The 56,601-nt window shown below is 71.9% G+C and carries 52 protein-coding genes, 1 tRNA gene and 2 pseudogenes (2 of these 55 running past the window's edge); 30 read left to right on the plus strand and 25 right to left on the minus strand.

Annotated features, from left to right (window positions below):
* Nucleotides 1-333: the 5' portion of an ATP-binding protein gene (locus JW613_RS14760; RefSeq protein ID WP_099886549.1), read on the minus strand. It extends 144 nt beyond the left edge of the window; 333 of the gene's 477 nt are visible here — the first part of the coding sequence; it begins with the start codon at nt 331-333; its stop codon lies beyond the left edge, outside the window.
* 418 nt (nt 334-751) lie between these two features.
* A complete protein-coding gene (locus JW613_RS14765) occupies nt 752-1,150 on the minus strand; it encodes an STAS domain-containing protein (RefSeq protein ID WP_185017062.1) in 399 nt (132 codons plus the stop codon).
* 262 nt (nt 1,151-1,412) lie between these two features.
* Here JW613_RS14765 and JW613_RS14770 point away from each other — a divergent pair, with 262 nt between their 5' ends.
* Nucleotides 1,413-2,423, plus strand: coding sequence for an RNA polymerase sigma factor SigF (locus tag JW613_RS14770; RefSeq protein ID WP_099881638.1), 1,011 nt, complete (start codon nt 1,413-1,415; stop codon nt 2,421-2,423).
* An 86-nt stretch (nt 2,424-2,509) separates the two neighbouring features.
* Here JW613_RS14770 and JW613_RS14775 read toward each other — a convergent pair whose 3' ends face one another.
* Nucleotides 2,510-3,001, minus strand: a complete 492-nt coding sequence (locus tag JW613_RS14775; RefSeq protein WP_307865903.1) for a MarR family transcriptional regulator — start codon at nt 2,999-3,001, stop codon at nt 2,510-2,512.
* A gap of 14 nt (nt 3,002-3,015) precedes the next feature.
* A complete protein-coding gene (locus JW613_RS14780; protein ID WP_372447949.1) occupies nt 3,016-4,470 on the minus strand; it encodes a DHA2 family efflux MFS transporter permease subunit in 1,455 nt (484 codons plus the stop codon).
* 381 nt (nt 4,471-4,851) lie between these two features.
* Here JW613_RS14780 and JW613_RS35805 point away from each other — a divergent pair.
* Nucleotides 4,852-5,211: pseudogene (locus tag JW613_RS35805) on the plus strand (helix-turn-helix domain-containing protein); the annotation flags it as partial.
* 148 nt (nt 5,212-5,359) lie between these two features.
* The gene (locus JW613_RS14790) at nt 5,360-6,541 is read left to right on the plus strand and encodes a serine hydrolase domain-containing protein (protein WP_372447946.1); all 1,182 of its coding nucleotides are present in this window, start codon (nt 5,360-5,362) and stop codon (nt 6,539-6,541) included.
* Nucleotides 6,542-6,566: 25 nt separating this feature from the next.
* On the opposite strand, the gene hutI is transcribed toward JW613_RS14790, so the two are convergent.
* The 4 genes from hutI to hutU form a co-directional block, all read right to left on the minus strand.
* A complete protein-coding gene (hutI, locus tag JW613_RS14795) occupies nt 6,567-7,754 on the minus strand; it encodes an imidazolonepropionase (RefSeq protein WP_209211282.1) in 1,188 nt (395 codons plus the stop codon).
* Between the two features lie 75 nt (nt 7,755-7,829).
* Nucleotides 7,830-9,245 carry a formimidoylglutamate deiminase gene (locus tag JW613_RS14800; RefSeq protein WP_209211283.1) on the minus strand — a complete coding sequence of 472 codons (1,416 nt, stop codon included), beginning with the start codon at nt 9,243-9,245 and terminating at the stop codon, nt 7,830-7,832.
* A gap of 6 nt (nt 9,246-9,251) precedes the next feature.
* Entirely contained in the window at nt 9,252-10,439 is a 1,188-nt protein-coding gene (locus tag JW613_RS14805; RefSeq protein ID WP_209211491.1) for an allantoate amidohydrolase, read from the minus strand.
* A gap of 28 nt (nt 10,440-10,467) precedes the next feature.
* Nucleotides 10,468-12,144, minus strand: coding sequence for a urocanate hydratase (hutU, locus tag JW613_RS14810; RefSeq protein ID WP_209211284.1), 1,677 nt, complete (start codon nt 12,142-12,144; stop codon nt 10,468-10,470).
* Nucleotides 12,145-12,381: 237 nt separating this feature from the next.
* Between hutU and JW613_RS14815 the strand changes: the two genes are divergently transcribed.
* Nucleotides 12,382-13,095, plus strand: coding sequence for a type 1 glutamine amidotransferase domain-containing protein (locus JW613_RS14815; protein ID WP_209211285.1), 714 nt, complete (start codon nt 12,382-12,384; stop codon nt 13,093-13,095).
* Nucleotides 13,096-13,140: 45 nt separating this feature from the next.
* Nucleotides 13,141-14,037 (plus strand): aldo/keto reductase, encoded by an 897-nt coding sequence (locus JW613_RS14820; protein ID WP_209211286.1) that lies wholly within the window; start codon nt 13,141-13,143, stop codon nt 14,035-14,037.
* Nucleotides 14,038-14,132: 95 nt separating this feature from the next.
* On the opposite strand, the gene JW613_RS14825 is transcribed toward JW613_RS14820, so the two are convergent.
* Nucleotides 14,133-15,308: a PP2C family protein-serine/threonine phosphatase gene (locus JW613_RS14825; RefSeq protein WP_209211287.1), complete on the minus strand. Its 1,176-nt coding sequence runs from the start codon at nt 15,306-15,308 to the stop codon at nt 14,133-14,135.
* A 284-nt stretch (nt 15,309-15,592) separates the two neighbouring features.
* Between JW613_RS14825 and JW613_RS14830 the strand changes: the two genes are divergently transcribed.
* Nucleotides 15,593-15,988, plus strand: coding sequence for a VOC family protein (locus JW613_RS14830; RefSeq protein ID WP_209211288.1), 396 nt, complete (start codon nt 15,593-15,595; stop codon nt 15,986-15,988).
* A gap of 4 nt (nt 15,989-15,992) precedes the next feature.
* Nucleotides 15,993-16,631 carry a TIGR03086 family metal-binding protein gene (locus JW613_RS14835; protein ID WP_307865906.1) on the plus strand — a complete coding sequence of 213 codons (639 nt, stop codon included), beginning with the start codon at nt 15,993-15,995 and terminating at the stop codon, nt 16,629-16,631.
* Here JW613_RS14835 and JW613_RS14840 read toward each other — a convergent pair.
* Nucleotides 16,619-17,290 carry a GNAT family N-acetyltransferase gene (locus tag JW613_RS14840; protein WP_245225696.1) on the minus strand — a complete coding sequence of 224 codons (672 nt, stop codon included), beginning with the start codon at nt 17,288-17,290 and terminating at the stop codon, nt 16,619-16,621. The two genes, JW613_RS14835 and JW613_RS14840, sit on opposite strands and share 13 nt — an antisense overlap.
* Before the next feature lie 163 nt (nt 17,291-17,453).
* Complete coding sequence (locus tag JW613_RS14845) at nt 17,454-18,305, minus strand: MurR/RpiR family transcriptional regulator (RefSeq protein WP_209211289.1); 852 nt, start codon at nt 18,303-18,305, stop codon at nt 17,454-17,456.
* Between the two features lie 140 nt (nt 18,306-18,445).
* Here JW613_RS14845 and JW613_RS14850 point away from each other — a divergent pair, with 140 nt between their 5' ends.
* Complete coding sequence (locus JW613_RS14850; protein WP_209211290.1) at nt 18,446-18,877, plus strand: hypothetical protein; 432 nt, start codon at nt 18,446-18,448, stop codon at nt 18,875-18,877.
* Nucleotides 18,878-18,938: 61 nt separating this feature from the next.
* On the opposite strand, the gene JW613_RS14855 is transcribed toward JW613_RS14850, so the two are convergent.
* The gene (locus JW613_RS14855; RefSeq protein ID WP_209211291.1) at nt 18,939-20,336 is read right to left on the minus strand and encodes a cystathionine beta-synthase; all 1,398 of its coding nucleotides are present in this window, start codon (nt 20,334-20,336) and stop codon (nt 18,939-18,941) included.
* A 349-nt stretch (nt 20,337-20,685) separates the two neighbouring features.
* On the opposite strand from JW613_RS14855, the gene JW613_RS14860 reads away from it, so the two are divergent.
* The 3 genes from JW613_RS14860 to JW613_RS14870 all read left to right on the plus strand — a co-directional run bounded on the left by JW613_RS14860 (nt 20,686) and on the right by JW613_RS14870 (nt 24,526).
* Nucleotides 20,686-21,723, plus strand: a complete 1,038-nt coding sequence (locus JW613_RS14860) for an SGNH/GDSL hydrolase family protein (RefSeq protein WP_209211292.1) — start codon at nt 20,686-20,688, stop codon at nt 21,721-21,723.
* 248 nt (nt 21,724-21,971) lie between these two features.
* Entirely contained in the window at nt 21,972-23,192 is a 1,221-nt protein-coding gene (locus JW613_RS14865; RefSeq protein WP_209211293.1) for an acetyl-CoA C-acetyltransferase, read from the plus strand.
* A gap of 293 nt (nt 23,193-23,485) precedes the next feature.
* Complete coding sequence (locus JW613_RS14870; RefSeq protein ID WP_209211294.1) at nt 23,486-24,526, plus strand: hypothetical protein; 1,041 nt, start codon at nt 23,486-23,488, stop codon at nt 24,524-24,526.
* Here JW613_RS14870 and JW613_RS14875 read toward each other — a convergent pair.
* On the minus strand, nt 24,513-24,878 hold the full coding sequence (locus tag JW613_RS14875) for a hypothetical protein (protein WP_185017069.1): 366 nt from the start codon (nt 24,876-24,878) through the stop codon (nt 24,513-24,515). The two genes, JW613_RS14870 and JW613_RS14875, sit on opposite strands and share 14 nt — an antisense overlap.
* A 114-nt stretch (nt 24,879-24,992) precedes the next feature.
* Between JW613_RS14875 and JW613_RS14880 the strand changes: the two genes are divergently transcribed.
* Nucleotides 24,993-25,220: a DUF4287 domain-containing protein gene (locus JW613_RS14880; protein ID WP_099881670.1), complete on the plus strand. Its 228-nt coding sequence runs from the start codon at nt 24,993-24,995 to the stop codon at nt 25,218-25,220.
* A gap of 170 nt (nt 25,221-25,390) precedes the next feature.
* Here JW613_RS14880 and JW613_RS14885 read toward each other — a convergent pair whose 3' ends face one another.
* Both JW613_RS14885 and JW613_RS14890 read right to left on the minus strand, forming a co-directional pair.
* A complete protein-coding gene (locus JW613_RS14885) occupies nt 25,391-26,269 on the minus strand; it encodes a Bax inhibitor-1/YccA family protein (protein WP_209211295.1) in 879 nt (292 codons plus the stop codon).
* 195 nt (nt 26,270-26,464) lie between these two features.
* Complete coding sequence (locus tag JW613_RS14890; protein WP_209211296.1) at nt 26,465-27,043, minus strand: DoxX family protein; 579 nt, start codon at nt 27,041-27,043, stop codon at nt 26,465-26,467.
* Nucleotides 27,044-27,165: 122 nt separating this feature from the next.
* Here JW613_RS14890 and JW613_RS14895 point away from each other — a divergent pair, with 122 nt between their 5' ends.
* The gene (locus tag JW613_RS14895; protein WP_209211297.1) at nt 27,166-27,675 is read left to right on the plus strand and encodes a MarR family winged helix-turn-helix transcriptional regulator; all 510 of its coding nucleotides are present in this window, start codon (nt 27,166-27,168) and stop codon (nt 27,673-27,675) included.
* Here JW613_RS14895 and JW613_RS14900 read toward each other — a convergent pair.
* Both JW613_RS14900 and JW613_RS14905 read right to left on the minus strand, forming a co-directional pair.
* Nucleotides 27,624-28,529, minus strand: a complete 906-nt coding sequence (locus JW613_RS14900) for a nitroreductase/quinone reductase family protein (protein ID WP_209211298.1) — start codon at nt 28,527-28,529, stop codon at nt 27,624-27,626. The genes JW613_RS14895 and JW613_RS14900 overlap by 52 nt on opposite strands.
* A gap of 357 nt (nt 28,530-28,886) precedes the next feature.
* Nucleotides 28,887-29,507 (minus strand): TetR/AcrR family transcriptional regulator, encoded by a 621-nt coding sequence (locus tag JW613_RS14905; RefSeq protein ID WP_209211299.1) that lies wholly within the window; start codon nt 29,505-29,507, stop codon nt 28,887-28,889.
* 147 nt (nt 29,508-29,654) lie between these two features.
* On the opposite strand from JW613_RS14905, the pseudogene JW613_RS14910 reads away from it, so the two are divergent.
* Nucleotides 29,655-31,028, plus strand: a pseudogene (locus JW613_RS14910) (MFS transporter); the annotation flags it as partial.
* 5 nt (nt 31,029-31,033) lie between these two features.
* Here JW613_RS14910 and JW613_RS14915 read toward each other — a convergent pair.
* From JW613_RS14915 to JW613_RS14925, 3 genes are all read right to left on the minus strand, one after another.
* Nucleotides 31,034-32,260, minus strand: a complete 1,227-nt coding sequence (locus tag JW613_RS14915) for an aminotransferase-like domain-containing protein (protein WP_209211300.1) — start codon at nt 32,258-32,260, stop codon at nt 31,034-31,036.
* A 78-nt stretch (nt 32,261-32,338) separates the two neighbouring features.
* The gene (locus JW613_RS14920; protein ID WP_209211301.1) at nt 32,339-33,121 is read right to left on the minus strand and encodes an SDR family NAD(P)-dependent oxidoreductase; all 783 of its coding nucleotides are present in this window, start codon (nt 33,119-33,121) and stop codon (nt 32,339-32,341) included.
* 101 nt (nt 33,122-33,222) lie between these two features.
* Entirely contained in the window at nt 33,223-33,651 is a 429-nt protein-coding gene (locus JW613_RS14925; RefSeq protein WP_209211302.1) for a VOC family protein, read from the minus strand.
* 193 nt (nt 33,652-33,844) lie between these two features.
* On the opposite strand from JW613_RS14925, the gene JW613_RS14930 reads away from it, so the two are divergent.
* Nucleotides 33,845-34,204: a hypothetical protein gene (locus tag JW613_RS14930; RefSeq protein ID WP_099881684.1), complete on the plus strand. Its 360-nt coding sequence runs from the start codon at nt 33,845-33,847 to the stop codon at nt 34,202-34,204.
* 177 nt (nt 34,205-34,381) lie between these two features.
* Here JW613_RS14930 and JW613_RS14935 read toward each other — a convergent pair whose 3' ends face one another.
* The gene (locus tag JW613_RS14935) at nt 34,382-35,557 is read right to left on the minus strand and encodes a UDP-N-acetylglucosamine--N-acetylmuramyl-(pentapeptide) pyrophosphoryl-undecaprenol N-acetylglucosamine transferase (protein ID WP_209211303.1); all 1,176 of its coding nucleotides are present in this window, start codon (nt 35,555-35,557) and stop codon (nt 34,382-34,384) included.
* 301 nt (nt 35,558-35,858) lie between these two features.
* Here JW613_RS14935 and uppS point away from each other — a divergent pair, with 301 nt between their 5' ends.
* Entirely contained in the window at nt 35,859-36,815 is a 957-nt protein-coding gene (gene uppS, locus JW613_RS14940) for a polyprenyl diphosphate synthase (RefSeq protein ID WP_209211304.1), read from the plus strand.
* The gene (locus JW613_RS14945; protein WP_209211305.1) at nt 36,812-37,774 is read left to right on the plus strand and encodes a squalene/phytoene synthase family protein; all 963 of its coding nucleotides are present in this window, start codon (nt 36,812-36,814) and stop codon (nt 37,772-37,774) included. Before uppS ends, JW613_RS14945 begins: the two co-directional genes overlap by 4 nt.
* 139 nt (nt 37,775-37,913) lie before the next feature.
* On the opposite strand, the gene JW613_RS14950 is transcribed toward JW613_RS14945, so the two are convergent.
* A tRNA-Leu gene (locus tag JW613_RS14950) sits at nt 37,914-37,997 on the minus strand.
* Nucleotides 37,998-38,474: 477 nt separating this feature from the next.
* Here JW613_RS14950 and JW613_RS14955 point away from each other — a divergent pair.
* Entirely contained in the window at nt 38,475-39,290 is an 816-nt protein-coding gene (locus JW613_RS14955; protein ID WP_209211306.1) for an ABC transporter ATP-binding protein, read from the plus strand.
* Nucleotides 39,291-39,368: 78 nt separating this feature from the next.
* Nucleotides 39,369-41,906, plus strand: a complete 2,538-nt coding sequence (locus JW613_RS14960; RefSeq protein ID WP_209211307.1) for an ABC transporter permease — start codon at nt 39,369-39,371, stop codon at nt 41,904-41,906.
* 194 nt (nt 41,907-42,100) lie between these two features.
* Here JW613_RS14960 and JW613_RS14965 read toward each other — a convergent pair whose 3' ends face one another.
* Both JW613_RS14965 and JW613_RS14970 read right to left on the minus strand, forming a co-directional pair.
* A complete protein-coding gene (locus tag JW613_RS14965) occupies nt 42,101-43,585 on the minus strand; it encodes an SAM-dependent methyltransferase (protein WP_209211308.1) in 1,485 nt (494 codons plus the stop codon).
* Between the two features lie 236 nt (nt 43,586-43,821).
* A complete protein-coding gene (locus JW613_RS14970; protein ID WP_209211309.1) occupies nt 43,822-45,270 on the minus strand; it encodes an NAD(P)/FAD-dependent oxidoreductase in 1,449 nt (482 codons plus the stop codon).
* A gap of 499 nt (nt 45,271-45,769) precedes the next feature.
* Here JW613_RS14970 and JW613_RS14975 point away from each other — a divergent pair, with 499 nt between their 5' ends.
* The 11 genes from JW613_RS14975 to JW613_RS15025 all read left to right on the plus strand — a co-directional run bounded on the left by JW613_RS14975 (nt 45,770) and on the right by JW613_RS15025 (nt 56,100).
* Complete coding sequence (locus tag JW613_RS14975) at nt 45,770-46,501, plus strand: lysoplasmalogenase family protein (protein WP_209211310.1); 732 nt, start codon at nt 45,770-45,772, stop codon at nt 46,499-46,501.
* Nucleotides 46,502-46,613: 112 nt separating this feature from the next.
* Complete coding sequence (locus JW613_RS14980) at nt 46,614-47,903, plus strand: cytochrome P450 family protein (RefSeq protein WP_209211494.1); 1,290 nt, start codon at nt 46,614-46,616, stop codon at nt 47,901-47,903.
* Nucleotides 47,904-48,079: 176 nt separating this feature from the next.
* Complete coding sequence (locus tag JW613_RS14985; RefSeq protein WP_209211311.1) at nt 48,080-49,156, plus strand: LysM peptidoglycan-binding domain-containing protein; 1,077 nt, start codon at nt 48,080-48,082, stop codon at nt 49,154-49,156.
* Nucleotides 49,157-49,312: 156 nt separating this feature from the next.
* Entirely contained in the window at nt 49,313-50,593 is a 1,281-nt protein-coding gene (eno, locus tag JW613_RS14990) for a phosphopyruvate hydratase (protein ID WP_209211312.1), read from the plus strand.
* Nucleotides 50,594-50,675: 82 nt separating this feature from the next.
* A complete protein-coding gene (locus JW613_RS14995) occupies nt 50,676-51,152 on the plus strand; it encodes an FtsB family cell division protein (protein WP_099881701.1) in 477 nt (158 codons plus the stop codon).
* Nucleotides 51,153-51,206: 54 nt separating this feature from the next.
* On the plus strand, nt 51,207-51,746 hold the full coding sequence (locus JW613_RS15000) for a DUF501 domain-containing protein (protein ID WP_209211313.1): 540 nt from the start codon (nt 51,207-51,209) through the stop codon (nt 51,744-51,746).
* Nucleotides 51,743-52,729, plus strand: coding sequence for a Ppx/GppA phosphatase family protein (locus tag JW613_RS15005; RefSeq protein WP_209211314.1), 987 nt, complete (start codon nt 51,743-51,745; stop codon nt 52,727-52,729). Before JW613_RS15000 ends, JW613_RS15005 begins: the two co-directional genes overlap by 4 nt.
* A gap of 158 nt (nt 52,730-52,887) precedes the next feature.
* On the plus strand, nt 52,888-54,090 hold the full coding sequence (locus JW613_RS15010; protein ID WP_209211315.1) for a helix-turn-helix domain-containing protein: 1,203 nt from the start codon (nt 52,888-52,890) through the stop codon (nt 54,088-54,090).
* A gap of 94 nt (nt 54,091-54,184) precedes the next feature.
* Nucleotides 54,185-54,685: a recombinase family protein gene (locus JW613_RS15015; protein WP_209211316.1), complete on the plus strand. Its 501-nt coding sequence runs from the start codon at nt 54,185-54,187 to the stop codon at nt 54,683-54,685.
* Nucleotides 54,686-54,774: 89 nt separating this feature from the next.
* Nucleotides 54,775-54,915, plus strand: a complete 141-nt coding sequence (locus tag JW613_RS15020; RefSeq protein WP_209211514.1) for a hypothetical protein — start codon at nt 54,775-54,777, stop codon at nt 54,913-54,915.
* Between the two features lie 54 nt (nt 54,916-54,969).
* Nucleotides 54,970-56,100 carry a methyltransferase domain-containing protein gene (locus JW613_RS15025; protein ID WP_209211495.1) on the plus strand — a complete coding sequence of 377 codons (1,131 nt, stop codon included), beginning with the start codon at nt 54,970-54,972 and terminating at the stop codon, nt 56,098-56,100.
* A 45-nt stretch (nt 56,101-56,145) separates the two neighbouring features.
* On the opposite strand, the gene JW613_RS15030 is transcribed toward JW613_RS15025, so the two are convergent.
* Nucleotides 56,146-56,601: the 3' portion of a nucleoside triphosphate pyrophosphohydrolase gene (locus JW613_RS15030; RefSeq protein WP_209211317.1), read on the minus strand. It continues 558 nt past the right edge of the window; only the last 456 of its 1,014 coding nucleotides appear in the window; its start codon lies beyond the right edge, outside the window; the stop codon is at nt 56,146-56,148.

Genomic DNA, 56,601 nt, shown 5'->3' on the forward strand with positions numbered 1-56,601 from the left:
CGGCGAGCCGCTGCCCAGGTCGACGATCTCCAGGCGCAGCACCTTCGCGTTGGCGCCGACCCGCAACTCCTCGGGGCCGTTGGCGTGCAGGCACGCGTTGGTGACCAGCTCCGAGACGACGAGCAGGACGTCCTCCGCCGCCGCGCGCTGATCGGCCGTGGCCGCCGGCAGCCAGCCCCAGTCCTGGAGGGCGCGGCGGGTGAAGTCCCGGGCGCGCGGCACGGCGCCGCTGGCACCGACCAGCCGCAGCCTGCGGACCTGCCGCATCGGCTGCCCTGCCTGGCGGGTGGCCCCCGCGGCGGCCGAGGCCGCACTCTCCGCAGCGGTCCCCATGGCGCCGCTCCCCCCTTCGGGTTCGGGTGTGGGCGTGGAAGCGCTCCCGGAGGGATCGGCACCTCCTTGAGCACCTTCGGAATCCGAGATCCCGAGGGTCGGCTCACGCCCCGTGTCCGCACCGGCACGCACATGTGCGTCAGCACCCTCGGCCGCGGCGAACCCCGGGGCCGCGGTCGCCGGAGTGCCCTCCGGCTCCGGACCGCGGTCGCCCGCCGGTTGCGGCCGGGTGGTGCTCATCAGTGGTTCACCTCACCGATCACCGGTTACATTTCGCCGTTCCGCGCCGTCCCGCGCCCCGCGGGACCTTGACGCGCCGCACACGAATGTCTGACAGATTCGTTGGACTCCTGCCCGGACGCACCGTGAGAACACTTACGGATTCAGCCGGACCTGTGTGATGCGTGCAACGCCCTGATTACGCTTCGGGGCGCTGTTCCGTGCCCGAGGGTTGCCCCAGCGCCGCCGCGAGATCGTCGTGCACGGTGAAGACCGCGCTCGCGCCGGTGATCTCGAAGACACGCGCCACCACCGGAAGCATCCCGGCCAGATGGACGCCGCCACCGGCCTCCTCCGCCTTCAGGCGGGCGCCGAGCAGCACGTTCAACCCCGTCGAGTCGCAGAACTCGAGCCGCGAGCAGTCCACGACGAGGCGGCTGTAGCCCTCCTCGACGCTCCGCTCCAGCGGCTCGCGCAACAGCTCGGCGGTGTGGTGATCGAGCTCACCCTCGGGGGTCACCACGGCACTGATCCCCTCGTGCCGTACCTCGACCGTCAGCCGGCCCTGGCTCGTGCTGCCGGGCATTCCGCGGTCCATGCACACCCCTTCTGTTTCGCGTGAGGGCCTTCACTGCTTCCCCCGTCGAGCGGTTCGCAACCCTACGCCTTCGGCAGCCCCACCGGTAGCCGAACATTGGACAGATTGGTCACAGATGGACATAAGGAGCTTGCCCTCGCTGTGCAGAAGCAGGTAGGTCTAGTAGGGATACCGAACCGACGTCGGCCCTGGAGGCGCCGCACCCCGTAGTGCACCGCACGGCTTCGGCAGCCATATGCCGAGAAAACCATGGAGGACAGCCATGTCACCCCGGCTCGACAACGGGATATCCGACCCCGCGCATACGCAGGTCGCGACCTTTCCCGCCGTTCCGGAGCAGCACAGCACGGACCGGCTGCCGGATTCCCAGTCCCTGGTCCCCGAAACTCTCACCGACCCGGCGAGCGCCGACACCGATCCGGCGAGCGCCGATCAGATCGCGGAGGCGGTGGAAGCCGACCTCTTCGACCAACTCCAGCTCCCTGAGATCCCACCCTATGACGAGGTCGGTCCGCTGGACGCGCGGGCCCTGTCCAAGACGCTGTTCGAGCGGTTGGAGAACCTCGAAGAGGGCACTCACGAGTACGCGTACGTACGCAACACCCTGGTCGAACTCAACCTCGCGCTGGTCAAGTTCGCGGCCTCCCGGTTCCGCTCGCGCAGCGAGCCCATGGAGGACATCGTCCAGGTCGGCACCATCGGCCTGATCAAGGCGATCGACCGCTTCGAGCTGGGCCGCGGCGTCGAGTTCCCCACTTTCGCGATGCCGACCATCGTCGGCGAGATCAAGCGTTTCTTCCGCGACACGTCCTGGTCGGTGCGGGTACCCCGACGCCTCCAGGAGCTGCGGCTCGACCTGGCCAAGGCGGGCGACGAACTCGCCCAGAAGCTGGACCGGGCGCCGACGGCCGAGGAGTTGGCCCGCCGGCTCAACATCTCCGCCGAGGAAGTCATCGAGGGCATGGCGGCGAGCAACGCCTACACCGCCAGTTCGCTGGACGCGCAGCCCGAGGAGGACGACACCGAGGGCGCGCTGGCCGACCGCATCGGCTACGAGGACCACGGACTCGAAGGCATCGAGTACGTCGAGTCGTTGAAGCCGCTGATCGCCGAACTCCCCGCCCGGGACCGCAGAATCCTCTCCCTGCGCTTCGTGGCGAACATGACCCAGTCGGAGATCGGTGAGGAGCTCGGCATCTCGCAGATGCACGTCTCCCGCCTCCTCTCCCGCACCCTGGGCAAGCTCCGCAAGGGGCTGATGATCGAGGAGTGACGCGGGGGCCGCCCGATGTGGTGCGGCTTCTCCGCGTGCTGAGGGCCCGGCCGGACCATGAGCGTCCGGCCGGGCCCTCGGCATGTTCAGTCCGCCGAGCGGTCGCGCAGCGCGCCTGCCAGTATCCGTTCGAGCGCCGTCAGATCCCCGGGCGCCAGCTCGCGGAGCGCCGGTGGCGGGGTGTCGGTGATCCGCGCCATCTCGGCCGCCGCCCGGGCCCCCGCCTCGGTGACCTCGACCAGCTTGGAGCGGCGGTCGGCCGGATTGGGCTCGCGCGTCACCAGACCGCGCCGGACCAGATGCTCGACGGCCAGCGTGGTGTAGGGGGCGTCGGCGAACAGCGCCGCCGCCAGCGCGCCGAGCGTCAGCGGCCCCTCCTCGGCCACGTGCCGGAGCGCCTTGGCGCGGAAGAAGCTCATACCGAGCGCTCGGGTGACCCGGCCGCGGATGTCGGCCGCCTCCAGGACGAGGGCCCGCATATCGCGCCAGACCCGGACCGCTGCCTCCTCGCCCGCGCCGGTCTCCCCCGCCCCGCCGGTCGTGCCGCTCCCGCCACTCGCACCGGACCCGCCGCTCACGCCGTCCTCCCCGGTCATCCCGCCGCCCCGCTGTTCGTACGCTCGGTGGCCTGCTGGGCCTGCTGCCGGGTCGTCCCGTCGCCCTCGTCGAGCAGATGGGCCGCACGCCGCGCCGTCGCCCGGGCCCAGCGGCCGGTGGTGAGGGCGCCGAGGGCCAGCACGGCCAGACCGCACCCGGAGACGATCCACCACGCTGTGCGCTCCGCGTCCTGGAACCCGGCGGCGTCGTGGAGGCCGACCACCCCGCCCGCACCGAGGCCGCCCGCCGCCATGACGGCTCCGATGACGGCCACGCCCAGCGAGGAGCCCACCTGCCGGCTGGTGGAGGCGACGGCGGCGGCGACGCCCGCCTGAGCGCGGGGCATACCCGAGACGGCGGTGTTGGTGATGGGCGCGTTGACCAGCCCGAAGCCGACACCGAAGAGCACATAGCCGCAGAAGAGCACCCCCAAGGACAGGTCGGCCGACGCGGTGAGCGCCAGCAGCGCACCCGCCGCCGTCATCCCCGCCCCCGCGGCCAGCAGCGGCAGCCGGGGGCCGCGCGAACCCACCAGGCGGCCGGACAGCGGCGCGCAGACCAGCGTCATCAAGGCCATCGGCAGCATGCACAGCCCAGCCCGCAGGGCACTCATCCCGCGTACCTCCTGGAGGTAGAGCGAGGTCACGAACAGGAAGCCACCCAGCGCGGCGAAGGCGCACACCGCCGTTGCCGTCGCACCCGCGAAGGGCACGCTGCGGAAGAAGCGCGGGTCGATGAGGGGCTCGGCCCGGCGCGACTCGTAGACCAGGAACCCGACCACGGAGACGAGCGCGACGGTCAGGCAGCCGAGCACCAGCGGCGAGGCGAACCCGCGGTGCGGGCTCTCGATGATGCCCCAGGTGAGGGCACCGAGCAGGACGATCATCAGCAGCTGGCCCACCGGGTCCGTCCGGCGGGCCCTGGGCGCGCGGGACTCGGGTACGAACAGCGTCGTCAGCACCAGCGCCGCCAGACCGACCGGCACATTCACCCAGAAGATCGCCCGCCAGCCGCTCACCTCGACCAGCAGCCCGCCGAGGATGGGGCCGGCCGCCATGCTGATACCGACGACACCGCCCCACACGCCTATCGCGCGGGCGCGCTCACGGGGCTCGGTGAACGTGTTGGTGATGATCGACATCGCGACGGGATTGAGCATCGAACCGCCCACCGCCTGCAGGGCACGTGCGGCCACCAGCCAACCCAGCCCCGGCGCCAGGCTGCACAGCAGCGACCCCGCGACGAACAGCGCCAGCCCCCACCGGAAGACGCGCCGCCGCCCCAGCCGGTCGGCGGTGGACCCCGAGAGCATCAGCAGCGCCGCCAGCACCAGCGTGTAGGCGTCGATGACCCACTGCAGACCCGACACCGAAGCGCCCAGGTCGGCGCGGATGTCGGGCAGCGCCACATTGAGGGCCGTCGTGTCGAGGCTGACGATCAGCAGCGACATGCAGCAGATCGCCAGCACCAGCAGCCGACGGCGCGGCGTCAGTTCGACATCGGGCAAGACCGCCCCCCATTTGTTTATGCGGCTACAACAGTTGCGACTCTACAACCACCCACCGACTACCGCCTCGGGCTGACACCGAGGCCGCCTCAACCCCTGGTTCGACCCAGGAGTTGGCACCTGCACGGGATTCGCCGCGGCCCGCGGCTTCCTATCGTCCAACTCGTCAGAACAGCTTGTGACCGATCGGGGGACGACACCGTGCTCACCTCGCACACCCTGCCCAACGCTCAGGCCCGGCCCGCCTCGCGGAGCGCGCCCGTCCGTCGCATCCGCCGGCAGCAGCCCCCGGCGACGGCACCCGGCCCCCGCGCGGCGGCCGACCACCACCGCGCCCTGTTCGCCCGGGTCCAAAGCTTCGTGTGGGCACATCTGGGCGACCCCGAGCTGCGCCCCGACACCATTGCCGCCGCCCACCACATCTCCACCCGCAGTCTGCACCGGCTCTTCCGCAGCCAGGGCTGCACCGTCAGCTCCTGGGTCCGCCGCCAGCGCCTCAACCGCGCCCGTCGCGATCTGGCCGACCCGAAACTGGCCCACCGCACCATTCAGACCATCGCCGCCACCTGGGGTTTCACCCGCGCCGCCGATTTCACCCGCGCCTTCCGCACGGCCTACGGCGTCCCCCCACAGGACTTCCGCACCGGCGCCCTGCGTGCCGACCACGATCTCGGCACCCCCTAGGGACGTTCCCCCAGCACCGCCCTGGCCCCGGGGGACCGCCCGTCGGGGCGGCGGCAGGGTCGGGGTCGTCCCCGACGGTGATCCACACCTCCCCGGGCGGCGGAAGGATGATCGCCATCGGTTCGGATCCCGACTCGCGGAGTGAGTGGTGCAGGTGCGCATACGGAACACCCTGGTGGCGGCCCTCGTGGCCGGTGGACTGGTCGGATCGGTGGGCGCGGTGCCCGCCCTCGCGCAGGCGCCCGGCGGGCAGGCGCTGGTGGCACGGCAGCACCCGGAAGGCCCCGATGAGGCGCTGCTGGACCAGGCGCTGCGGGGGCTGCCCGACAAGGACACCACCGCGGCACTCGCGCGGGTGGGCGGAAAGGGGAGTTGGCACGGCAGCGCCGGGGTACGGGATCTGCGCACCGGCCGGAAGGCGCTGGAGCACGCCCGGTTCCGGGCTGGTTCCACCACCAAGGTGGTGACCTCGGCCCTGGTGCTGAAGCTCGCGTCCAGGGGGGACATCGACCTCGACGGAACCGTGCAGCACTATCTGCCGGGACTGCTGACGGACGAGTTCGACCCCGTCACCGTACGGCAGTTGCTCACCTTCACCAGCGGTCTCAAGCCCGGCGAGGGTCTCGGCCCGGTGGACGGGGAGGGGTACGAGAACCGCTTCAAGACCCTCACGCCCGAACAGGTCGTGGCCTCGTCGGTGGCCAAGGGCCCGTACCAGGGAAGGGGGGAGGGCCCGGGGAAGAAGCAGCGGTACGCCAACATCGACTACACCGTCCTCGGCATGATCGTCGAGAAGGTCACCCACGACAGCTACGAGCACCAGGCATGGCTCCATGTGCTGCGCCCGGCCGGCATGCGGCACACGTCCTTCCCCGGCGGCCCCGATCCGCGCATCCACGGCCCGCACAACCGCGGCTACCAGAAACTCGCGGACGGCCGGGTGGTGGACGCGACCGAGTGGAACATGTCGGACCGCTGGGCGGCGGGCGACATGATCTCCACCACCGCCGACCTGGAGCGGCTGCTCTTCGCCCTGTTCAAGGGGGAGATCGTGCCCCAGCCGCTGCTGGAGCGCGAGATGTTCACGGTGCCCGACATCGAGGGCGCCACCATGAGCGCCGGGCTCCAGCGGTACGACACGGGACAGGGCGTGGTGTGGCTCAAGACCGGGGCCCGGCCCGGCTACAACACCGTGATCGCCGGTACCCGCGACCTGTCCCGCACCGTGGTCTACTCCCTCAACTCGACCGACGCCAAGGGGCCGGACATGAACCCGGTCGGGGAGCGGCTCCTGCGGGCCGCCTTCGACCTGCCCGCCGACCCCGGTTAGCCGGTCGGCGTCCGCCCGGCACCCTTCACCCGCGCACGCCCGCCTGCCAGACCTCCGCGACCAGCGGGACGCCCGGACGGTAGGAGAGGTGGACGTGGGAGGGGGCGTCCAGCAGCGCGATGTCGGCCCGGCAGCCGGGGGTCAGCCGGCCGACATCCGTACGGCGCAGCGCCTGGGCGCCGCCCGCCGTCGCGGACCACAGGGCCTGGTCGGGCGTCATGTTCATCTCCCGTACGGCGATGGCGATGCAGAACGGCATCGAGGAGGTGTACGAGGAACCGGGGTTGCAGTCGGTCGACAGGGCGACCGTGGCGCCTGCCTCCAGGAGGCGGCGGGCGTCCGGGTAGACGGCGCGGGTGGAGAACTCGCAGCCGGGCAGCAGCGTCGCCACTGTCGAGCTGCCCGCCAGTGCCTCGACATCCGCGTCGGTCAGATGTGTGCAGTGGTCGGCCGAAGCCGCTCCGACCTCCACCGCCAGCTGGACACCGGGACCGTGAGTGAGCTGGTTGGCGTGGACGCGGGGGATGAGGCCCTTGGCCTTGCCCGCCGTGAGGATGGTGCGGGACTGGTCCTCGTCGAAGGCGCCCTGCTCGCAGAAGACATCCACCCAGCGGGCGTACGGCGCGCACGCGTCGAGCATGTCGCCGGCCACCAGCGCGGTGTACGCGTCGGGGTCGGCCGCGTACTCGGGCGGCACGATGTGTGCACCGAGGTAGGTGACCTCTTCCATCCCCGGCGTCCGCGCGGCCATCCGCAGCGCACGGGCCTCGTGCTCGGGGCTGAGGCCGTAGCCCGACTTGGTCTCGACGGTGGTGGTGCCCTGCGCCCGCATCTCGCGCAGATGGGCGGCCAGCGTCGCCGCCAGGGCCTCGTCGGTGGCCTCGCGGGTCGCCCGCACCGTGGTGCGGATGCCGCCCGCCGTATAGGCGCGTCCGGACATCCGGGCGTTGAACTCCTGGGTGCGGTCGCCCGCGTACAGGAGGTGGGAGTGGCTGTCGACGAAACCCGGGACGGCTGCCTTGCCGCCCGCGTCGTGCGTCTGGTCGGCCGCCGGTGCCCGGTGGGTGGGGCCGACCCACGCCACCGTGTCGCCCTCGATGACGAGTGCGGCGTCCTCGATGATGCCGAGCGGGCTTCCGTCGCCCTGGGCGGGGTCGTTGGTGACGAGGGCGGCGATGTTGGTGATGGAGCAGGTGGTGGGGGCTTCGGGCATGGGTCGGTCGTCCTTCGGGTCGGGCGTCCTACGGATCGGGCGTCCTTCGTGGCGGGCGGGGCCTTTCGACCGCGGTCAGGGGCGGAGCGCTGCGATGGCCTCCGTGAGGGCCTTGGGGACGGAGTCGACGCGGGCGTGGGAGCCGTCCCGCACCACGTGCCGACCGCCCACCACCGTGTGGCGGACGTCGGCAGCCGTCGCGGCGAAAACGGCCGTCTCGGCACCGAGCCGTGCCATCGGGCCGGCCGTGCGCACCGAGTCCAGCGCGACGGTGACGAAGTCCGCCAGGGCCCCCGTCTCCAGTCGACTCGCCTCGGGCCAGCCGAGCGCGGCGTGGCCGCCCTCGGTGGCGGCCCGCAGCAGCTGTCCGGCGGTCCAGTGGCCCCGCGTCCGGCTGGCGAGGCGCTCGTTCAGTTCGAGGGCACGGGCTTCCTCGAACAGGTCGATGACGGCGTGGCTGTCGCTGCCCAGCGACAGCCCGGCCCCGGCGCGGTCGAGGGCCGGTGCCGGGCCGATGCCGTCGGCGAGGTCGCGTTCGGTGGTCGGGCACATGCACACACCCGTTCCGGTGCGGCCCACGGTACGGATGTCGTCCGTCGTCAGATGGGTGGCGTGCACAGCGGTGGTCCGGGGGCCGAGTACGCCGTGCTCGGCCAGCAGCGCGGTCGGCGTCAGGCCGTGGACGCTGTGGCACGCCTCGTTCTCGGCCGTCTGCTCGGACAGGTGGACGTGCAGCGGCGCGCCCCGCTGTTCGGCCCACTCGGCGACGGTGTGCAACTCCCGTGCGGGCACGGCCCGTACGGAGTGCACTGCGGCGCCGACCCGTGCGTGGTCGCCGTCCGGCTCGAAGTCACCCAGGCGTTCGGCCCACTCCTGGGCGCTGCCGTCGCTGAAGCGCAGCTGCTGCCGGGTGGGTGGCTCACCGCGGCCCTTGCGGCCGATGCCGGAGGCGAGGTAGGCGGTGTCCAGCAGGGTGATGCGGATGCCCGCGTCCGCGGCGGCGGCGACCAGCGCGTGGCTCATGGCGTTGGGGTCGTCGTAGCGTGCGCCGCCCGGCGCGTGGTGCAGATAGTGGAACTCGCCCACGCAGGTGATCCCGGCCAGTGCCATCTCGGCGTACACCGCGCGCGCCAGCGCGTAGTAGCTGTCCGGGGTGAGCAGCGACGCCGTCTGGTACATGGTCTCGCGCCACGTCCAGAAGGTGCCCGAGCCGACCTGGACGGTGCCACGCAGTGCGCGGTGGAAGGCGTGCGAGTGGGCGTTGGCCAGTCCGGGCAGCGTCAGCCCGTGCAGGGTGACCGCGCCGGGCGGCGGTGCCTGCACACCGGTGCGGATGGCGCCGAGCCGGCCCTGCGCGGTCACCTCCAGCACGACGTCCGGTTCGACGGTGCCGTTGAGCCAGGCGTGCTCGCACCAGTAGACTTTCTCGGCCGGCGCGCCACCGGGGTCGGGGCCCGTCGCGTTGGGGTTCGTCCTAGTCCTCGTCGTCACACCGGCTCACCTTCGCAGCAGACCTTCCAGTACGTCGGCGAGCGCGCCGACGCCCGCCGCACAGTCGTCTTCCTCGGCGAACTCGGCGGGCGAGTGCGAGACACCGGTCGGGTTGCGGACGTACAGCATGGCCGTGGGCACCGAAGCGGACAAAATACCCGCGTCGTGTCCCGCGCCGGTGGGCAGCACCGGCACCTCGCCACCCAGCAGCGCGACCAGCCGGTCGCGCAGGACGTGGTCGAACTCGACCAGGGGTGTCTCCGACTCCCGGGTGACCTCGACGGCCACACCGTCGCGCCCGCCGCGCTCCCCGGCCGCGCGTTCGATTTCGGCGACGACGCCCGCCAGCGTCTCCTGATCCGGAGCCCGCGAGTCGAGCCATCCGCTGACCAGGGACGGAACGGCATTCACCCCGTTCGGCTCCACGGCCACCTTGCCGAAGGTGGCCAGCGCTCCCGCCAGCCGCGCCTTCTTGCGGGCGGCCAGCACGGTGTTGGCGTAGGTGAGCATCGGGTCCCGGCGGTCCTCCAGCCGGGTGGTGCCCGCGTGGTTGGCCTCGCCCCGGAAGTCGAACCGCCAGCGACCGTGCGGCCAGATCGCCGAGGCGACGGCGACCGGGTGCCGCGTCTCGGCCAGTGCGCGGCCCTGCTCGATGTGCAGCTCCACGAACGCGCCGATCCGGGCGAGGCGCTCGGCGTCGGGGCCCAGCGTCTGCGGGTCCTGGCCGGCGGCCTCCATGGCCTGCGGGAGCGTCACCCCGTCGGCGTCCCGCAGCGCGTGGGCACCCTCCCGGGTGAGGGCGCCGGTCAGCAGGCGGGAGCCCACACAGGACAGTCCGAACCGTGCTCCCTCCTCGTCGGCGAAGTTGACGATGGCGAAGGGGCGGGCGAAGTCCGTGCCCCGGGCTCGCAGTTCGTCGTACGCGGCGAGCGCCGAGATGACCCCGAGCGGCCCGTCGAAGGCGCCGCCGTCCGGGACCGAGTCGAGGTGCGAGCCGGTCACCAGCGCGTCCTGGCCGCCGCTGTCGCCGGCCCACGCCCATTGGTTGCCGTTCCCGTCGACCTCGTACGCCAGCCCTCTGGCCTCCGCCTGCTGCCGGAACCACGCCCGGCACTCCAGGTCGGGCCCCGACCAGGCGAAGCGGCGGTAGCCGCCGCCGGGGGCCTTTCCCAGGGGGAGGAGCTCTTTCCACATGGCGTGGAAGGACGAGCCGGGGGCGCCCTCAGCCACGCTGCTCTCCCTCCCGCATGGGAATCCGGACTCCGCGGTTGTCCGCGACGGCCTCCGCCTCGGGGTACCCCGCATCGACGTGGCGGATCACTCCCGTGCCGGGGTCGTTGGTGAGGACCCGCCGCAGCTTCTCGCCCGCGAGCGCGGTGCCGTCGGCCACCGTCACCTGACCGGCGTGCAGGGAGCGGCCCATGCCGACCCCTCCGCCGTGGTGGAGGGAGACCCAGGAGGCGCCGGAGGCGACGTTGAGCATGGCGTTGAGCATGGGCCAGTCGGCGATGGCGTCGGAGCCGTCGCGCATGGCCTCGGTCTCGCGGTACGGCGAGGCGACGGAACCGCAGTCGAGGTGGTCGCGCCCGAGCACCAGCGGGGCGGAGAGCTCGCCTGCCGCCACCATCTCGTTGAACCGCTCACCGGCCGCGGCCCGCTCCCCGTAGCCGAGCCAGCAGATGCGTGCCGGCAGCCCCTGGTAGTGGACGCGTTCACCGGCGAGCTTCAGCCAGCGCGCGAGCGAGGCGTTCTCGGGGAACAGGTCCAGCAGGGCCCGGTCGGTGGCGGCGATGTCGGCGGGGTCCCCGGACAGCGCCGCCCAGCGGAAGGGGCCCTTGCCCTCGCAGAACAGCGGGCGGATGTAGGCCGGGACGAAGCCGGGGAAGTCGAAGGCGCGTGCAAAGCCGGCGAGCTGTGCCTCGCCGCGGATGGAGTTGCCGTAGTCGAAGACCTCGGCGCCGGCGTCCTGGAAGCCGACCATCGCCTCGACGTGCGCGGCCATCGACTCGCGTGCGCGCCGGGTGAAGTCGGCGGGCTTCTCGGCGGCGTACGCGGCCATGTCGGCGAAGTCGACGCCGACGGGCAGGTAGGAGAGCGGGTCGTGGGCCGAGGTCTGGTCGGTGACGATGTCGATGGGGGCGCCGTCGGCGAGCAGTTGCGGCAGTACCTCGGCGGCGTTGCCGAGCAGTCCGATCGAGAGGGGGCGGCGCGCGTCCCGGGCCTCGACGGCGAGCCGCAGCGCCTCGGCGGTGCTCTCGGCACGCACGTCGAGATAGCCGTGTTCGATACGGCGTGCGATGCGGGAGGGGTCGCATTCGACGACGATGGCGACGCCGTCGTTCATGGTGACGGCGAGCGGCTGGGCACCGCCCATCCCGCCGAGCCCGGCGGTCAGGGTGATGGTTCCGGCCAGGGAGCCGCCGAACTTCTTCGCCGCGACCGCCGCGAAGGTCTCGTAGGTGCCCTGGAGGATGCCCTGGGTGCCGATGTAGATCCACGAACCGGCGGTCATCTGGCCGTACATGGTCAGGCCCAGCTGCTCCAGGCGGCGGAACTCCTCCCAGTTGGCCCAGTCGCCGACCAGGTTGGAGTTGGCGATCAGCACGCGCGGTGCCCACTCGTGGGTGGTCATCACCCCGACGGGGCGGCCGGACTGGACGAGCATCGTCTCGTCGCCGCGCAGTGTGCGCAGGGTGCGCACCATCGCGTCGAACGACGCCCAGTCGCGCGCGGCCTTTCCGGTGCCGCCGTAGACGACGAGCTTGTCGGGGTGCTCGGCGACCTCGGGGTCGAGGTTGTTGTGCAGCATCCGCAGTGCGGCCTCCTGCTGCCATCCGAGCGCGCTCAGCTCGCTCCCACGCGCTGCCCTGACCGGGCGCGGTCCTGCGGTGCTGGTCATCTGGGCCTGCCTCCTCGACTCGGTCGTACGCGTATGCCGGTGCCCGCGTATCGAATCTATTCACTAACCTTACGCACTGAATAGAGCTAGTCAACGGGGTCTGCGCGGCCGCCGGGCACCCACGGGCTGCGGCGCCCAGGGGACGAGGCGGGCTCGCCCGGTGACGTCTGCCGCCGTGACGGCCCGGCGCGGCCTACCGTCGTCGAGTAGCCCTCCCCGCAGCCCCCGGAGAACCACATGTCGCAGATCCTTTTCGTGCTGACCGGCGCCCGCCACTGGACACTCGCCGACGGCACCCAGCACCCCACCGGCTTCTGGGCCGACGAGGCCGTGGCGCCCTACGAGGCGTTCAAGACCGCCGGCCACCAGGTCGTGGTCGCCACCCCCGGCGGCGTCGTCCCCAGCGTCGACCAGGCCAGCCTCAGCGCTGACGCGAACGGCGGACAGGCAGGCGCCGACCGGGTGGCCGCCGGTCTGGAATCCTTCACCGAGCTGGGCCAGCCGCTGAGCATCGAGGACGTACGGATCGACAGCGGCGGCGGCCCGGCCGGCTTCGACGCGGTCTTCTACCCCGGCGGACACGGCCCCATGGAGGACCTGGCCACCGACTCGGACTCCGGCACACTGCTGGTGCGGACCCTCGCCTCGGGCAGGCCGCTGGGTGTCGTCTGCCACGGCCCCGCCGCACTGCTGGCCGCCCACACCCAGGAGGGCGCCAGCGCGGTGTACGGCTACCGGATGACCGGCTTCACCAACGCCGAGGAACAGCAGACGGGGCTGGCGAACAAGGCCAAGTGGCTGCTCCAGGACCGGCTGGTCGAGGCCGGAGCACACTTCGACGCGGGCGAGCCGTGGGCTCCGCACGTGGTCGTCGACCGCAACCTGGTCACCGGCCAGAACCCGGCCTCGGCGGGGCCGGTGGCCGCCGAGATCATCAAAATGCTCGGCTGACCGGATCCGCACACAGTCAGGTGTCACCGAAGAAGGGAACGACTCGTGCCCGACTCCTCAGCAGCCCCGGCAGTACACGCCGGCCGGCCCGTCGGCGCCGCCGGCACCTTCGCACTCGGCGGCCGGCTGCCCGTCAACCGGCTCGGTTACGGTGCCATGCAGCTGACCGGCCCCGGCGTCTGGGGCGAGCCCAAGGACCCGGACGAGGCCGTACGGGTGCTGCGGCGCGCCGTCGAACTGGGCGTGAACTTCATCGACACGGCCGACTCCTACGGCCCGTTCGTCAGCGAACGCCTCATCCACGAGGCCCTGCACCCGTACCCGGACGACCTGGTCGTCGCCACCAAAGGCGGACTGACCCGGCCCGGCCCGGACGACTGGCGGCCGGTGGGCCGGCCGGAGTATCTGCGGCAGCAGTGCGAACTGAGCCTTCGCCACTTGGGCCTGGAGCGCATCGACCTCTATCAGCTGCACCGCATCGACGAGAAGGTCCCGGTCGCCGACCAGCTCGGCGAACTGTCGCTGCTGCAGCAGGAGGGCAAGATCCGGTTCATCGGACTGTCCGAGGTGTCGGTGGCGCAGCTGGAGGAGGCCAGGAAGCTGGTGGACGTGGTCTCCGTGCAGAACCTCTACAACCTCTCCGACCGCAGCGCGGAGTCGGTACTGGAGTACGCCGAGCAGGAGGACGTCGCCTTCATCCCATGGTTCCCCATCGCGACCGGTGAACTGGCCCGCCCAGGCGGCCCACTGGAGACCGCGGCGCACCAGCACGGCGCCACCCCCTCCCAGCTGGCCCTCGCCTGGCTGCTGCGCCGCTCCCCGGTGATGCTGCCGATCCCGGGCACCTCACGGCTGACGCATCTGGAGGAGAACGCCCAGGCGGCCCGGATCGAACTGACGGACGCGGAGTTCGAGGAGCTGGCGGCCGCGGTCCAGCCCTGAGGTGGGGACAAGACCCACCCCTCCGGGAGGCCCCGGGGCCGGGAGCCGCAAGCCGCCACCGGCAACCGGTCGGCCCGACGCCGCACAGCAGGCGGTCAGACCGGGGTCCCCGGGCGGCCGTGCCAGTCGACACACATCACCAGTGCGTCGTCGTGGAGCGGCGCCTCGTCCCGGTAGGCGGCCAGTTCGCGCAGGACCGCGACGGGGACCTGGCCGGCGGGAAGCAGCCGGTGCCCCGGCAGCGAGCGCTTCAAAGCGCGCTCGCCGTAGGTCTCGCCGCCCCGGCCCGGGGTGCTGTACACGCCGTCGCTGCCGATCAGCAGGCGGTCGCCCGGCCGGACGGTGAAGTGCTCCTCCGTGTAGACGGTGTCCTCGAACATGCCCAGCGGCAGCTGGTGGTCGAAGGAGAGCTCCTCCACGGTCCGGCCGCGCACCCGCCACACCTTCGGTGAGCCCGCGTCCACGGCCTCCACCCGACCGGTGGTCAGCTCGATCCGCAGCAGCAGCACGGAGACGTACGCCGAGCCCTGGTACTGCGCGAAGACCGCCTGGTCGGCGAGGGTCGCCTGGCCCGCGAGGTCCAGCCCGGCACGGCGTGCGTTGCGCAGCGCGTTGGCGGCGAGACCGGTCAGCAGCGCGGCCTCTATCCCCTCACCCATGCCGTTGGTGACGGAGAGGGTCAAGAACCGCTCGGAGGCCTCCCAGTCGAAGCTGTCGCCGTGGATCGAGTACGCGGGCTCCAGATGCGCCCCGACCTCGAACTCCTCGCGCACACAGGAACGTCCCGGCAGCAGCTGCCACTGCATCTCGGCCGCCAGCGTCAGCCGGGAGGCGCGGCGGGCCAGCACGAACAGGTCCGTGTCGCGCTCGGCGACCAGGATCTCGTGGCCCAGCATCTCGCACAGCTTTCGCAGCGCCGGCAGCATGCCGTTCGCGTCGGTCGAGGCAGGAAGGCCGACCGAGAGCGTGCCCAGCCGGTCGCCGCGCACGGTGATCGGCAGATGGACGACGACGCCGCCGCCCGGCTGCTGGGTCACGAACGGCTCCTGGGAGCCGAACGCGCGCCCCTGCGGACTGTCGTGGACGGACACCGGCTCTGTCTTGGCCGCGTAGCCGTCGACCAACTGCAGCGACTTCACCCCGTAGTCGACCATGCGGAGCTCGACGAGATCGGCGCCGTAGCCCTCCCGCAGCTCCGCGATGGCGATCTGGGCGAGAGCGTGCGGCGGCGCTGTGCGCAGCGCTTGCTGAAAGGCGGCGAATCTGTCCACGCGCGGTCCTGGTTTCTGTGCGGGGCTGACGATGACCCCGTGGGCAGAGGGGATCGCACTGGCTCAGCCGTCCGGAAGAGTCCCGCGAAAGACGGTATCGCAGCCGGATATGAACCGGTGCTCTTGGATTTCCCTCTTCGGGAGGGACGGCCTTGCGTCCACTCGGGGGACGGCGGCCCGGACCCGCGGCGCCCGCCGATGAGTTTTCCGGCCCGGCCCGGTCCATCTCCTACAAGCGCCGGAGCAGCGCGCCCGGCGTCCGACGGTTGCGGGAGGTAGACGTCATGACGGGATCGAGCGGCCCCCGGGTGGGCGGCATCGTACTGGGCAGCACGGACCCGAAGAGGCTGTGGGAGTGGTACCGCACCGCGTTCGCGCCTCACGCGGCACCGGGCGACACACAGGACCCCATGCTGGGGCTGGAACTGGGCGGCACCTACGTCATCTTCGAGAGCAGGGACGACGTGGGCCGCAAATCCGTCGAACCGGGCAGGATCCTGGTCAACTTCGAGGTGACCGACATCCACGGCATGGCCCGGCGGCTGACCGAGCAGCTCAACCCGCGCTGGGTCCGCCCGGTGGAGGCGGCGGACCCGCACGTCCTGCTGGGCACCGTGGAGGACCCGGACGGCAACTACGTCCAGCTCTTCGAGGCCACCGACGACAGCTCGACCTCCTAGCCCCGTGTTCCGCGAGGAGGACGGGGGCGTGCGGGAGGGCGGGAGCGCGGAGGACAGCACCGCGCGGGCGGTGGAGCTGCTGCGGCACGCGGTGGGCTACGCACTGGGCACCGCCCAGCCCGTGACCCCCGCACTGCTGCACCGGCCGACGCCGTGCGCGAAGTGGGACCTGGGCAGGCTGATGGTCCACGTGGACGACTCGCTGGCGGCGCTGCACGAGGGCGTCACGGAGGGCACCGTCGCCCTGCACCCGGCGGCCCCCGCGCCGAGAGCCGCCGCGCGGGCCCCGGACCCGGCGGCGGCCTTCCGGCTGCGGGCCGCACGGCTGCTGGGTGCGTGGACCGCCGCCGGGCCGGGACGGGTCGTGGTGGCCGACGCGCCGCTGACAGCGACGGCTCTCGCGCTGACGGGCGCCGTCGAGATCGCGGTGCACGGATGGGACATCGGGCGGGCCACCGGCCCTCCCGACCGCCCCATCCCCGCACCACTGGCAGCCCGGCTGCTGCCCGTGGCCCGGCAGTTGGTGCCGCACGAGGGGGCGCGGCATCCGCTGTTCGCACCGCGGCTGCCCAGCGCTCCGGACGCGCCGCCCGGCGACCGGCTGCTGGCCTTCCTGGGCCGCGATCCGGCCTACGGCCGGTAGACGCACTCGGTCAGGATCGTGTGCGCTCTCCACTCCAGCGTCTCGTAGAGCGCCCGCCCCTGCGGGGTGGCGCCGAGGAGGCCGAGAGTGGCCCCTGCGGCCACCGCGCTGTCGGCGAGGGTGCGCATCACCAGGCGGCCCAGACCGCGGCGGCGGTGCGCCTCTTCGGTGTGGATCCGGTCCATGACGGCGGCGTCACCGAGCACGGCCGTCTGTCCGCAGGCCGCCGGCTCGCCTGTCGCGTCGTGCACCTGTACGTAGGTGACGCGGTCCCGGGTCTCGACCGTACGGGTGTAGCCGTCGGGCGGTACGGGTCCACTCGTCCGCAGGTCGGCGGCCATCAGGTGGCCGGTCTCCGCGTGGTCCACCTCCCAGTCCGGCGGCAGCCAGGAGGCGACCTGGTCGGGCTCGGCGAAGACCATCAGCCAGGTCTCCGGTACGGTCACCGCGGCTGCGGCCTCGCGTACCGTCGCCGCGTCGGCGTGCAGCAGCACGTGCCGCCCCACCAGAAGCTTCTCGCCGATCTCCATGTAGAGCCCCCACGGGCGCTCAACCGGTGCGGGTGTGCTCCGGGAGAGGGCCCAGCCCGTCACCCAGGTCCTGATGAGGTGGTGGTCGGCTGCGGGGTGCGCGGGGGCCGGAAGGCGGGAGTCGTCCAATCAGGGTCTCCAAGGGGTCGCATGGCCTACGGCCGCGCACGGTACGCGCACAACGCCGCGGCCGGCACCCGGATTTCACGGCCGGCCCGCTGCAGCGAGCGACCCGCCCCCGAAGCGCCCCCGGGACCTCCCGCAGCGGCTGAGGGCTCGGCGCGCGGCCGCGTCACTCCGCGAACAGGCCGCGCTCGCTCGCCCGCGCGTCGAACTCCTCCAGCCGCGCCTGTGCGTCCGGCAGCCCGTCGCACATCGCCTCCAGCAGCACCCGTCCCAGCAGCATGGGGGCGCAGGCGGTGTCGAAGGCGAGGCCCGTGCCGACGGCGGCGGGCAGCAGCAGGTCGCCGGGGTGGGCGACCGGCGCGAAGGCGCTGTCGGCGACGGTGACGATCGACAGTCCCGCCTCCCGCGCCCTGTCCAGCGCCTCGACCGTCTCGCGCGGGTGCCGGGGCAGCGCGAAGCACATCAAAGCTCCGGCGCCGGCCCGTACACACCCGTCGATACGGTCCTGGAGCATGGAGCCGCCCTCGGTGAGCAGCCGCACATCGGGGTGGACCTTGGCGGCGAAGTACGCGAAACCGCTCGCCTGTGCGGCAGCGGCCCGCAGCCCGAGCACGGGCAGCGGGCGCGAGGCCGCCAGCAGCGCTCCGGCGCGCTCGACGGGCGCCGGGTCGTCCAGCAGGGTGGCCAGGTGCCGCAGGTTCTCGATCTCGGCGTGCACGGCCTGCTGGTACTCGTTCAGCCCGCCGGGCCCCTCGCCCTCCGCCGCCGGCTCGGCGCCCTCGGGCGGCTCGCTCTCCCGCAGATGGCGGCGGAGCGCCGGATAGCCGTCGAAGCCGAGCGCCACCGCGAATCGCGTCACCGAGGGCTGGCTGACCCCGGCCAGCTCGGCGAGCTCGACGCTGGAGAGGAACGGCGCGTCACCTGCCCTGCGGACCATGCAGTGCGCGATGCGACGCTGGGTCGGTGTCAGCCGGTGCCCCTCGAAAAGCTTCAGCAACCGCGTGCTCGCGCTGCTCATCCCGTACCTCTCATTCAGCCCGCTCCTCCCCTGCATAACAGTATGCAGACGGGGCCGTCCCGGCAAGCACGGCCGATGGGCGGCCAGAAGTGGTGCTAGCACCACTGCCCCGCCCCCAGCGGCGACCGTACTGTGACGGTATGAGCGCACCCGACCATGAGCTGAAGAAGGAACTCGACGCGACGCTGCAGACGCGCCGGGAACTGGGCCCCGAGTACGAGGACGAGCTGCTCGACTCCTTCCTGGAGAAGGTGGAGCAGCGCCTCGACAACGTGGTCGACAAACGGGTGCGCCGCCAGATGGCGGAGCAGCAGATGGTGGTCGCACGGGGCAACAGCACCGGAGTGCAGCAGCAGACGCCGCACACCTACCCGGACGGGCTCGGCGCCCGGCTGGGCCTGGCGGTGGCCTCCCTCGTACTGGCGATCCCGCTCACCGCGATAGCCGTGGCCAACGCCGGACTCACCGGCCTGGTCACCTGCTGGGCGGGCATCGTCGCGGTCAACGGCTTCCAGGCGAGCCGCTCCTGGTTCTCCCGCGACAGCGCGGGCGAGGAACCCCGCCGCGGCTAAGGGCCCGCAGTAAGCGGGCCCCACGCCGCGCGGGGAGGCCACCGCACCCCGGGGGCGGCTCCTACCGGCCCTCGTTCGCCAGGAACGCCAGCAGGTCCTGGCGGCTGACCACACCGCTCGGCTTGCCCTCCGCGAGGACGACCGCCGCGTCGGCGCCCTCCAGCACGGCCATCAGGTCGGCGACGCTCTCCCCCGCACCCACATGCGGCAGCGGCGCACTCATGTGCTTGTCCAACGGGTCGTCGAGGGAGGCCCGCTGGGCGAACAGCGCATCGAGCAGCTCCCGTTCGACGACGGAACCGATCACCTCGGCCGCCATCACATCCGGGTGCCCCGCACCGCGCTTGACGACCGGCATCTGGGAGACGCCGTACTCCCGCAGCACCTCGATGGCCTCGCCCACCTTCTCCTCCGGGTGCATATGCACCAGGGAGGGGATCGGCCCCTCCTTGAAGCGCAGCACCTCGCCGACCCGGGCCCCCGTGGTGCCGCCCTCCTCCAGGAAGCCGTAGTCGTTCATCCACTCGTCGTTGAAGATCTTGCTCAGATAGCCGCGTCCGCCGTCCGGCAGCAGTACGACCACCACTGCGTCCTTGGCGTCCGGCCCGAGCCGCTTGGCCACCTCGAGCGCGCCGACCACCGCCATCCCGCAGGAGCCACCGACCAGCAGCCCCTCCTCCTTGGCCAGCCGCCGCGTCATCTGGAAGGAGTCCTTGTCGGAGACGGCCACGATCTCATCGGTGATGTCCCGGTCGTAGGCGTCGGGCCAGAAGTCCTCCCCCACGCCTTCGACGAGATACGGCCGGCCCGAACCGCCCGAGTAGACCGAGCCCTCCGGGTCGGCACCCACGATCCGCACCCGGCCGCCACTGACCTCTTTCAGGTATCGCCCGGTGCCGCTGATGGTGCCGCCGGTGCCGATTCCCGCCACGAAGTGGGTGATCCGGCCACCTGTCTGCTCCCACAGCTCGGGGCCGGTCGTTTCGTAGTGCGAGCGGGGGTTGTTGGCATTGCTGTACTGGTCGGGCTTCCAGGCGCCCGGGGTTTCGCGGACCAGCCTGTCGGAAACGTTGTAGTAAGAGTCGGGATGTTCGGGATCGACGGCCGTGGGGCAGACCACGACCTCCGCTCCGTAAGCCCGCAGCACATTGATCTTGTCCATGGAGACCTTGTCGGGGCAGACGAAGAGGCACCGGTACCCCTTCTGCTGCGCCACGATGGCCAGTCCGACACCGGTGTTGCCCGAGGTGGGTTCGACAATCACACCACCGGGCTGCAACTCGCCGGACTCCTCTGCCGCCTCGATCATGCGCAGCGCAATCCGGTCCTTGACGGAACCGCCTGGATTGAAGTACTCGACCTTGGCAAGGACGGTGGCCTGGATGCCGTCCGTGACACTGTTGAGCTTGAGCAGCGGGGTGTTTCCGACAAGCTCGATCATCGACTCGTGATACTGCACCGTGGTCTCCGCGCGTAGTCGTGGTCGCAGGGCCGCGGGGTCGCGAGCCCGTCCCGACAGCCTATGGGGCAACACGTGCACACCCCAGGTGCGTTGCAGAGCGGGCCACACCGGGCAACACAGTCTTGGAGGTTGCGAACCCGGCGCGCGGGTCCGGCGCACACCCGGCGCACGCCGGACCGGAACCGGGAACGGAACCCGAAACCGGGCACCGGACGCCACGAAACGAGAAACACACGACCGCGATGCGCAGACAACCGCGACCGAACATACAGAAGCGACCCAGCAGCCATGAGCCCATGAGCGCGAAAACCGGTGGGACCGAGAACTCGGGAGGCGGAAGAGCACAATGCCGATGTCGAAGGCGTCGAGCGCGAGAGTAGCCCGGCGAATCGCGACCGCGGCCGCCTATGGAGGCGGCGGACTCGGCCTGGTCGGTGGAGCGGCGGTCGGGCTGCTCTTCACCGAGCTCCAACTGGCGAAACGTCATATCGGCGGCTCCGAGGACGAGCCGCCACAGGCCGACGGTCTGTACGGCAGTGCCTTCGGCAGGCTCTACTCCGGACAGCCGCTGCGCCTGGCCTTCCTCGGCGACTCCACGGCCGCGGGCCAGGGCGTCCACCGGCCGCGGCAGACCCCCGGCGCGCTGCTGGCCTCGGCGCTGGCCGCCATCGCCGAACGCCCCGTCGAACTGCGCAACGTGGCGCTCTCCGGCGCCATGTCCGACGATCTGGAACGGCAGATCACCCTGCTGTTGAGCGAGCGGAAGCTGTCCGAGGCACCCGACGTGTGCGTCATCATGGTCGGCGCCAACGACGTCACCCACCGCATGCCCCCCGCGCGCTCGGTCCGCTACCTCTCGGACGCGGTGGCGCGGCTGCGCACGGCCGGCTGCGAGGTGGTGGTCGGCACCTGCCCCGACCTGGGCAGCGTCGAGCCCGTCGGACAGCCGCTGCGCTGGATCGCGCGGCGGCTGTCGCGTCAACTGGCCGCCGCCCAGACCATCGCCGTCGTCGAGGAGGGCGGCCGCACGGTCTCGCTGGGCGATCTGCTGGGACCCGAGTTCTCCGCCAATCCGCGCGAGCTGTTCGGCCCCGACAACTACCACCCCTCCGCCGAGGGGTACGCGACGGCCGCGATGGCCATACTGCCCACACTGTGCGCCGCGCTGGGGCTGTGGCCGACCGAGGACGAGCGGCCCGACGTCCGGCGGCGGGAAGGCATCCTGCCCGTCGCCCGCGCCGCGGCGGAGGCGGCGGCCGAGGGCGGCACGGAGGTCGCCGGCATGCGCGGCCCCTGGGCCCTGCTCAAGCACCGCCGACGGCGCCGACTGCCGCCGTTGGAGGAGACGGGCCCCAGGCCGCAGCCCAGCGCCGAGACCCGCTGAGCACAGCCCCGCCCCCGCGAGGGCGGGGCTCCCACGACGGCACGGCGCCCCTCCGAGCGGGGGTGCCGTGCCGTCGTGGCGGGAGGGACGGGAGGGAGTGGGGTCATCGGGCGGGCAGCCACTTGACCGCGGAGCGGAAAAAGCAAACGCTTAGAAGAGGCCCGCATCACATGGCCAGGGCCGTGACCCGCACCCTACGGGCGGGTAGCTTCCGCTGCGTAGCCACTCGCCGACTCCCAGGAGCCCCGATGCCCGAAGCAGTGATCGTCTCCGCCGCCCGCTCCCCCATCGGCCGCGCCTTCAAGGGCTCCCTCAAGGACGTCCGTCCGGACGATCTGACGGCCGAGATCGTCAAGGCGGCGCTCGCCAAGGTGCCTCAGCTGGACCCGGCCGACATCGACGACCTGATGCTGGGCTGCGGCCTCCCCGGTGGGGAGCAGGGCCACAACCTCGGCCGCGTGGTCGCCGTCCAGCTGGGCATGGACCATCTGCCTGGCTGCACCATCACGCGCTACTGCTCCTCGTCCCTGCAGACGACCCGGATGGCGCTGCACGCCATCAAGGCGGGCGAGGGCGATGTGTTCCTCTCGGCGGGCGTCGAGATGGTCTCCCGCTCGGTCAAGGGCTCCTCCGACGGGATGCCCGAGACCCACAACCCGCTCTTCGCCGAGGCCGAGGCCCGCACCGCAGCCCGCGCCGAACAGGGGGGAGAGGGCTGGACCGACCCGCGCGAGGAGGGGAAGGTCCCGGACGTCTACATCGCCATGGGGCAGACGGCGGAGAACCTGGCGCGTCACAAGGGCATCACGCGCCGTGAGATGGACGAGTTCGGCGTCCGGTCCCAGAACCTCGCCGAGAAGGCCATCGCGGACGGCTTCTGGGAGCGCGAGATCACCCCCGTCACCACCCCGGACGGGACGGTCGTGAGCAAGGACGACGGCCCGCGGCCGGGGGTGACCCTGGAGGGCGTCGAGGGCCTCAAGCCGGTGTTCCGCCCGGACGGTCTGGTCACGGCGGGTAACTGCTGCCCGCTCAACGACGGTGCCGCGGCGCTCGTGATCATGTCCGACACCAAGGCCCGCGAGCTGGGCCTCACGCCGCTGGCCCGCATCGTGTCGACCGGCCTGTCCGCGCTCTCCCCCGAGATCATGGGCTACGGCCCCGTCGAGGCGAGCAAGCAGGCGCTGGCCCGCGCGGGCATGTCGATCGGCGACATCGACCTGGTGGAGATCAACGAGGCGTTCGCGGCCCAGGTGATCCCCTCCTACCAGGACCTCGGCATCGACCTGGACAAGCTCAACGTCAACGGCGGCGCCATCGCGGTGGGTCACCCCTTCGGGATGACCGGCGCCCGCATCACCACGACGCTGCTCAACTCGCTCCAGTGGCACGACAAGCAGTTCGGCCTGGAAACCATGTGCGTCGGCGGCGGCCAGGGCATGGCGATGGTGCTCGAGCGGCTGAGCTGACCCACCGGCGTCACGGGCTTGCGGGCACCGCCTATACAACGACGAGACCGAAGCGCCCCCAGGATGTGATATACACCCTGGGGGCGTGACGTTCTCGCAGGTCACAGCGGTGCGTGCGGAACAGGTCCCCGGTTTCCCCTGTCCAGTTCGACGGGATTTGCACTACGGTCGAAGAACCTTGAACAACCTTCCCCGCAACGCTGTTGTAGGAATACAGCGCTGTTGTAGGAAGACAGGGGCAATGACCGGGGGGACCGAATCAGGGGACCGAACCGGAACCGGGAGTCAAGTCAGTGAGCGCCATATCCCTCATCCTGCTGTGCGCGGCGGCCGCGGCCACCGCGTTGGGCGGTGCGGCACTGCACACGGCGCGCGGCCTGCGCCGCCAGCTGACGGCGCTGCGTACCCAACTGGAGACGGCACCGACAGCCGACCCGGCCACCGCGATCCCGCGGGCCCGCGAGGCGTCGGCCGACGAGCCCGGCACGGGCCGGGCCGCGGTGGCCGGCGACTTCTCGCACGAGATCCGCGCCGCCGTCGCGGCCGCGCTGGCCGACGAGCGCGAGCGCGAACTGGCGGAGGCCCGTGCTTTCTGGGCAGCGCAGGAGGCGCGGGACGCGGAGCCCGGGACGGGCTCGCTGCTGGCGGGCCACGGCACGGAGTACCAGGTCGCACCGGGCGACCTCGGTGACGAGCTCACCGACGAACTCGACGAGCTGCTGGACCCCGACGCCGGCGCCGCGTTCATCCCCCGCCAGCCGGGCCCGGAGGACGGGGACATGGACATCGAGATCGAGGTGGACGTGGCCCCCTACGCGCGCACGGATGGCGAACCCGACGGGGACGAGGACTCCCGCGCGGCCCTGGACGCGGTGGAGGCGGGCCGCTCGGCGGACGAGGACGACAGCCCGGGGACGGAGTCCCCCGGGCTGGCCGCGGCCCGTCGCCGCCACCCCTCCCAGCCGGACTACAACCTCAACGGCGAGCCGGTCGCCCCCGGTGCCGCGCCGTCACCCGCGACCCCGACCGTCACCTACCACGAGCGCACCGTCGAGCGGCTGGGCGAACTCGCCGAGGCGCAGACGCCGCTGGCGGATGTGCGCCCCGGGCCGCTGGGCACGCTGGACGTCTATGTCTTCGAGGACGGTACGACGGTGTGCCTGTCGCCGGGCCACCGCGCCACGAGCGAGGCGCTGGCCGACGGTGTGCGCCGGGGTGAGCCCCCGGTGCTGATGGGGGGCTCCTCCATCGCCGGCTCCTACACCCTCACCTTCGGCTTCCCCGACGGCCGGACCGCCTACCTGCTGGCCGACCGCGTCATCACGCCCCTGTAGCCCCTCGCGGGGCGGCGCCCCGCGAGGACAGCGCAGAGCTCTCCAGCAGCTGGAGGGCTTCGCGCAGGGCGGACTCGGCGAGGGCGCCGGGGGCCGTCTCCAGCGCCGCGACCACATCGTGACCCGCGACGGCGAGTTGGTCGCCGACCGCGAAGAGGCCGGCGTCGGGCAGCACCCGGGACATCCCGCCCTCGGGGAACTCGACCCGCTGGGCCAGCAGCGCCAACTCCCTGGCGAGCGCGAGCCCTTCCGCGGCGGCGCCGCGCCGCAGGGTGCTCTGCGGGAGGGCACGCAGCCGGTCGGCGAGCCGTTCCACGGCGTCGTTCAGAGGGCGGGTGTCGACAGGGGGCACGCCCCCAGCTTATGCGTCCGTGCGCCGGTGCAGCGCCCCCGCACTGTTGCCAACGCACGAACGCTCAGGCAACGTGTCGTCAAGGACTCATTGCAGAAGCGTCCGGAGGCGCCGATGTCCCAAGTCTTCTCCGAAGAGACCCACCGGAACATGCTGTCCCGCATTCCTCACTGCACTGGTCGCGAAGTCTCCGAATGGCTCCGCGCGGTCGATGAGGGCCCTTCCCTGCTCCGCTTCGAGGAGAAGGTGAGCTGGCTCCGCGGTGAACACAACCTCGCCTACGGGCACGCCAAAGCGATCATCCACGAACACGACCTGCGGCGCGCAGCGCGCCACCGCTAGGCCGCGTTTCCTGTCCCGGTCCGGATGGACCGTCCGAAGACCCCGCCGAAGACCCTAGGCCGCAAAGGACGCGAGCACGCCGAGGGCCCGGGAGGTGGTAGCCACCTCCCGGGCCCTCGCAGCGTTTCAGCCGCCGGCCGCCGGCAGTGTGCGCCACTGCCGGCCGGCGATCAGTTGTCGCCCTGCAGAATGGCGATCAGCCGCAGGAACTCCAGGTAGATCCACACCAGGGTGAGCGTCAGCCCGAAGGCGGCCAGCCACGACTCCTCCTTGGGGGCGCCGTAGGCGATGCCGTCCTCGACCTGCTTGAAGTCCAGTGCGAGGAACAGCGCGCCGAGCACGATGCCGACGACACCGAAGAGGATGCCCAGGCCACCGCTGCGGAAGCCGAGGCCGTCACCGCCGCCGAAGACGGCGAAGAGCATGTTGACGGCCATGAGCAGCACGAAGCCGATGGCTGCGGCGATCGTGAAGCGGTAGAACCGCTGGGTGACGCGGATGATGCGGGTCTTGTAGAGCACCAGGACGGCGGTGAAGACCGCCAGCGTGCCGAGCACCGCCTGCATGGCGGCGCCGTTCACGAACTGGTTGACGAAGTTGCTCAGCGCGCCGAGGAAGAGGCCCTCGAAGGCGGCGTACGCCAGGATGAGCGCGGGCGACGGCTTGCGCTTGAACGCCTGCACGAGCGACAGCACCATCGCCACGAGGCCGGCGCCGAACGCGAGCGGCAGCGACAGTCCGGTGATCCAGGCGAGGGCTGCGGTGACGATGACGAGCCCGAGGGTCATACCCGTTCGGGCGACGACGTCGTCGAGCGTCATCCGCCCGGCGGACGGCGGTGCGGCCGGCGGGGCGTAGGGCTGACCGGGGGCCTGGGTCTGCTGGGCTGCGTACGGGTTGGTCTGCTGGCCGTACGGGTTCGCGGCGTAGGGGTTCGTCGCGTAGGGGTTCCCGGCCTGCGGCGGCTGCTGCTGCTGGGCGTCGAAACCGGCATAGCCGTTTGAACGGCTGAACCCCCGTCGCGAGAAGACCGGGTTGCTGCTCCTCATCTCACTCCTCCATGGCCACACTGCGCGGCCTTGCGGTCCAGCGTAATGCGTTAGCAAAAACAGCACGCTAGTGCAGAGTCAAGAACGAAGGAAAGCTGTCTATTGTTCCACTTCCCTTACAGTTCACCGGCCTCACCCGGGTGCGGCCCATCTCACACCTGTGGCGTCGTGCGCACGCCAGGGTTCGAGAGGTGCTCAGGAGCGCGTGAGCACAACGACACCCGCGAGCACGGCCCCGAGGACGAGCGCCCCCACGCCGTGGGTGAGCCGGTGCGGGCGCGGCAGCGGAAGCACCCGGTCGGCCGCCAGCCGGCCGGGGCCGGTGAGGGTGAGCGCCGCGGCCCCCGCGGCGAGCAGCAGTTCGTACTCGACCCCCTGGGGCGCGAAGAAGCCGCCGCCCCACTTCACCGCGAGGGCGTTGAGCATGGTGCCGAACACCGCGGCGCCGGCGAGCGGAGTGAGCAGGCCCAGAACGAGTCCGAGTCCGCCGAGGGTCTCGGTGAGTCCGGCGACGACGGCCATCGTCTTCGCCGAGGGGTAACCGGAGGACTCGAAGAACTGCGCGGTGCCGTCGATGCCACCGCCGCTGAACCAGCCGAACAGTTTCTGCGAACCGTGCGCCGCGATGGTGAGCCCGACCGCCAGACGCAGGACGAGCAGCCCGGCGTCGTGGCCCGACTGCTCGGTGGGAGCGGCGTCGGATCCTCCGGGGACGCGGGACGGCTGGAGATGTCGCGCGCTGTCAGGGGTCTCGGGAGCGTGGGGGGACGACATGAGCGGAGCCTCCTACGGCTGAACGGCGGACGGGCCGACAGGTGGTTCAGATTTGAAGAACTGGGACGGGCTCGACCGTAACAAGGATGTTTGAATTTGAACAACCGAGTAGGATGGACGCCATGGCTGAAACCAGGTGGCTCGATGAGCGGGAAATGGCGGCCTGGAAGGGCTTCCTGGAGGCCACCAGCCGTGTCTCCCGCCATCTTGAGCAGCAGCTGAAGGAGGACGCGGGGCTCTCCCACGCGCAGTACGAGATCCTCGTCCGCCTCTCGGCGGCACCCGGCGGCGAGGTCCGGATGACCGATCTGGCACACGGCCTGTTCACCTCCAAGAGCGGTCTCACCTACCAGGTGAGCCAGCTGGAGAAGCACGGCCTGGTCGAGCGCCGCTCCTGCCCCACCGATGTACGAGGTGTCCTGGCGGTGCTCACCCCGGAGGGCCGCGACACGCTGCGTGCCGCGGCCCCCGGCCATGTGGCGGCTGTCCGCGCCGCCCTGATAGACGTGCTGGAGCGCGACGAACTCGACGTCCTCGCCCACGCGCTCGGCCGCGTCGGCGCACGGCTGCGCCCCGCGGGTCAGGACAGCGGCATGGCGGACAGCGGCGGGATCAGCACCTCCTCCTCGTAGTCGAGGTGCGCTTCGAGCTCTGCCGTCATCCGGGCGAGTTCGGCACGGAAGCGGTCCGGGTCGGCCGTCGTCAGATCGGCCAGCAGCGACTCCAGCTCCCGCCGGATCCGGTCCACCGTGCCGTGCTCGGCACGCAGCCGCTCCAGCGCCGGGGCGAGGTCCGGGTGGCTCCTGGCCAGCGCGGGGAAGGCCGCCTGGTCCTCCGAGGTGTGGTGGATGTGCAGGGACTCGCAGAAGGCGAGGCAGTGCTGGCGGATCTGGAGCCCGAGCGAGGGGGGCGGGGCGCCCTGGGCCCGGCTCCGCGCCGCGAAGTGCGCCTCCGCCTCGGCCGCCACATGGCGCAGTTGCTCACGCAGCCAGGTGTGCACCTCCAGCAGCTTGTCGACCAGGCCGGTGAACGGGGTCTCAGGGTACGGGCGTTCGAGCCGTACGACGGGCAGCGGTCGGTCGGTCCGCGCCTGGTAGTCGGCGTATCCGGGCTGCTGCCGGACCACCCGCGCGAACAGCCGCTCGCGCTCGGCCCCCTCGGCGGGCACGGCCACGGCGCCGAACGCGTCCTCCCCTACCTCCACCCGGACCATCGGATGCGCGAGCAGGTTGTGGTACCAGGCCGGATTGTGCGGCGCACCGCCCGCCGAGGCGACGACCACAAGACGGCCGTCCTCGTCCCGGACGAATCCGAGCGGGGAGGTCTGCTCCCGGCCGCTGCGCGCACCACGGGTCGTCAGCAACAGCAGGTCGCCCCCGGCGAAGGGCCCACCGACCCGGCCGGAGTTGGCACGGAACTCCTCGACGACGGCGCGGTTGAAGTCCGTGACGCGGGGCGGGGTGGACCGGACGGGTGAAGAGGTCAAGAAATCAGCTCCATGGACAAGGGGCGCTCCTGACCGCACAGGGGGCGCGCGAGCGCGCGCACGGGTGAGCCCAGGGGTGAGGAGAGCCCGGTACAGGGACAAGGCCCGGTACAGGGACAAGGAAGGAAAGGAGAGAGAAGAAGGCGCGCCCGCTCTGTCAGGCGGCGGCGCGGACCGGCGGCTGCGCTGTGCGCAGGCCGTCACAGGTCACGTGTCAGACGAGCCCGGCGGTGTGTGTACCCACGATGCACTCCTCACGTCATGGTGCCTCCATGACGCTGCCGTACCAGCGGCAGCGCCACGCGACACAGCACCCATTCAAGAGGCGTCCGGCCCCGGAAGCAAGACCCGCCGGCCTCAGGCGAGGGCCGCCCGCAAGGCGTTGCGCACGGTTGTCCGCGCGGCGTCCGGGCGCACCGTTCCCAGCAGGACGTGATAGGCGAGGCCCTCGGCCTGGGCCACCAGCGCGACGACCGCTCCTTCGGCGCCGCCCTCCGGCCGCCGGCCCGGGGCGAGGCACTGCTCCAGACATGCCGCCAGGCGCCGGTGCAGACCGGCGTGGAGCGCCCGCACGCGCTCGGCGATGTCCGGGTCGGCGAGGGCGCGGGCGTTGAAATCGTGGCGCACCCTCAGATGAGCGCGCGACGCGGCGTCGTACGGGACGAGTTCGTCCAGGACGACCGCGAGGACCTCATCGGGTGCCGCGTCGGCGGGGTCGGCGCCCAGCCGGGAGCGGATACGTGCCGCGCTCAACTCGTTGCCCCGGTCGAAGGCCGCCTCGATCAGCTTCCGTTTGGTCGGGAAGTAGTGCTGGACCCTGCCCGGCGAGACGTCTGCCTGTGCGGCCACCTCTGTCAGTGAGACGGCGGGCAGCCCGCGCTCGGCGACGACGTCGAGCACCGCGTCGGCGATCTGGGTGCGCCGCCGGTCGTGGTGCAGCCCGGGGCCGCGGGTGCGGGTGCTGGAGCGCGGGGACATCTCGCCGGTTCCTCTCGTCGTGGCCGGACGCCGGCCGGGCGATGTGGCCGGACAGTTGGCTTTCCAATGCTGCCACATTGAAAAGGTGTTCTGGTGGGCTTTACAGTGCGACCACATCGGAAAGCTCGCCCCACCCCGAGGAGTCCCATGACGACCAGGGCGACACCCGTACTGGTGCTCGCCTGTGCGGCGCAGTTCATGGTGGTGCTGGACGTGTCCGTGGTGAACGTCGCACTGCCCGCCATCCGGGACGCGCTCGGGTTCGCACCCGGTGGCGGCGGGCTCTCCTGGGTCGCCACCGCCTATGCGCTGGCGTTCGCCGGGCTGCTGCTGCCCGGCGGCAGACTGGCCGACCTGTTCGGCCACCGCCGGGTGTTCACCGCCGGCCTCGCCCTGTTCACGGCGGCCAGCCTGGCGGGCGGCCTCGCCACCGCACCGGGCCTCCTCGTCGCCGCCCGGGCGGCGCAGGGCGTGGGAGCGGCCGTACTGGCACCCGCCACGCTGACCGTCCTGACCACGGCGTTCCCCGAAGGGCCGCGCCGCAGCAGGGCGCTGGCGGTCTGGACGGCCGTCTCCTCCGTGGGCGGGGCCGCCGGAAACCTCCTCGGCGGAGTCCTCACCGACGCCCTCTCCTGGCGCGCCGTACTGCTCGTCAACGTCCCGGTGGGGTGCGCTGCGCTGTGGCCCGCGCTGCGCCATCTGCCCCGGGGCGACGCACGGTCGACAGCGGGGCGCCGCAGACCGGATGTGCCCGGAGCGCTCGCCGTCACCTGCGGCATGGCCGCGCTCACCTTCGCCGTCAGCCGCGGCCCTGACACCTCCTGGGCCGACCCGGCGACCGTGTGGGCCCTGGTGGGCGGTGCGGCCGCACTGGGCGTCTTCGTCGCCGTGGAGCGGTGGTGGGCCACCGAGCCGCTGATCCCGCCGCGGCTGCTTCGGCAGCGCACGGTCGCGGTGGGCAACACCGTGGTGCTGCTGGCGGGCGCCTGCCTGCAGATCCCCGTCTGGTACTTCCTCACGTTCTACATGCAGGACGTGCTGGGTTATTCGGCGCTCCGCACCGGGTTGGGTTTCCTGCCGCACACGCTGACCGGTGCGGCGGTCGCCGTGTGGGTGACACCGCGGCTGATGCGCCGCTTCGCGCACCGGACGCTCATCCTGTGCGGCGCCGTGGTGTGCGCAGCCGGATTCGCGTGGCAGAGCACGGTGTCGGCGGACAGCGGCTATCTGGCGGGGGTGCTGGGCCCCGCCGTGGTGTTCTCGCTCGGCAGCGCCGTGTTCGTCACCCCCACCACGGCGGTGGTCACCGCGGGGGTGCCGGCCGAGGACGCCGGTGCCGCCTCGGGGCTGATGAACACCTCGAAGCAGTTCGGCGGCGCCCTCGGGCTGGCCGCGCTCTTCGCGGTCGCCGGGCCGGACGGGACGGCGTACGGGCGCGTGTTCGGCACCATGACGGCCGTGCTGGGCGCCATCGCGCTACTGGCCCTCGCCCTCCCCCGCGGCCGGTCCCCGCAGGGCCCCGGCGACTACAGCGCTGCGGAGCGCAGCACGCCGCCGAGCCGCCGCAGCCCCTCCCGGATCTCCTCCGGCGTGTGCGTGGTGAACGACAGCCGCAACGACGACGGGTCGGGCGGCCCCGCGAAGAAGGGCGCACCGGGAACGTAGGCGACATCGGCGGCGACCGCCTCGCGCAGCAGTTCGGTCGCGTCGTAGCCCTCCGGCAGCCGCGCCCACACGAACATGCCGCCCTGCGGGTGGTTCCACGTACTGCCCGGCGGCAGGGCCCCGCGCAGTCCGTCGAGCAGCGCGTCGCGGCGCTCGCGGTAGGCGTCGCGGACCCGCGCCAGGTGCGCGTCCAGATCGTTGTCCGCCAGATAGCGGGCGGCTGCCGCCTGGTCGACCGTGGAACAGTGCAGATCCAGCGACTGCTTGGCGATGACGCAGGCGCGGCGCAGTGCGGCGGGTGCGCGCAGCCAGCCGAGCCGCAGCCCGGGAGCCATCACCTTCGAGAAGCTGCCCAGCAGCACCGTGCGGTCGGCGGCCCGCGGCAGCGAGGCGACCCATGGCACGTGCTCGCCCTCGAACCGCAGTTCGCCGTACGGGTCGTCCTCGACGATCCATGTCCCGTACCGCGCGGCGACCTCGGCGACCGCCTGGCGGCGGGCGAGCGGAAGGGTGCGTCCGGTCGGGTTCTGGAAGGTGGGTATCAGATAGAGCAACTTGGGCCGCTCACGCTCCACCGCCCGGGCCAGCGCCACCGGGTCCACGCCCTCGTCGCCGGAGCGGACGGGCACCACACGCGCCCCCGCGAAACCGAAGCACTGCAGCGCGGCCAGATACGTCGGGTCCTCCACCAGCACGGTGTCGCCCGGCTCCAGCAGCGCGGTCGCCAGCAGGGTGAGGGCCTGCTGGGACCCGGTGGTCACCAGCAGCTCCTCCGGCCCGGTGGGCAGCCCCCGCTCCGCCAGCCGCCCCGCCACGGCTCCCCGCAGCGCCGGGTCGCCCTCGGTGGTGGAGTACTGCAGCACCCGCCGCGGCTCCTGGCTGAGCACCCGGTCGTAGGCGGCGCGGATGGGCTCGGCGGCGAAGAGCTCGGGCGCCGGCAGCCCCCCGGCGAAGGAGATCACCTCGGGCCGTTCGGTCAGCGCCAGGATCTCCCGTACGGGGGAGGAGCCCACGGAGGCCGCACGGGCGGCGAGCGGGGGCGCGGGGGCGGTGGCGGGAGCGGGGCCCGCGAGCGTGCTGGGAGTCATTCCCGCAGCTTAGAAGCGCCCGGCTCGGCCGCCCCAGTGATTTCCGGCACGTGGACAGCGCGCCCACCTGCGGCTGCCTCAGAGCGCGTGGCCGCCGGCGACCTGGAGGACCTGACCCGTGATCCAGCGGGCCTGTCGGGAGGCGAGGAAGACAACGGCGTCCGCGATGTCGTCCGGCAGCCCGACCCGGCGCAGCGGGATCTGCGGGACGACCCGCTCGACGAGTTCGCCCGGCATCCAGCCGGTCTGCACCGGCCCGGGCGCGACGGCGTTGACGCGGATGCCGCGCGGGCCCAGGTCGAGTGCCGTCGAGCGGGTGACGGCCTCCAGGGCTGCCTTGGAGGTGCCGTAAGCGGTCTGCCCGGGGAAGGCACGTGCCGCGTCCGTCGAGACGTTGACCACGGCCGCCTCCCGGCCCCGCCGGGCGAGGTCGGCGGTCAGCAGGGCGGGCGCGAAGGTGTTGACCCGATAGGTGCGCTCCAGCAGAGCGGGGGTCAGCTCGTCGGCGCCGTCGACGGCTTCGCAGTGCGCCGCGTTGTTCACCAGCACGTCGGGCGGGCCGAGCCGGTCGGCGACGGCGTCGAGCAGCGGGCCGGCCGCCGCGCCGTCCGCGAGGTCGGCGGGGAAGAGCGCGGCCGCCGCGGCGCCCGCGGTGCGCAGCCGCCGCAACAGCGCCTCGGCTTCCGCGCGCCCCGGCGTACTGTGCGCGAACGGGACGTCTTGCGGGCCGCTGTCGGCCGGGTACCAGTGCGCGGCGACCCGGGCCCCGAGACGGGCGAAGGCGAGCGCTGTCGCCTCGCCGATCCCGCCCACGGCGCCGGTCACGAGCACGGTGCGTCCGGAGAGTCCAGGATCGATCACCGCGTCACCGTGACAGCCGGCACCGGCCCGCTCAACCGCTTTTCCACGGGGTCCGCTCTTCCACGGGGTCCGCCCACGCCCCCCGCTCGTCCCCGCTCGCCTCAGCGGGTGTCGCCGGCCGTCTCGGCCCGGATCAGCCAGATGTGGCCGTCCGGGTCGGCGAAGGAGCCCGCGTAGCCCCAGTGCTGATGTGCCGGTTCGCTGACCGTCCGGGCACCGGCGCGCACGGCGGCGGCGACCAGCTCGTCCACGTCCCGCTCCTCGGCGACGGGCACGGCCAGGACGCACTCGCTGTGCCCCGGACGTGCGACGGCGTGGTCACCGGTGATCCAGTCGAAACCGCCGGTGGGGATGAGCATGAGCCGCAGTCCGTCGTTGACGATGAACCGCAGCGGCTCGGGGACCCCGTCCTCGGCGAGCTTCCCGACGGCCTCCAGGCCCAGCCCGTCCCGGTAGAAGACGTACGACGCCATGCGCTCGGCGACGGGCAGGCTGACGGTGACGGTCGCGAGCGTTCGGGTGGTTGCCATGGTTACCTCCTGGCGGTGGATGCGGGACTGCGAGCACAGACCTTCCATTGCGCCCTTCCTCACCGCCCGGGCGTACGCGCCACACCGGGCAGGCGAATCGCCGGTTGGGATCACGCCGAACGGGTACCTGCGGGCAGATATTGGGCCTGGAGCGAATTCGCGAGAACCAGCCGCAGAAAGGGAGGCCCGCACCATGACGGCGGAGATGTCGGAAGGGGAGATGGAAGTATCCGTGGAGCTCAGCGACTGTGCCTGCGAGGACGCCGAGGCGGTCTTCAGGGTGCTGGGCGGACTGTTCCCCTCGGACTGGGCGGAGCTGCAGCCCGAGGGCCGCAAGGCCAATGTGTGGCTGTGCCGGTTCGATGTCTCGCGCGACAGCGGACGACCGGACGCCGTCCCGCTCGGCTCACCGGTGACGGCGGAACTGCAGGGGTCCCCGCAGGCGGTCGAACGGCTGCACCGCGTACTTCTGGAGGCGTTCGGTGTGGTGGAGGTGCTGGAGGTCGCCGGGGACCAGGAGAAGCAGCTGCGGCTCCGCCTGGAGACCCGCTGAGCGCACGCCGGGCCCCGCGCGGCCGAAGGGGCCACCGGGGCCGAGGCCCGGCCTCGGCCCCGGCGAGCGGGAAGGTTCCCGGTCCATGGGCGGGGACCGGGAAGCCTTCGCCGACGTCGTCCCTGTCGTCGAGGCCGGGGCACCCCGGGCCCTCCCGTGGTGCGAGGCCCCGACGGGTCAGCCGGAGGCGGCGGACAGGAGTACGTCCACGAGCCTGTCCGCCGCGTCCGGCCGTCCGTGTGCCCGGGCCGCCTCCGCCATCCCCGCACGCCGCGCCGGGTCGGTGAGCAGCGGCCCGAGAGCGTCCCGGAGCCGGTCAGCGGTGACATCGCCGGTGAGCGCGACGGCCGCGCCGGTGTCCTGGAGATGCCGTGCGTTGTGCTCCTGCTCGTTCCCCGCCGAGGAGGCCAGCGGCACGAAGACGGCCGGTTTGCCGAGCGCGGTGAGCTCCGCGAGGGTGCCGGCGCCGCTGCGGGACACCACCACATCGGCGAGCGCCAGGACGTCGGGCAGCTCCGGGCCGACGAACCCGGCCAGGTGGTACCGGTCCGCCAGTCCGGGCGGGAGGGCCGCCGCGCCGGCGCGCAGCGCCTCGACGTTCGCGGGCCCGCACTGGTGCACCACGTTGGCGCGCTCCAGCAGCCACGGGAGAGCGTCCCGGACCACGTCGTTGATCTGCTGCGCGCCTTGCGCGCCGCCGGTGACGTAGAGGGTCGGGAGCCGTCGATCGAAGCCGTGCAGCCCGAGCGCGGCGACCGCCTTGTCCGCGTGCCCGCTCAGCACCTCCGGCCGCACCGGATTGCCGGTGACGACGGCCGAGCCCCGCACCGCCTCCGGGAGCAGCGGCAGGGACGACTCCGAGGAGACCGCGATCCGCGCGGCCGACGACGCCAGTTTCCGGTTCGCCAGCCCGAGCCGCACGGTCTGCTCGTGCAGCACCAGCGGACGCTTGCACATACGGGCGGCGAGCCCGGCCGGTACGGCGACGTAGCCGCCGGTCGCCAGGACCACGTCCGGCCGGAAGTCGGACACGATCCTGCGCGCCTGGGCGACGCCGAGCGGCACCCGCGCCATGTCCTTGACGTTCGCCGGGCTGATCATCTTGAGCGGGTTCGCGGCCCGGCGGATCTTGCCCGTCGCCACCGTCGTGAACGGAATGCCCTCGGCCGGGGCGACGCGGGCCTCCAGCCCGTGCGGGGTGCCGATCCACAGGACGTCGAGCGTTCCGCCGTCCGCGGCCAGCCGCGCCTGCAACGTCCTGATCGCGGTCAGGGCCGGATAGGTGTGTCCGCCGGTACCTCCCCCCGTGACGAGGAGCCGGAAGGAGCGTGGAAGGGAAGGGTTCTCGGTCACGCCGCGCACCCTACTGGGCCGCCGCCCCGCCAGGGACCCGCGGCCCGTGCAACTCCGTCCCGTCGCGGGCGAGTCCGGCCCCGCCGCAGGACTCCGCCGCACGGTCCGTCACGTCGTCCGCCCCGTCGAGGCGGCTGCGTGGCAGGCGTGCACCACGCCGAGAATCCGCTGCAGTCGGCCTGCCATGGGCCGGCCCGTCCCGATATCAGGGGAAGCGCGGTGGCGAAGGGATACGACCGCCCACAGCGGGCATCTACCCTCCGAACAAGGACAGTTGCTCTGCGTGCCCACTGGAGGGCGGATGACACCCAGGACTCCTCCCAGGCATATCGCCTGCATCATGGACGGCAACGGCCGCTGGGCACAGCACCGCGGACTGGAGCGCACCCACGGCCACATGGCCGCCAGGGCTTCCTTCGAAGCGATCCTGGACAGCGCGCTGGAGGAGAAGGTCGAGTGGTTGACGCTGTTCGCCTTCTCCACGGAGAACTGGTCACGCCCGGAGGAAGAGGTCAGCTTCCTGGTGCGCTTCCTCGCCCAGCATGTGATCGGTCGGGAGGCCCAGCGCATGCACAAGCGCGGGGTACGGCTGCGGCTGCTGGGCGGTGAGGACCCCCGCCTGCCCGCAGAGGCGGTCAACAGGCTGCGCGAAGCCGAGGAGCTCACCCGCGACAACACCACCCTCCAGCTGAGCCTGGCGTTCAACTACGGAGGCCGCCAGGACCTGTGCGAGGCCGCACGCTCCCTGGCCGCCCGGGAGGTCCCGGCCGAGCAGATCACCACCGAGGTCCTCGCCCGGCACATGCAGTTGCCCGAACTCCCTGACGTGGACCTGCTGCTGCGCACCGGGGGCGAGTACCGGCTGTCGAACTTCCTGCTGTGGCACAGCGCCTACGCCGAGCTCGTCTTCCTCGACGTACTGTGGCCCGACTTCCGCGCCTCGCACTTCCGGCACGCCATGGAGCTCTTCCATCAGCGCCGGCGCCGCTTCGGCAATCTGGGGGCGACGGACGCGGCCGACGCGTACGACAGGGTCGGCGGGGCCGAGACAGCCGACACGGTCGGCGCCACCGAGGCCGTGGCGGTCGGCGGCCGTATCTCCCCGCCCGGCCCGACGGCCCTGCTCGGACTGCCCACGGCGATCGCCTCCCAGCTGGGCACCACCCTGCGGGACGGGCTGCGGGAGACGGCCCGGTTCGCCCTGCACCAGCTCACCGCCGAATCGACGAAGCCCGAACGCGCGAGCCGGCTGCCGTGACCGCGCCCGGTCCGCCGCTGCTGCGTCAACTGCTGACCCGGGCCACGCCCTGGCAGCGCACACTGCACCTGGCCGGGATCCCCCACGGCCGACTGCGCGGCGACTACACCGCGGCAGCACATGTGGTGGCCCGCCGGTACCCCGGCGCCTATCCCCCCGCTCGCCTCCTGGTCCCACCGGCCTGGCAGCCGCACCTGTTCACCGTGGCCGCCCTGGGCATCCACGCCGACTGCCTGGCGGATGTGCCGGTGCACAAGTGCGACCCGGCGGCCTTCCACGCCTGGGCGGAGCAGGTCCGGCGGGGGCTGGCCACCGGCAGCGCCGAACAGCCCTTCCTGCGGGCCTTTCTGCACACGGTGCACGTACGCCCCCTCGATCCTGCCGACGTCCACGACTGCCTGGCGGGGCAGGCCTGCCGACTGGGGCTGACGGGTTACGCGACCGAGCAGGACCACCACGACAACGTCGACCGCAGCAACATGCCGGTCGCCCGCCTGCTGCTCGCCGCCTGCCGCGTCCCGCGCCATCCGCGCAACGAGACCGCGTCGAGACTGGCCCTCGACGCCGCCCAGCGCTGGGACGATCTCGCCGACCTGGCCGAGGACCTGCGAGACGGCTTCCTCCCCCTCCCCGAGACCGACCTGCGGCGCTTCGGTGTCACCCGCGCCGACCTGGAGGCCGGCCGTGACACCCCCGCGGTCCGAGCCCTCCTCGCCCACGCCTGCGGCAAGGCCCGCGCCGCCTTCGAGGCCGCCCGTGCCGCCCTGGACGACGCCGACCCGGAAGTCCAGTTCCTCTACCGTCCGCTTCTGATGTGCCTCTTCCAGGGCTTGAAGGGCGTCGAGCGGCAGGGCGCCGGCCTGCTCCGCCCCGGCACCCTCTGGCACTTCCGCCTCTCGCCCACCGAGCTGATCGGTGACACCCTGCGCACCTTCCACCACCGCCTCCGCCTCACCTGACCGGGGCAGCGCGAAGGTCTACCAGCACGCGGCGCGATACGCCGCGCGCCCCCGCGGCGAGTGGAACGGGGCGGCCCGACAGGCCGACCCCCGGATCAGGGAACCCCGGAAACGACTCAGGGAACCCGGGGGCAGGAAGTGCCCGGAGCCGGACTTGAACCGGCACGGCCCTTAAAGGCCAACGAGGTTTAAGCTCGTCGTGTCTGCATTCCACCATCCGGGCACCGGCTCCTGGACCGCGTCGTACGCCCTTGGGCGCAGACGGCCCTTCCCAGGGCACGGGACGAGCCTATCCAGGGTCATCCCCCGAACAGCGGATCGACAGACCGATGTTGTCTTATTTTATTGGCAACTGACGGGCCATCAGTGTCACATGCGCCACTTCGCAGCGGTCTCCCTCGCGCGTCCGGCTCGCCAGAAATGACGGAAAGTCGCCGTTCAGTCACCCACGCTCACGTCCCAAGTCCACCAGCGTCATATGCCAGCGGCGCATGCGGGCCACGGCTCCTCTGCCGCCCCTCCTCCGTCTCAGGGTCCGCCGTCATACCCAAGGATGACCGTCGGGCCGACAGCTACCTCCGAAGACTGTCCCGGAAACAAGAGTCGCGGCTGATCCCGGAAGGCGGATCCGACGAAACGATGGAGGCACAGGGAAAGTTCCGATCCGCATTCGACCGACATCCGACAGGAGCACCGCGCCGTGACGACCAGCACCCGCCAGCACCACCCCGCGGGCGGCCCGTACCCCGGAGCCACCGCAGACCGTTCGAGCACCGGCGTCGCCGCGGCGCGGGCCACGGACCTGTCCAAGGTCTACGGCCAGGGGGAGACCCAGGTCGTGGCCCTGGACCGGATATCGGTGGAGTTCCGGCAGGCCGAGTTCACCGCCATCATGGGCCCCTCGGGCTCCGGCAAGTCCACGCTGATGCACTGCATGGCAGGCCTCGACTCCATCTCCAGCGGCAGCGCCCGCATCGGCGACACCGAACTGACCTCGCTCAAGGACAAGAAGCTGACCCAGCTGCGGCGCGACCGCATCGGCTTCATCTTCCAGGCGTTCAACCTGCTGCCCACGCTCAACGCGTTGGAGAACATCACGCTGCCGATGGACATCGCGGGCCGCAAGCCGGACAAGGCGTGGCTGGACCGCGTCATCCAGACCGTCGGCCTCGCCGACCGGCTCAAGCACCGGCCCAACCAGCTCTCCGGCGGCCAGCAGCAGCGCGTCGCCGTCGCCCGTGCCCTCGCCTCCCGGCCGGAGATCATCTTCGGGGACGAGCCCACCGGCAACCTCGACTCCCGTGCGGGCGCCGAAGTCCTCGGCTTCCTGCGCAACTCCGTCCGCGAACTGGGCCAGACGGTGGTCATGGTCACCCACGACCCGGTGGCCGCCGCCTACGCGGACCGGGTCGTCTTCCTCGCGGACGGCCGCATCGTCGACGACCTGACCGGCCCGACGGCCGACAGCGTGCTGGAGCGGATGAAGTCCTTCGACGCCAAGGCCCGGACGAGCTGAGCCACCCGCTCCCCGCGCCGCGCCTCCGCCACGCCCGCCCAGCTGCTTTCTCGTAGAAGGACCCTCCAGGACTTCCTCATGCTCCGAACCGCCTTGCGCAACGTCTTCGCGCACAAGGCCAGACTGCTGATGACCATGCTCGCCGTGCTGCTCGGCGTGGCCTTCGTCTCCGGCACCCTGGTCTTCACCTCGACCATCTCCGACGCGTTCCACAAGGGCTCCGAAAAGGGCTACGCGAACGTCGACATCTCCATACGCCAGGACGGCGGCGACGCGCCCGAGGGCCGGGACTCCGTCACGCCGTTGAGCCAGCGCACCCTCGACCGGGCCGAGGAGCTGCCCGGCGCCGAGTCCGCGACCGGCGTCGTCTCCGGCTTCGCCGCCCTCTCCGACAAGGACGGCAAGCTCGTCGGCGACGGCTTCTCCACCGAGGGCGCCAACTACTACGCCGGCCGGGACGGCAAGGGCTCCGACCCGCGCTACCCGATGAAGGACGGTGCGGCCCCGCGTGCGCCCGGCGAGATCGCGCTGGACGCCAAGACCGCGGAGCGCACCGGCTACCAGGTCGGTGACACCGTCCGGATGTCGGTGAACGGCCCGGTGCGTACGGAGAAGGTCACCGGCATCTTCACCACCGACGACGGCAATGTCGCCGCGGGCGGCACCCTCGTCCTGTTCGACAACGCCACGGCCCAGCGGCTGTTCGCCAAGCCCGGCGAGTACACCGAGATCCAGGTCAAGGCCGAGCCCGGCGTCTCCCAGGCCGCGCTCAAGGCGCGGGCCGAGAAGATCCTGCCCGCCGACTCCGAGGCCGTCACCGGCAAGACGCTGGCCGACGAGGAGTCCAGGGCCATCGAGACCAGCATGTCCAGCATGAAGACCAGCCTGCTGGCCTTCGCGGGGATCGCGCTGTTCGTCGGCATCTTCATCATCGCCAACACCTTCACCATGCTGGTCGCCCAGCGCACCAAGGAGCTGGCGCTGCTGCGCGCGGTGGGTGCCAGCCGCCGCCAGGTCACCCGATCGGTGCTGATCGAGGCGCTGGCCGTCGGTGCCGTCGCGGGGCTGGCCGGGATGGCGGCCGGTATCGGCATCGGAGCCGGACTCCGCGCCCTGGTCGGCACCATGGGCACCATGCCCGACGGGCCGCTGGTGGTCGAACCGTCCACGGTCGTCATCTCGCTGCTGGTCGGCGTCGTCATCACCGTGCTGGCGGCCTGGCTGCCCGCGCGGCGTGCGGCAAGGATCCCCCCGGTCGCGGCGATGGGCAGCGTCCACGCCCCCGCGACGACCCGTTCGCTGATCGTGCGCAACACCATCGGCGCGCTGCTGTCCGCCGCGGGTGCGGTGCTGGTGCTGATGGCGACCAGGATGGACGACGGCGGCAAGGCGCCCATGGGCGCGGGCGCCGCTCTGCTGCTGGTCGGCGTCTTCGTCCTCACCCCGCTGCTGTCCCGCCCGCTGATCGCGGCGGCGGCGCCGGTACTGCGGTTGTTCAACGTCAGCGGCAAGCTCGCCCGGCAGAACGCGGTACGCAATCCGCGCCGCACGGCGGCCACCGCCTCCGCGCTGATGGTCGGGCTGACGCTGATCACCGGGCTGACGGTCATCGCCAGTGGCGTGCAGAAGGCCGTCGACAAGATGGCGTCCGAGTCGCTGAAGGCCGACTACACGGTCTCGATGGCCAACTTCACCCCCCTCTCGCCCGAGGTGGAGAAGAAGCTGGCCGGGTCCGACGAGGTCACCGCCACCTCGCCGCTGCGCAACGCGCCGGCCGAGATCGACGGCGACACCGAATACCTGACCGGTGTCAACGGCTCCACCATCGCCCAGCTCACCTCGCTGGACTTCACCAAGGGCGGCTGGTCCGGCATCGCCGGCGGCAAGCAGGTCGTCGTGGACACCGACACGGCCAAGCAGTACGGCTGGAAGCCCGGCTCAAGCTTCCAGGTGACCTACGACGACGGTGAGAAGGGCCGGCTGTCGGTCGCGGGGCTCTACAAGGGCAACGAGATGATCAAGGGGATCATCGTCGACAACAAGGCCATCACCCCGCACCTGGAGAAGGTCGCGGACATGCAGGTCCTCGCCAAGACCAAGGACGGCGCGACCGAGCAGGTCAAAAAGTCCCTGGAGAAGCAGCTGGGCAACAACCCGGCGGTCCTCGTACAGGACAAGAAGGACATCTCCGAGGGCATCGCGCAGATGATCAACATCCTGCTGAACATGCTGTACGGGCTGCTCGCGATGGCCGTCATCGTCGCCGTGCTCGGTGTGATCAACACCTTGGCCATGTCGGTCTTCGAACGCGGCCAGGAGATCGGGATGCTGCGCGCCATCGGTCTCGACCGGCGCGGGATCAAGCGGATGGTGCGGCTGGAGTCGCTGGTCATCTCGCTCTTCGGCGGGGTGCTCGGCATCGGCCTCGGCATCTTCTTCGGCTGGGCCGCCGGTGAGCTGATCGGCAGCTCGCTGGACACCTACACGCTCGTCCTGCCCTGGGGACGGCTGGGCATCTTCCTCGCCCTCGCCGCGCTGGTGGGCGTACTCGCCGCCCTGTGGCCCGCACGGCGTGCGGCCCGACTCAACATGCTGGCCGCCATCAAGACGGAGTGACCCGGCAGGGGCCCGCCGCCTCCGCGCACTCCCCCGCCCGCCCATCCGCCCCGAAGGGGTGGGTGGGCGGGCGCGCTGGTACCCGGGGGCGGCTGCCGGGCCGACAGCCGCCCCCGGAGCCGACGCGGCGACGCGTCGGCGCAGCGCCGCCGGCCCAGCGCGCGGGACCGGCCGAGGCGCCGAGGCGTACGCCGTCAGTCCCGTGCGGCGGGGTCCGCGGTCGCGTCCGCCGTCGCGTCCGCCGTCCAGCGGCGGGTACGCAGCGGAAGCCCCGAGCCGCCGGACTCGGGGGTCTTGACGGCCAGCACCTGGTTGACACCGATCCGGTTGCGCTCGAAGGCCAGCGCCGAGGCGGCCATGTAGAGGCGCCAGACCCGGGCGCGGCCCGGCGTGGTGAGCCGCGCGGCCCGGGCGAAGTCCGCCTCCAGATTGCGTACCCAGGCGCGCAGCGTCAGCGCGTAGTGCTCGCGCAGCGACTCGACGTCCCGCACCTCGAAGCCCGCCCGCTCCAGCAGTCCCACAGTGCGCCCGATCGGGGCGAGCTCCCCGTCGGGGAAGACATAGGCGTCGATGAACGGGTCCACCTCGTAGGCCTCTTCGTCCTCCAGCGGCCGACGCGCGATCTGGTGGTTGAGCAGCCGCCCGCCCGGCTTCAGAAGGGCGTAGAGGTCGTCGGCGTACTCCCGGTAGCGGGCCGCGCCCACATGTTCGGCCATACCGACGGAGGAGATGGCGTCGTAGGGCCCGCCCGTCGCCCGACCGTCGCCCCCGGACGAGGCGCTTCGCCCCGCCTCCTCCCTTGCGAGCTCGCGGTAGTCCTGGACGCGGATCTCCACGCGGTCCGCCAGCCCTTCCTCGGCGATCCGCTTGCGGCCGTAGGCGGCCTGTTCGCGGGAGAGGGTGACGGCGACGGCGCGTACGCCGTAGTTGCGGGCGGCGTGCAGGACGAGGGAGCCCCAGCCGCCGCCGACGTCCAGCAGCCGCTGACCCTCTCGCAGTGCGAGCTTGCGGCAGATCAGGTCGAGCTTGTCGCGCTGGGCCTCTTCCAGGGTGCCGTCGGGGCGCCAGTAGGCGCAGGAGTAGACCATGCTGGGGCCCAGCACCAGCTCGTAGAAGTCGTTGCCGACGTCGTAGTGGTGGCTGATGGCCTTGCGGTCGCGGCCGAGGGTGTGGCGCAGCCCGGTGCGGCGGCGGGCCTCCTCGGCGGGCGGCGGGGGCGGCAGTCCGGGGCCGGCCAGCCGCAGCAGTTCTGCGGCGGCCCGGCGGCTCGCCGGATCGCGGGCGAGGGACAGCGCGCCGCGTGCCCAACCCGGGCCGAACGAGGGGGCGCTGTCGGCCTTCTCGCCGGCCTCGGACGCGGCTTCGGACCTGGCGGCGGCTACGGACCCGGGGCCGGAGCCGGGCTGCTCGTCCCGCTCCCAGATCAGTCCGGCCATCAGGTCCAGCGCCCGGTAGAGATCGCCCTCCACGTCCAGCTCCCCGGCGACCCAGGCCCGCGCCAGCCCCAACTCACCCGGCCGCCACAGCACACGGCGCAGGGCCCGTCGGCTGCGTACGACCAGTACGGGGGCCGAGGGCGGTCCCGCCTCGCTGTGGTCCCAGGCCCGCACCCGGACCGGGACGGGGGTTCCCAGCAGCTGCTCCGCGAGCGCGACGATCCGTTGTGCGGCACCGGCCATTGAGCACACCTCCGTGTCAGGAAGGGGTGGATTCCCCGTACACGTAACGCGGGCGGGGGTGGGTGTATGCCCACTGTGCCCAACGGACCGGTGATTTCGGTACGGCGGAAACGACGAGAGGGGCGTGAGCCCCACGGATGGCTCACGCCCCTCTCGGACGTGCACGGCGCACTCCCCGGCCGTCAGCCGGGGCCCTGCCGACCCCACCGACCCTGCCGCGGGTCGGCGGTGACGGGTCAGGAGGAGGCGGTCGCCTTCTCCCCCTTGCCGTCCACCGGGCTGTCGGCCCGGCTGTCGGCGGTCGCCTTGCTGTTGTCGGCGGGCGCGGACGCCGTCGACTTGCCGAGCGCGGCCGCCGTCACCGGCGCCGCCGCCTCGTAGAACTCGCCGCGCGGGTGCTCCATGGCGCCCAGCGAGACGACCTCGCGCTTGAGGAACATGCCGAGCGTCCAGTCGGCGAAGACCCGGATCTTGCGGTTCCAGGTGGGGACGGCCATGCCGTGGTACGCGCGGTGGAAGTACCAGGCGAGGCGACCGCGCAGCTTGATCCTGGTCTTGCCGAAGACGATCATCGCGACGCCCTTGTGCAGGCCCAGGCCGGCGACGGCGCCCTTGTTGGCGTGCTTGTACTTGCCCTGCGGGAAGCCGCGCATGCCGGAGATGACGTTGTCCCCGAGCACCTTGGCCTGGCGCAGCGCGTGCTGCGCGTTGGGCGGGCAGAACGCACCCTCCTTGTCGGAGGCCAGGTCCGGAACCTGCGCGTTGTCACCGGCGGCCCAGGCGTAGTCCATGCCCTTGACCTGCATGCTGGCGTCCACGTCCACATGGCCCTTGGGACCGAGCGGCAGACCGAAGCGGGAGAGCACCGGGTTGGGCTTGACGCCCGCGGTCCACACGATGGTGCTGGAGTCGACCTCCAGCCCGTTCTTGAGCACGACATGGCCGTCCACGCAGGACTCCATGGAGGTGTTCAGATAGACCTCGACGCCGCGCTTCTTGAGGTGTTCCAGGCCCCACTCGCCGAGCTTGGGGCCCACCTCGGGAAGGATCCCGGGGGCCGCGTCGACGAGGACGAACCGCATGTCCTCGCGCTTGACGTTGGGGTAGTACTTGGCGGCGTCCCGAGCCATGTCCTCGACCTCGCCGATGGTCTCCGCACCCGCGAAGCCGCCACCGATGAAGACGAAGGTGAGGGCCTTGCGGCGGGCCTCCTCGTCCTGTGTGGAGTCCGCCTTGTCGAGCTGCTCGAGGACGTGGTTGCGCAGGCCGATCGCCTCCTCCACGCCCTTCATGCCGATGCCGTTCTCGGCGAGACCGGGCACGGGGAAGGTGCGCGAGACGGCGCCCATCGCGATGACCAGGTAGTCGAAGGGCAGCTCGTACGCGTCGCCGACCAGCGGCGAGACGTTGGCGACCTTGCGGTCCTGGTCGATCGAGGTGACGCGGCCGGTGAGGACCTCCGCCTTGGGGAGCACGCGTCGCAGGGGGACCACGACGTGGCGGGGGGAGATGCTGCCGGCAGCAGCTTCGGGGAGGAAGGGCTGGTACGTCATGTACGACCGCGGGTCGACGACCGTTACGGTCGCCTCGCCGTAGCGCATCTTCTTCAGGATGCGCCGCGCTGCGTACAGACCGACGTACCCGCCACCCACTACGAGGATTCGGGGACGCTCCGTGGTGCTCATGAAATCGAGTATCCACCCACCGGTGGGGGGCACTTCGTGAGGGCCTTCACAAGCATGGGCGCACCCTCTGCTACACTGCGCCGCCCCGTGATCGAGCCCACATCCATTCTGTGCGGCGGACGGGGAACCAGCGGGCGGCGTCAGCCGTTGGGACACCTTTTGAGCTGCGGGTATCGGCGGTGTAGCGAGTAGACCGCGCGCGGACGGCCGAGTCGTTGCCGTCCGACCGACCGGACGGCGGAGGGCCGAGGCGGCGAGGGCACATCCGGAACCCTGCGTTCCAACCCGGAAACCGGGGCTCACCGGGCACTTTCCCATGTGAAACATTTCACGTAACTGGTGTGCCGGTACGTTTCTCAAGCCCTTGTGAGGCCTCGCCTACACCTATCAGCAGAGAGACGCCCCGCTCAAGTGAGAGCCGCAGGACCCCTGGAGCCTCGCACCGGAACCAACCGTACGCAGGGTTGACGGGACTCTACCCACCGGTAACACTGCCCGAATGGCGATCACCAAGGCCACGGGACCGGGCAGCGCGGCCACGAGTGCGAGCAGTGCCACCACGAGCGCGGGCCCCAAGACGGACAGCCCCGGCGGCGAGGCGACGGCCCTCGTCGCGTTCGCCGCGCTGGCCGCCGCCGACCTGTACGCCACCGCGAAGTCCCCGCGGGGCCCGGCACGCGCGGCCAAGCCCCTGCTGATGCCGGCCCTCGCGACGTACGCCCGCCGCAGCGCGCGGCCCGGCCGCCCTCCCGCCGCGCTGCTCGCCGGCCTCGCCTGCGCCACCGCCGGCGACACCGCCCTGCTCTGGGACCGCCACCACCGCGCGCTGCTGACCGGGATGGCCGCCTTCCTCGGCACCCAGCTCAGCTACACCGCGGGTATGACCGCCCGGCTCGGCGCCGTACGCGGGCTGCGTGCCCGCCCCAGGCGCGCCGTCGCGGCCTTCGCCGCGTGGGGGGCCGTCAACGCGGTGCTCGCACCCACGCTGGAGCGCCGGCTGCGACTGCCGGTGGCCGGCTACAGCCTCGCGCTCGCGGCCATGGGTGCCGCGGCGCTCGGGGTGGGCGGCAAGGTCGCCACCGGTGCGGTGTCCTTCATCGCCTCCGACGCGCTGATCGGCCTCCAGGCCGCCGGGCACGAATTCCCCTCCCAGGAGGTGCTGATCATGGCGGGGTATCTGCTGGGCCAGTACCTCATCACGGCAGGCTGGCTGGAGCGCGAACCGTCCTGAGCGCCCGCCGTCGCCGACGCATACCGTCGTAGACGTGCACCACCCGAACGACTCCGACTCCGCTTCCGCCGCCACCCCCGCGCCCGCCCCCGGGTCCGCCTCCGCCCCGCCCATGCCGCCGCTGTTCGACTGGCGGTTCGCGGCGGACCCCTATCCCGCGTACGCCTGGCTGCGCGAGCACGCACCGGTACGCAAGACGCAGCTGCCCAGCGGGGTGGAGGCGTGGCTGGTGACCCGGTACGCCGACGCGCGGCAGGCCCTCGCCGACCCGCGACTGAGCAAGAACCCGCACCACCACGGGGAGCGGGGCGCACACGGCAAGGGCAAGGTCGGCATCCCGGGCGAGCGCAGCGCGAACCTGATGACGCATCTGCTCAACATCGACCCGCCCGACCACACCCGGCTGCGCCGTCTGGTCTCCAAGGCGTTCACCCCGCGCCGGGTCGCCGCCTTCGCGCCCCGGGTGCGGGAGCTCGCGGACGGCCTCATCGACTCCTTCGCGACACGCGGCGAGGCCGACCTGATCCACGAGTACGCCTTTCCGCTGCCGATCTACGCCATCTGCGACATGCTCGGCGTACCGCGCGAGGACCAGGAGGACTTCCGCACCTGGGCGGGCATGATGATCCATCAGCCCGGCAGTCCGCGCGGCGGTGTGGGCCGCGCGGTCAAGCGGATGCGCGGCTATCTCGCCGAGTTGATCCACCGCAAGCGCGCCGAACTGGCCCGCGCCGACGGCCGTGCCGAGGCGGCCCGCGCCGAGGGCGGGGACGCGCTGTTGTCGGGCGACCTGATCTCGGGCCTCATCCGCGCCTCCGACCACGGTGAGCACCTGACCGAGAACGAGGCCGCCGCGATGGCGTTCATCCTGCTGTTCGCCGGGTTCGAGACGACCGTCAACCTGATCGGGAACGGTATGTACGCGCTGCTGCGCCACCCCGGGCAGCGGGCCGTGCTCCAGCAGGCCGTCGCCGAGGGCGACGAGGGGCTGCTCGCCGGTGCCGTGGAGGAACTGCTGCGCTACGACGGCCCCGTCGAGCTGGCGACCTGGCGCTTCGCCACCCGCGAGCTGACCGTCGGCGGACAGCGGGTGCGGGAGGGGGAACCGGTGCTGGTCGTCCTGGCGGCGGCCGACCGCGACCCCGCCAAGTTCACGGACCCCGACGCCTTGGACCTGACCCGGCAGGAGAACCAGCACCTCGGATACGGACACGGTATCCACTACTGCCTGGGCGCGCCGCTCGCCCGGCTGGAGGGACAGACGGCGCTGGCCACACTGCTGCACCGGCTTCCCGATCTGCGGCTGTCCGCCGATCCGGAGGAGTTGCGCTGGCGCGGCGGACTGATCATGCGCGGGCTGCGGAGGCTGCCGGTGGAGTTCACCGCCGCCGACGGCCGGTGACCGGCGTACGTGAGGGCGATGTGACGGCGCATCACTTATGTGACCGTGGCGTGATGTGGACGACATTGGCTTGTGACTGTCGGCGTTCGCAGCTACGTTCGGTCACCGACTTCGGTCATCGACCGTTGTCACCGACTTCGGTCGTCCGCCCGCTTGTCTCCCACGAGAGGTCAACCATGCGCTCCGGGAACGGTCGGCATCGCCGCCCCCGCCAGGCCCCCGCTCTCTTCGTCACCGCCGGGGTCACAGGTGCCGGGATCGCAATTCCGCTGCTCGGCGCCACCGGCGCCCAGGCTGCCGACGCCGGCACCTGGGACCGCGTCGCGGACTGCGAAAGCGGCGGCGCCTGGAGCGCCAACGACTCGAACGGGTACTACGGCGGACTCCAGCTGGACCTGGACACCTGGAAGTACTACGGCGGCACGATCTACGCCGAGCGGCCGGATCTGGCCAGCCGCAGCCAGCAGATAGCCGTCGGCGAGAAGATCCTGGAGGCCGAGGGTCCCCGGGCGTTCCCGCAGTGCGGGGACGACCTGGAGCTGCCCGGGGTGGATCCCGACGCCGAGCAGGACGCGAAGCCGGACGCGACGCCGACTCCTCCCGGGACGCCGTCCCCCTCGCCGTCCCCGTCCGAGGAGAGCGACGCGGCCGACGGGTCCGGCGGAAGCGGCAAGTCGCGGCAGGACGGCGAATCGGACGAGCCCGGAAAGGGCGAGAAGAGCGAAAAGCCCGGCAAGGGCTCTCCGGAGGCGAAGCCGTCGCCGGACGCCGAGCCGAGCGACGACGCGAGCCAGGCGCCGTCGGACAAGCCCTCCGACACACCCGGGGACGGGGCCTCGACGTCGCCGCAGCCGCCGTCGGATGACGGCGGGTCCGACGACGACACCTCCGACTCCGGGTCGTCCGGCTGGTCGGACCTGGGGCCTTCGAGCCCGGACCGGCTCAAGTCCCCCTCCGAGCGGGCCGAGAAGCCGGAGGAGGCCGGGAAGCCTGCCGGGTCCGGCAAGGGCAAGCACCGCGGGCGCCCCGCCGACGACGAGCGCGGCGAGGACCGCGCCTCGCGCGGCGAGGACCGCGACCGGGCCGGAGGCGGCGGCAAGCACCGGGTCACCGTCCAGCCCGGCGACTCCCTCTCCCGGATCGCCGCCGAGCACGACGTCGAGGGCGGCTGGGTCGCGCTCTACGAGCGGAACCGCGAAGTGATCGGCGACGACCCCGACCTCCTCCGCCCCGGCCGGCACCTCACGCTCTGACCCCCGCCTGACCCCCGCCCTCGCGCCGTCGGCGGTGCGGGACGAGGGCCCCGGGACGGGACACCCGGGGAGGAAACGGGACAGCCGCGCGGGTGGGCTGGGTGGGACGGTTAGGCTCGGGGCGGAGAAAGTCGTCCCAGACGAAGGAGAAACCTCGTGCCGTCCATCGACGTCGTCGTAGCCCGCGAGATCCTCGACTCGCGAGGCAACCCCACCGTCGAGGTCGAGGTCGGCCTCGACGACGGCAGCACCGGCCGTGCTGCCGTACCGTCCGGCGCCTCGACCGGCGCCTTCGAGGCGCTCGAACTGCGTGACGGTGACACCGCGCGCTACAAGGGGAAGGGCGTCGAGAAGGCCGTCCTCGCCGTCATCGAGCAGATCGGCCCGGAGCTGGTCGGCTACGACGCCACCGAGCAGCGCCTGATCGACCAGGCGATGTTCGACCTGGACGCCACGGCCGACAAGTCCTCGCTGGGCGCCAACGCCATCCTCGGCGTCTCGCTCGCCGTCGCGCACGCCGCTTCCGAGGCGTCCGACCTGCCGCTGTTCCGCTACCTGGGCGGTCCGAACGCGCACCAGCTGCCGGTGCCGATGATGAACATCCTCAACGGCGGCTCGCACGCGGACTCGAACGTCGACATCCAGGAGTTCATGATCGCGCCGATCGGCGCGGAGTCGTTCTCCGAGGCGCTGCGCTGGGGCGCGGAGGTCTACCACGCGCTCAAGGGCGTGCTCAAGGAGCGCGGTCTGGCCACCGGTCTGGGCGACGAGGGCGGGTTCGCACCGAACCTGGGCTCGAACCGGGAGGCCCTCGACCTGATCATCGAGGCCATCGAGAAGGCCGGTTACAACGCCGGCCAGGACATCGCGCTGGCGCTGGACGTGGCCGCCTCCGAGTTCTACGAGGAGGGCGCCTACGCGTTCGAGGGCCAGAAGCGCTCGGCCGCCGAGATGACCGAGTACTACGAGCAGCTCGTCGCCGACTACCCGCTGGTCTCCATCGAGGACCCGCTGTTCGAGGACGACTGGGCGGGCTGGAAGACCATCACCGACAAGCTGGGCGACAAGGTCCAGCTGGTGGGCGACGACCTGTTCGTCACCAACCCGGAGCGGCTGGCCCGCGGTATCGAGGAGGGCGCCGCCAACGCGCTGCTGGTCAAGGTCAACCAGATCGGCTCGCTGACCGAGACGCTGGACGCGGTGGAGCTGGCGCAGCGCAACGGCTTCAAGTGCATGATGTCGCACCGTTCGGGTGAGACCGAGGACGTGACGATCGCCGACCTGGCCGTCGCGGTCAACTGCGGTCAGATCAAGTCCGGTGCCCCGGCCCGCTCCGAGCGCGTGGCCAAGTACAACCAGCTGCTGCGGATCGAGGAGATCCTGGACGACGCGGCTGTCTACGCCGGTCGTTCGGCCTTCCCGCGCTACAAGCGCTGAGCAGTCGGCCGGCTGACGGTGCCGTACCCGCCTCGGGACCGAGGGGGTACGGCACCGCAGGTATCACCCGCAGGGGAGAGGTATGGGAGCGGACCGGGACCGTTTCTCCACCGCGACGCGCCTGCGCGCCCTCAGCGCCCAGGCCGCCGAGCGGGTGTACCGGGCGCAGGGCAGAACGGTACGCACCCCGCGCAAGGGGCGGCTCACCGGACGTGCCGCGCTGCTCGCCCTGGTGCTGTGCTCCCTCGTCGTGGCGCTCGCCTACCCGACGCGGCAGTACGTCACCCAGCGCTCCGAGATCGCCGACCAGCGCGAGCAGGCCGAGCACGCGCGGGCCGCGGTCGAACGGCTGCGCGAGCAGCGGGCGCGCTGGCAGGACCCCGCGTATGTGGAGCAGCAGGCCCGGAAGCACCTGCACTTCGTACGGCCCGGCGAGACCGGCTACATCATGCGGGACGGCACGGCCGACGTCCGCCGCCCCCGCCCCCACGGGCCCGCCGACCGGGCCTGGTACCAGAACCTGTGGGACGGTGTGGACAGCGCGGACCGGGCCGAATAGGCCCCCGGCCACCCTCCCCCGACGAGACGAAGCGAAGCGACGAGCACCTCACCCATGGACACCCCACCGCCCCGGACCGAGCCGACGCCGCCCACCGACGCGGACATCGCGGCCTTCAAGGAGCAGCTCGGCCGCCCGCCGCGCGGGCTGCGCACCATCGCCCACCGATGCCCCTGCGGGCTGCCCGACGTGGTGGAGACGGCGCCCCGGCTGGAGGACGGTACGCCGTTCCCCACCACCTACTACCTCACCTGCCCCCGCGCCGCCTCCGCCATCGGGACGCTGGAGGCGAACGGCGTGATGAAGGAGATGACGGCCCGGCTGGGCGAGGACCCGGAGCTGGCCGACGCCTACCGGGCCGCGCACGAGGACTATCTGGCGCGCCGTGACGCCATCGAGGAGCTGGTCGGCTTCCCCAGCGCGGGCGGCATGCCCGACCGCGTCAAGTGCCTGCACGTGCTGGTCGCGCACTCGCTGGTCGCCGGCCCCGGCGTCAATCCGCTGGGCGACGAGGCACTGGCGATGCTGCCCGAGTGGTGGCGCAAGGGCCCATGCGTGACGATCCCCCAAGAGACGGCGGAGGGCCGGGCATGACGACGAGCCGGGTGGCCGCGATCGACTGCGGCACCAACTCCATCCGCCTGCTGGTGGCGGATCTCACCGTGTCCGAGAGCGCCTCCGGCGCGGGGGAGGCGGTTGCGCTGACGGATCTGGACCGCCGGATGGAGATCGTCCGGCTGGGGCAGGGTGTGGACCGCACCGGGCGGCTGGCACCCGAGGCGCTGGAGCGGACGTTCGCGGCATGCCGCCGGTACGCCGAGGTCATCGCCTCCTTCGGGGTACCGCCCGAGCGCACCCGCTTCGTCGCCACCTCCGCGTCCCGGGACGCGGAGAACCGGGAGGAGTTCGTCAGCGGCGTGCTGGACATCCTCGGCGTGGAGCCCGAGGTGATCACCGGCGACCAGGAGGCGGACTTCTCCTTCACCGGCGCCACCAAGGAACTGTCCACCGGCACCTTCGCACCGCCCTACCTGGTGGTGGACATCGGCGGCGGCTCCACCGAGTTCGTACTGGGCACCGAGGGCGTCGAGGCAGCCCGCAGCGTCGACATCGGCTGCGTGCGGCTGACCGAGCGCCATCTGACCGTGGACGGCGCACTCACCGAGACCCCGACCGAGGCGCAGGTGGACGCGATCCGCGCCGATGTGTCGGCCGCACTGGACGAGGTGGCCCGCACCGTACCGCTGGAGCGGACCCGCACCCTGGTGGGCCTGGCGGGCACGGTCACCACCCTGGGCGGCATCGCCCTGGACCTGGACGCCTACGACTCGTCCCGCATCCACCACACCCGCATCCCCCGGTCCCGGGTCCGCGAGCTCACCGACCGGCTGCTGACCGCGACCCACGACGAGCGCGCCGCCATCCCGGTCATGCACCCGGGCCGCGTCGACGTCATCAACGCGGGCGCCCTGGTACTGCTGACCATCATGGAGCGGATCGGCGCCGAGGAGGTCGTGGTCAGCGAACACGACATCCTCGACGGCATCGGCTTTTCTTGCGCCTCAGCTGGTCAGTGACCCTGACCAGCAACGACGTGCGCCCTCGGGCCCGGATGGCGGCCCCCGGCCGTTTTCCGCCGGGGGCGCTGCCGTACGCCGTTCGACACGGGCGGCTGCCCGAACGGCCCTACCATCGGAAGTGACGCCACCACGCCCGAACCTGCTGAGGTGCACACGTGAGCGACTGGGCTGATCTGACGACTGGTAAGCGCATCAAGGCTCTTCGAGGCTCCGATCTGACACAGCAGGAACTCGCCGAGGCCGCCGGCGTCTCGTACGCGCTGGTGCAGAAAGCCGAGCAGGACCGCGGCGAACTGTCCGTCGGCTCCCTGCTCAAGCTAGCCGGTGCGCTCCGTACGGATGTTGCCGTGGTCCTCGGCCAGCAAGCACCGCGCCGCGGTATGAGCAGGGACACCAGGGCTGCTGTACGGCGGCTCTCCGACGCGGTGCACGACAGCGCGCTCGGCGGGTGGGAAGGCGTGGCGGAGCCCAGTTCGCTCAGCGAACTGTCGAGGGCGCACGACCACGTGAGTGCCGCTTACTGGCGGGGCTCGTACGGTGAGTTGAGCGAACTCGTCTCCAAGGTGCTGCTCGAAGGCCAGGCACGGTACGCGCACGCCACGGGACACGAGCGTGAGCGTCTGGGTTCGCTCCTCGCAAGCACGTACCAGTTCGCTTCGTCCGCCGCGCTCCTCCTGGGACAGCGTGACCTCTCTTTGAGTGCCCTCACCTCCGCGCGTCAATTGGCGGAGAGTTCCGGCGACGAGGTGTTGAGCGCGCTCATGGAGTCCACGCTGTCATGGATCTATCTGCGGAGCGCACGGGTTCCACGGGCGGTTACGGTTGCTGAGCAGGCAGCACTGCGGATCGAACCCTCATTCAGTCGTGCCGCCCGTCCCCGGTTGCTCGCGTACGGGCGGCTGATGATCTCGGCTGCCGTAGCCGCCTCCCGACGGGGCGATTCCGTATCCGCGGACGACTATCTGTCGCAAGCCCATGCGGCAGCTGCTCGGCTCGGCGGGGACGAAGCGGTGTACGGCACGCATTTCGGCCCCACTGCCGCGAGCACCGAGGCCGTTGGAATCGCTGTGGCACTCGGGAATCACGGAAGGGCGCTGCAACTGGCGGCGCGCACGGAACTGCCCCCCTCCATGCCCAAGCTCGCCCGCAACCGATACAAGCTCGACGTCGCCCTCGCGCAGTGCTCGGCCGGCCTGTACGACAAGGCCGGCGACACACTGGTCGAGGTCGGTCTCGACGCGCCGGAGTGGGTGAGGCATCAGGCGTTGCCGGGCGTCATCGGCCGGCGCATCGCGAAGGTCTCGACGGCGCGCGTTCGACACATCAGCGAATTGATCGGCGTCCCCTTGGTCGCATAACGCCTACCGAGCGTAGGAGTCGGCCCGGAACAAGTTCCGTCGGGCCTACGCTGCATCTCTTCACCATGTGTGATCGGCGCGACACGATCTACTCATGGTCAGCACCGAGCAGGGACGCGAGAGAGGGCCGTCTGCGGCCCGGAGAACCGAGGGTGAGAACAAGCGGCGGCAGGCCCTCGCGGACCACGCGGCCGGTCATGTGCCCGGCGAGGGCCCCGTGCCCACCCGTGCGACGAAGGTCGACCGCTTCCGCGTCGTGATCTACCTGTGCGCGGCGGCGAACTCCGACATCGCGGGGCCGCGCAAGGAGTGCACCGAGTACGCCTCGGCGTTCGGCTGGGAGATCGCGGATGTGGTCGAGGACCGCGTCGGCCTGCTCCCCCCGGAGGGGCGCGAAGGGCTGGCGCGCGCCGTCGAACTGGTCGAGAAGGAGGACGCAGGCGCGGTACTCACGCCCCGGCGCTCGATGATCTCGTCCATTGCGCAGGAGTACGACGAGGTCGCGCGGAGCGTCGAGAAGGTCGGCGGTTTCCTGCACGTCATCGACCCGGTGTTCCGCTGCGAATCGGACGCCCGCTCAGCGGCGCCCGAGTAGGCTCCGCCTCGGCCGCACCCGATGGATCGTCGCTCGGCCGAGGCGGATTTTGAAGCACCACACGAGCACGGCCGATCAGGAGGTACACAGTGGACGCAACTGCGTGGATGTCGCGAGCGGACGGCGGAAATCCGCAGGATGACAGCGACTCCGGCAACAAGCACGGGGGCGGCGGCTCCGACGAGGGGGGCAACACCTCGGACGGCCAGGGACCGGCGGACGGCAAGTAGGTGACCGCTGAAACGCCCAGCGCGGAGGAGGCCGGTCCGGGAAGGCTGGCCTCCGTGCTGCTGGAGAAGGCTGCACTCACGTCGGATTGGATGCCCGCGTTCAAGGCTGTGCCGCGTGATGCGTTCGTGCCCGATCGGTTGTGGCCGGGCACGGCGGGCGGCAACCGGCAGGGCGAGATGATCGACCGGAACACGGACCCGGCGAGGTGGTGGGGGAAGGTCTACAGCGACGTTCCCCTCACGACGCAATGGGACGACGGCGCGCACACCGGCACCGACAAGGGCCGCTCTCCGACCTCGTCCAGCTCCATGCCCAAGATGGTGTTCTCGATGCTCGACGCCCTGAGCGTGGAACACGGTAGCCGGGTGTTGGAGATCGGCACGGGAACGGGCTGGAACGCGGCCCTTCTCGCGTACCGTCTCGGCCCGGGCAACGTCGTGACGGTCGAGGTCGATCCGGCCGTCGCCGAGGAGGCGCGGCGCCGGTTCACCGCATTCGGCCTCGCGCCGTTGTCCGTCGTCGGCGACGGAGCGCAGGGGTACGCGGACGGGGCACCGTACGACCGGATCGTCGCCACGTGCGGGGTCTCCACCGTGCCGTACGCGTGGGTCGAGCAGACCCGGGCAGGGGCCGTGATCGTCGCCCCGTGGGGGCCGCCCTACGGCGGGCAGGCGATCGTGCGGCTCACGGTCGGTGAGGACGGGGTCGCCATGGGCTCGTTCGTGATGTCCTCGGCGTTCATGCGGCTACGTGACCAGCGCGACACGTTCCCGCCGACGAACGCGTTTCCGGGTGCGGGGAGCTGGCCGAGTACGGCGTCCCGGCGCACGACGGCTCTCTCTCCGGATGACATGGGCGCCTGGCATCACATGTTCACGCTCGGAGTGCAGGTGCCGGACATGTTCTGTCGCGTGGAGTGGGGCGAGGACGGTGCCTATCGGCTGTGGCTGCTCGACATGGGCGGCACGTCCTGGGCGACGGCCGACCACGAACCCGGGCGCACCGAGTTCGAGGTCGCCGAGTACGGGCCGCGCCACCTGTGGAGTGAGGCCGAGGCGGTCATGTCCTGGTGGCGCGATCAGGGTGAGCCGCGATTCGAGCGGTACGGGCTCACTGTCACGCCGCACGGTCAATGCGTGTGGCTCGACACCCCGGACAACCCGGTCCCCGTGCGGCTGCCATAAGGCACCGTCACCTCCCGACCACGGGGGGACCAGGCTGAGGCGGTCTCAGGCGTGGTCCGGCGGTTCCGGCTGCGGTTGCGCTCGTTGCTCCCGCTGCTGGATCAGGTCGCGGTACTCGCGGGCGGCGGCGCGCAGCGCCGCTTCCGGGTCGACGCCCTCCCGCTCGGCCTGGGCGGCCAGCGCCAGCAGTGCGTAGCCCACTCCCTCGCCGGGGGACTCCGGCGAGGGGGCGGGGAGACCGGCCGTACGGGCGCGGCCGGCGAGCTTCGCGGCGAGGGAGAGCGCGGGCTGGCCCAGCGGGATGCCCTCGGTCACCGAGGACCGGTCGCTCTTCTCCAGGGCCTTACGGCGCTGCCAGTGCGTCTCGACCTCGGCCGCGGTCTCGGCGACGTCGTCGCCGAAGACGTGCGGGTGACGGTGCACCAGCTTCTCCACCAGGGTGCCGGCCACATCGTCGATGCCGAACGGCTCGTCGGGGTCGTCTTGGGCGATACGGGCGTG

This window comes from Streptomyces smyrnaeus, assembly GCF_017676345.1.
GTDB lineage: Bacteria > Actinomycetota > Actinomycetes > Streptomycetales > Streptomycetaceae > Streptomyces > Streptomyces smyrnaeus.

Excerpts from the sequence above, each read along its gene's own strand:
- JW613_RS14830 (WP_209211288.1), top strand. The coding sequence starts at position 15,593 with ATGACGGGATCGAGCGGCCCCCGGGTGGGCGGCATCGTACTGGGCAGC.
- JW613_RS14880 (WP_099881670.1), top strand. The coding sequence starts at position 24,993 with ATGTCCCAAGTCTTCTCCGAAGAGACCCACCGGAACATGCTGTCCCGC.
- JW613_RS14970 (WP_209211309.1), bottom strand. The coding sequence starts at position 45,270 with ATGAGCACCACGGAGCGTCCCCGAATCCTCGTAGTGGGTGGCGGGTAC.
- JW613_RS14980 (WP_209211494.1), top strand. The coding sequence starts at position 46,614 with ATGCCGCCGCTGTTCGACTGGCGGTTCGCGGCGGACCCCTATCCCGCG.
- JW613_RS14845 (WP_209211289.1), bottom strand. The coding sequence starts at position 18,305 with ATGAGCAGCGCGAGCACGCGGTTGCTGAAGCTTTTCGAGGGGCACCGG.
- JW613_RS14765 (WP_185017062.1), bottom strand. The coding sequence starts at position 1,150 with ATGGACCGCGGAATGCCCGGCAGCACGAGCCAGGGCCGGCTGACGGTC.
- JW613_RS14770 (WP_099881638.1), top strand. The coding sequence starts at position 1,413 with ATGTCACCCCGGCTCGACAACGGGATATCCGACCCCGCGCATACGCAG.
- JW613_RS14780 (WP_372447949.1), bottom strand. The coding sequence starts at position 4,470 with ATGTCGCTGCTGATCGTCAGCCTCGACACGACGGCCCTCAATGTGGCG.
- JW613_RS14975 (WP_209211310.1), top strand. The coding sequence starts at position 45,770 with ATGGCGATCACCAAGGCCACGGGACCGGGCAGCGCGGCCACGAGTGCG.
- JW613_RS14890 (WP_209211296.1), bottom strand. The coding sequence starts at position 27,043 with ATGTCGTCCCCCCACGCTCCCGAGACCCCTGACAGCGCGCGACATCTC.
- JW613_RS14895 (WP_209211297.1), top strand. The coding sequence starts at position 27,166 with ATGGCTGAAACCAGGTGGCTCGATGAGCGGGAAATGGCGGCCTGGAAG.
- JW613_RS15000 (WP_209211313.1), top strand. The coding sequence starts at position 51,207 with ATGGACACCCCACCGCCCCGGACCGAGCCGACGCCGCCCACCGACGCG.
- JW613_RS14860 (WP_209211292.1), top strand. The coding sequence starts at position 20,686 with ATGCCGATGTCGAAGGCGTCGAGCGCGAGAGTAGCCCGGCGAATCGCG.
- JW613_RS14930 (WP_099881684.1), top strand. The coding sequence starts at position 33,845 with ATGACGGCGGAGATGTCGGAAGGGGAGATGGAAGTATCCGTGGAGCTC.
- JW613_RS14885 (WP_209211295.1), bottom strand. The coding sequence starts at position 26,269 with ATGAGGAGCAGCAACCCGGTCTTCTCGCGACGGGGGTTCAGCCGTTCA.
- JW613_RS14965 (WP_209211308.1), bottom strand. The coding sequence starts at position 43,585 with ATGGCCGGTGCCGCACAACGGATCGTCGCGCTCGCGGAGCAGCTGCTG.
- JW613_RS14915 (WP_209211300.1), bottom strand. The coding sequence starts at position 32,260 with ATGACTCCCAGCACGCTCGCGGGCCCCGCTCCCGCCACCGCCCCCGCG.
- JW613_RS14905 (WP_209211299.1), bottom strand. The coding sequence starts at position 29,507 with ATGTCCCCGCGCTCCAGCACCCGCACCCGCGGCCCCGGGCTGCACCAC.
- JW613_RS14850 (WP_209211290.1), top strand. The coding sequence starts at position 18,446 with ATGAGCGCACCCGACCATGAGCTGAAGAAGGAACTCGACGCGACGCTG.
- hutU (WP_209211284.1), bottom strand. The coding sequence starts at position 12,144 with ATGACCAGCACCGCAGGACCGCGCCCGGTCAGGGCAGCGCGTGGGAGC.
- JW613_RS14995 (WP_099881701.1), top strand. The coding sequence starts at position 50,676 with ATGGGAGCGGACCGGGACCGTTTCTCCACCGCGACGCGCCTGCGCGCC.
- JW613_RS14985 (WP_209211311.1), top strand. The coding sequence starts at position 48,080 with ATGCGCTCCGGGAACGGTCGGCATCGCCGCCCCCGCCAGGCCCCCGCT.
- hutI (WP_209211282.1), bottom strand. The coding sequence starts at position 7,754 with ATGCCCGAAGCCCCCACCACCTGCTCCATCACCAACATCGCCGCCCTC.
- JW613_RS14805 (WP_209211491.1), bottom strand. The coding sequence starts at position 10,439 with ATGTGGAAAGAGCTCCTCCCCCTGGGAAAGGCCCCCGGCGGCGGCTAC.
- JW613_RS14960 (WP_209211307.1), top strand. The coding sequence starts at position 39,369 with ATGCTCCGAACCGCCTTGCGCAACGTCTTCGCGCACAAGGCCAGACTG.
- uppS (WP_209211304.1), top strand. The coding sequence starts at position 35,859 with ATGACACCCAGGACTCCTCCCAGGCATATCGCCTGCATCATGGACGGC.
- JW613_RS15005 (WP_209211314.1), top strand. The coding sequence starts at position 51,743 with ATGACGACGAGCCGGGTGGCCGCGATCGACTGCGGCACCAACTCCATC.
- JW613_RS14815 (WP_209211285.1), top strand. The coding sequence starts at position 12,382 with ATGTCGCAGATCCTTTTCGTGCTGACCGGCGCCCGCCACTGGACACTC.
- JW613_RS14865 (WP_209211293.1), top strand. The coding sequence starts at position 21,972 with ATGCCCGAAGCAGTGATCGTCTCCGCCGCCCGCTCCCCCATCGGCCGC.
- JW613_RS15015 (WP_209211316.1), top strand. The coding sequence starts at position 54,185 with ATGGTCAGCACCGAGCAGGGACGCGAGAGAGGGCCGTCTGCGGCCCGG.
- JW613_RS14925 (WP_209211302.1), bottom strand. The coding sequence starts at position 33,651 with ATGGCAACCACCCGAACGCTCGCGACCGTCACCGTCAGCCTGCCCGTC.